At 68.3% G+C, this 49,941-nt stretch carries 45 protein-coding genes and 4 tRNA genes; 29 read left to right on the top strand and 20 right to left on the bottom strand.

From position 1 onward, the window contains the following. The coding region (locus RWO82_RS06005) for a sigma-70 family RNA polymerase sigma factor (RefSeq protein ID WP_314424680.1) at positions 1 to 507 on the top strand (507 nt) is incomplete at its 5' end. After that, positions 507 to 1,199: a coenzyme F420-0:L-glutamate ligase gene (locus RWO82_RS06000; protein WP_314424677.1), complete on the top strand. Its 693-nt coding sequence runs from the start codon at positions 507 to 509 to the stop codon at positions 1,197 to 1,199. The genes RWO82_RS06005 and RWO82_RS06000, both read left to right, overlap by 1 nt. 79 nt (positions 1,200 to 1,278) lie before the next feature. On the opposite strand, the gene RWO82_RS05995 is transcribed toward RWO82_RS06000, so the two are convergent. Continuing rightward, on the bottom strand, positions 1,279 to 2,295 hold the full coding sequence (locus RWO82_RS05995) for a sugar-transfer associated ATP-grasp domain-containing protein (RefSeq protein WP_314424674.1): 1,017 nt from the start codon (positions 2,293 to 2,295) through the stop codon (positions 1,279 to 1,281). Between the two features lie 81 nt (positions 2,296 to 2,376). Here RWO82_RS05995 and RWO82_RS05990 point away from each other — a divergent pair, with 81 nt between their 5' ends. Together RWO82_RS05990 and RWO82_RS05985 are read left to right on the top strand one after the other, a co-directional pair. Continuing rightward, positions 2,377 to 3,081 carry an alanine racemase C-terminal domain-containing protein gene (locus RWO82_RS05990; protein ID WP_314424673.1) on the top strand — a complete coding sequence of 235 codons (705 nt, stop codon included), beginning with the start codon at positions 2,377 to 2,379 and terminating at the stop codon, positions 3,079 to 3,081. Next, the gene (locus tag RWO82_RS05985; RefSeq protein ID WP_314424672.1) at positions 3,078 to 4,118 is read left to right on the top strand and encodes an alanine racemase; all 1,041 of its coding nucleotides are present in this window, start codon (positions 3,078 to 3,080) and stop codon (positions 4,116 to 4,118) included. The genes RWO82_RS05990 and RWO82_RS05985 overlap by 4 nt, the downstream gene beginning before the upstream one ends. A gap of 91 nt (positions 4,119 to 4,209) precedes the next feature. On the opposite strand, the gene RWO82_RS05980 is transcribed toward RWO82_RS05985, so the two are convergent. Beyond that, positions 4,210 to 4,422: a hypothetical protein gene (locus tag RWO82_RS05980; RefSeq protein ID WP_314424671.1), complete on the bottom strand. Its 213-nt coding sequence runs from the start codon at positions 4,420 to 4,422 to the stop codon at positions 4,210 to 4,212. Positions 4,423 to 4,604: 182 nt separating this feature from the next. Here RWO82_RS05980 and RWO82_RS05975 point away from each other — a divergent pair, with 182 nt between their 5' ends. After that, on the top strand, positions 4,605 to 6,707 hold the full coding sequence (locus RWO82_RS05975) for a type IIA DNA topoisomerase subunit B (protein WP_399540722.1): 2,103 nt from the start codon (positions 4,605 to 4,607) through the stop codon (positions 6,705 to 6,707). Positions 6,708 to 6,714: 7 nt separating this feature from the next. On the opposite strand, the gene RWO82_RS05970 is transcribed toward RWO82_RS05975, so the two are convergent. Then, positions 6,715 to 7,926, bottom strand: a complete 1,212-nt coding sequence (locus tag RWO82_RS05970) for a glycosyltransferase (protein WP_314424669.1) — start codon at positions 7,924 to 7,926, stop codon at positions 6,715 to 6,717. A gap of 32 nt (positions 7,927 to 7,958) precedes the next feature. Here RWO82_RS05970 and RWO82_RS05965 point away from each other — a divergent pair, with 32 nt between their 5' ends. Genes RWO82_RS05965 through RWO82_RS05950 form a run of 4 tightly spaced genes read left to right on the top strand, consistent with a single transcriptional unit; the run spans position 7,959 to position 11,962 of the window. Then, entirely contained in the window at positions 7,959 to 8,948 is a 990-nt protein-coding gene (locus RWO82_RS05965) for an NAD-dependent epimerase/dehydratase family protein (RefSeq protein WP_314424666.1), read from the top strand. Then, positions 8,948 to 9,742 (top strand): MBL fold metallo-hydrolase, encoded by a 795-nt coding sequence (locus tag RWO82_RS05960; RefSeq protein WP_314424663.1) that lies wholly within the window; start codon positions 8,948 to 8,950, stop codon positions 9,740 to 9,742. The genes RWO82_RS05965 and RWO82_RS05960 overlap by 1 nt, the downstream gene beginning before the upstream one ends. Beyond that, positions 9,742 to 11,043, top strand: coding sequence for a F390 synthetase-related protein (locus RWO82_RS05955; protein ID WP_314424660.1), 1,302 nt, complete (start codon positions 9,742 to 9,744; stop codon positions 11,041 to 11,043). The genes RWO82_RS05960 and RWO82_RS05955 overlap by 1 nt, the downstream gene beginning before the upstream one ends. Next, positions 11,030 to 11,962, top strand: a complete 933-nt coding sequence (locus RWO82_RS05950; RefSeq protein WP_314424657.1) for a 3-oxoacyl-[acyl-carrier-protein] synthase III C-terminal domain-containing protein — start codon at positions 11,030 to 11,032, stop codon at positions 11,960 to 11,962. Before RWO82_RS05955 ends, RWO82_RS05950 begins: the two co-directional genes overlap by 14 nt. A 30-nt stretch (positions 11,963 to 11,992) precedes the next feature. On the opposite strand, the gene RWO82_RS05945 is transcribed toward RWO82_RS05950, so the two are convergent. Next, positions 11,993 to 14,437, bottom strand: coding sequence for a DNA topoisomerase IV subunit A (locus RWO82_RS05945; RefSeq protein ID WP_314424655.1), 2,445 nt, complete (start codon positions 14,435 to 14,437; stop codon positions 11,993 to 11,995). A gap of 59 nt (positions 14,438 to 14,496) precedes the next feature. Between RWO82_RS05945 and RWO82_RS05940 the strand changes: the two genes are divergently transcribed. Then, positions 14,497 to 15,618 carry an alkaline phosphatase family protein gene (locus tag RWO82_RS05940; protein WP_314424654.1) on the top strand — a complete coding sequence of 374 codons (1,122 nt, stop codon included), beginning with the start codon at positions 14,497 to 14,499 and terminating at the stop codon, positions 15,616 to 15,618. A 28-nt stretch (positions 15,619 to 15,646) separates the two neighbouring features. On the opposite strand, the gene sepH is transcribed toward RWO82_RS05940, so the two are convergent. Further along, the gene (gene sepH / locus RWO82_RS05935) at positions 15,647 to 16,687 is read right to left on the bottom strand and encodes a septation protein SepH (RefSeq protein WP_314424652.1); all 1,041 of its coding nucleotides are present in this window, start codon (positions 16,685 to 16,687) and stop codon (positions 15,647 to 15,649) included. Between the two features lie 196 nt (positions 16,688 to 16,883). Here sepH and RWO82_RS05930 point away from each other — a divergent pair, with 196 nt between their 5' ends. Beyond that, positions 16,884 to 17,177, top strand: coding sequence for a DUF4193 domain-containing protein (locus tag RWO82_RS05930; RefSeq protein WP_201469844.1), 294 nt, complete (start codon positions 16,884 to 16,886; stop codon positions 17,175 to 17,177). A gap of 103 nt (positions 17,178 to 17,280) precedes the next feature. Here the strand turns inward: RWO82_RS05930 and RWO82_RS05925 are convergent, their stop codons facing one another. Continuing rightward, positions 17,281 to 17,748: a DUF3093 domain-containing protein gene (locus RWO82_RS05925; protein WP_314424649.1), complete on the bottom strand. Its 468-nt coding sequence runs from the start codon at positions 17,746 to 17,748 to the stop codon at positions 17,281 to 17,283. A gap of 12 nt (positions 17,749 to 17,760) precedes the next feature. Here RWO82_RS05925 and dut point away from each other — a divergent pair, with 12 nt between their 5' ends. The 5 genes from dut to dxs all read left to right on the top strand — a co-directional run bounded on the left by dut (position 17,761) and on the right by dxs (position 24,691). Next, complete coding sequence (dut, locus tag RWO82_RS05920) at positions 17,761 to 18,252, top strand: dUTP diphosphatase (RefSeq protein WP_314424648.1); 492 nt, start codon at positions 17,761 to 17,763, stop codon at positions 18,250 to 18,252. Further along, a complete protein-coding gene (locus RWO82_RS05915) occupies positions 18,245 to 18,832 on the top strand; it encodes a DUF3710 domain-containing protein (protein WP_314424645.1) in 588 nt (195 codons plus the stop codon). The genes dut and RWO82_RS05915 overlap by 8 nt, the downstream gene beginning before the upstream one ends. Continuing rightward, positions 18,829 to 19,557 carry a DUF3159 domain-containing protein gene (locus RWO82_RS05910; protein ID WP_314424642.1) on the top strand — a complete coding sequence of 243 codons (729 nt, stop codon included), beginning with the start codon at positions 18,829 to 18,831 and terminating at the stop codon, positions 19,555 to 19,557. Before RWO82_RS05915 ends, RWO82_RS05910 begins: the two co-directional genes overlap by 4 nt. A gap of 159 nt (positions 19,558 to 19,716) precedes the next feature. Next, positions 19,717 to 22,581 (top strand): aconitate hydratase AcnA, encoded by a 2,865-nt coding sequence (gene acnA, locus RWO82_RS05905; RefSeq protein ID WP_314424640.1) that lies wholly within the window; start codon positions 19,717 to 19,719, stop codon positions 22,579 to 22,581. Between the two features lie 169 nt (positions 22,582 to 22,750). After that, on the top strand, positions 22,751 to 24,691 hold the full coding sequence (gene dxs / locus RWO82_RS05900) for a 1-deoxy-D-xylulose-5-phosphate synthase (RefSeq protein WP_314424637.1): 1,941 nt from the start codon (positions 22,751 to 22,753) through the stop codon (positions 24,689 to 24,691). A 46-nt stretch (positions 24,692 to 24,737) separates the two neighbouring features. On the opposite strand, the gene RWO82_RS05895 is transcribed toward dxs, so the two are convergent. The 3 genes from RWO82_RS05895 to RWO82_RS05885 form a co-directional block, all read right to left on the bottom strand. Continuing rightward, entirely contained in the window at positions 24,738 to 25,433 is a 696-nt protein-coding gene (locus tag RWO82_RS05895) for an SPFH domain-containing protein (protein ID WP_314424635.1), read from the bottom strand. Positions 25,434 to 25,569: 136 nt separating this feature from the next. After that, on the bottom strand, positions 25,570 to 27,015 hold the full coding sequence (locus tag RWO82_RS05890) for a glycerol-3-phosphate dehydrogenase/oxidase (protein WP_314424633.1): 1,446 nt from the start codon (positions 27,013 to 27,015) through the stop codon (positions 25,570 to 25,572). After that, positions 27,012 to 27,617: a TetR/AcrR family transcriptional regulator gene (locus RWO82_RS05885; protein WP_314424631.1), complete on the bottom strand. Its 606-nt coding sequence runs from the start codon at positions 27,615 to 27,617 to the stop codon at positions 27,012 to 27,014. The genes RWO82_RS05890 and RWO82_RS05885 overlap by 4 nt, the downstream gene beginning before the upstream one ends. A gap of 20 nt (positions 27,618 to 27,637) precedes the next feature. Here RWO82_RS05885 and RWO82_RS05880 point away from each other — a divergent pair, with 20 nt between their 5' ends. The 3 genes from RWO82_RS05880 to RWO82_RS05870 are packed head-to-tail and all read left to right on the top strand — an operon-like array spanning position 27,638 to position 31,825. Then, complete coding sequence (locus tag RWO82_RS05880; protein ID WP_314424629.1) at positions 27,638 to 29,260, top strand: FAD-binding oxidoreductase; 1,623 nt, start codon at positions 27,638 to 27,640, stop codon at positions 29,258 to 29,260. Position 29,261: 1 nt separating this feature from the next. Then, the gene (locus RWO82_RS05875) at positions 29,262 to 30,173 is read left to right on the top strand and encodes a YegS/Rv2252/BmrU family lipid kinase (RefSeq protein WP_314424627.1); all 912 of its coding nucleotides are present in this window, start codon (positions 29,262 to 29,264) and stop codon (positions 30,171 to 30,173) included. Continuing rightward, positions 30,170 to 31,825 carry a GMC family oxidoreductase gene (locus tag RWO82_RS05870; RefSeq protein WP_314424625.1) on the top strand — a complete coding sequence of 552 codons (1,656 nt, stop codon included), beginning with the start codon at positions 30,170 to 30,172 and terminating at the stop codon, positions 31,823 to 31,825. The genes RWO82_RS05875 and RWO82_RS05870 overlap by 4 nt, the downstream gene beginning before the upstream one ends. 50 nt (positions 31,826 to 31,875) lie before the next feature. On the opposite strand, the gene RWO82_RS05865 is transcribed toward RWO82_RS05870, so the two are convergent. The 4 genes from RWO82_RS05865 to RWO82_RS05850 form a co-directional block, all read right to left on the bottom strand. Beyond that, entirely contained in the window at positions 31,876 to 34,035 is a 2,160-nt protein-coding gene (locus RWO82_RS05865) for a 3-hydroxyacyl-CoA dehydrogenase NAD-binding domain-containing protein (protein ID WP_314424623.1), read from the bottom strand. Between the two features lie 4 nt (positions 34,036 to 34,039). Then, positions 34,040 to 35,245: a thiolase family protein gene (locus RWO82_RS05860; RefSeq protein ID WP_314424621.1), complete on the bottom strand. Its 1,206-nt coding sequence runs from the start codon at positions 35,243 to 35,245 to the stop codon at positions 34,040 to 34,042. A gap of 73 nt (positions 35,246 to 35,318) precedes the next feature. Continuing rightward, complete coding sequence (locus RWO82_RS05855) at positions 35,319 to 36,512, bottom strand: ribonuclease D (RefSeq protein ID WP_314424620.1); 1,194 nt, start codon at positions 36,510 to 36,512, stop codon at positions 35,319 to 35,321. Next, positions 36,505 to 37,086, bottom strand: a complete 582-nt coding sequence (locus tag RWO82_RS05850; protein WP_314424618.1) for a DUF3000 family protein — start codon at positions 37,084 to 37,086, stop codon at positions 36,505 to 36,507. The genes RWO82_RS05855 and RWO82_RS05850 overlap by 8 nt, the downstream gene beginning before the upstream one ends. A 25-nt stretch (positions 37,087 to 37,111) precedes the next feature. Here RWO82_RS05850 and RWO82_RS05845 point away from each other — a divergent pair, with 25 nt between their 5' ends. Then, positions 37,112 to 38,266, top strand: a complete 1,155-nt coding sequence (locus RWO82_RS05845) for an alpha/beta fold hydrolase (protein WP_314424616.1) — start codon at positions 37,112 to 37,114, stop codon at positions 38,264 to 38,266. Here the strand turns inward: RWO82_RS05845 and RWO82_RS05840 are convergent. Next, complete coding sequence (locus RWO82_RS05840; protein WP_314424615.1) at positions 38,250 to 38,681, bottom strand: SufE family protein; 432 nt, start codon at positions 38,679 to 38,681, stop codon at positions 38,250 to 38,252. The two genes, RWO82_RS05845 and RWO82_RS05840, sit on opposite strands and share 17 nt — an antisense overlap. Before the next feature lie 19 nt (positions 38,682 to 38,700). After that, on the bottom strand, positions 38,701 to 39,594 hold the full coding sequence (locus tag RWO82_RS05835) for a sulfurtransferase (RefSeq protein WP_314424612.1): 894 nt from the start codon (positions 39,592 to 39,594) through the stop codon (positions 38,701 to 38,703). A 147-nt stretch (positions 39,595 to 39,741) separates the two neighbouring features. On the opposite strand from RWO82_RS05835, the gene zapE reads away from it, so the two are divergent. The 3 genes from zapE to RWO82_RS05820 all read left to right on the top strand — a co-directional run bounded on the left by zapE (position 39,742) and on the right by RWO82_RS05820 (position 42,728). Next, the gene (zapE, locus tag RWO82_RS05830) at positions 39,742 to 40,791 is read left to right on the top strand and encodes a cell division protein ZapE (protein ID WP_314424608.1); all 1,050 of its coding nucleotides are present in this window, start codon (positions 39,742 to 39,744) and stop codon (positions 40,789 to 40,791) included. 114 nt (positions 40,792 to 40,905) lie between these two features. Next, positions 40,906 to 42,144 (top strand): ammonium transporter, encoded by a 1,239-nt coding sequence (locus RWO82_RS05825; protein WP_314424605.1) that lies wholly within the window; start codon positions 40,906 to 40,908, stop codon positions 42,142 to 42,144. A 20-nt stretch (positions 42,145 to 42,164) separates the two neighbouring features. After that, the gene (locus RWO82_RS05820) at positions 42,165 to 42,728 is read left to right on the top strand and encodes a type II toxin-antitoxin system PemK/MazF family toxin (protein WP_314424602.1); all 564 of its coding nucleotides are present in this window, start codon (positions 42,165 to 42,167) and stop codon (positions 42,726 to 42,728) included. Here RWO82_RS05820 and RWO82_RS05815 read toward each other — a convergent pair. Further along, on the bottom strand, positions 42,707 to 43,036 hold the full coding sequence (locus RWO82_RS05815) for a Pr6Pr family membrane protein (protein WP_314424599.1): 330 nt from the start codon (positions 43,034 to 43,036) through the stop codon (positions 42,707 to 42,709). The two genes, RWO82_RS05820 and RWO82_RS05815, sit on opposite strands and share 22 nt — an antisense overlap. Positions 43,037 to 43,186: 150 nt before the next feature. Between RWO82_RS05815 and RWO82_RS05810 the strand changes: the two genes are divergently transcribed. Then, a complete protein-coding gene (locus tag RWO82_RS05810; protein WP_314424597.1) occupies positions 43,187 to 43,570 on the top strand; it encodes an SPW repeat protein in 384 nt (127 codons plus the stop codon). Between the two features lie 73 nt (positions 43,571 to 43,643). On the opposite strand, the gene RWO82_RS05805 is transcribed toward RWO82_RS05810, so the two are convergent. Both RWO82_RS05805 and RWO82_RS05800 read right to left on the bottom strand, forming a co-directional pair. Continuing rightward, positions 43,644 to 44,066, bottom strand: coding sequence for a GIY-YIG nuclease family protein (locus RWO82_RS05805; protein WP_314424594.1), 423 nt, complete (start codon positions 44,064 to 44,066; stop codon positions 43,644 to 43,646). 583 nt (positions 44,067 to 44,649) lie between these two features. Next, positions 44,650 to 44,722, bottom strand: a tRNA-Val gene (locus tag RWO82_RS05800). Between the two features lie 152 nt (positions 44,723 to 44,874). Here RWO82_RS05800 and RWO82_RS05795 point away from each other — a divergent pair. The 3 genes from RWO82_RS05795 (at position 44,875) to RWO82_RS05785 (ending at position 45,168) form a co-directional block, all read left to right on the top strand. Continuing rightward, positions 44,875 to 44,947 (top strand) — tRNA-Gly (locus tag RWO82_RS05795). 53 nt (positions 44,948 to 45,000) lie between these two features. Continuing rightward, positions 45,001 to 45,071: transfer RNA gene (locus tag RWO82_RS05790), tRNA-Cys, on the top strand. Positions 45,072 to 45,096: 25 nt separating this feature from the next. After that, positions 45,097 to 45,168 (top strand) — tRNA-Val (locus RWO82_RS05785). Between the two features lie 132 nt (positions 45,169 to 45,300). Here RWO82_RS05785 and RWO82_RS05780 read toward each other — a convergent pair. Both RWO82_RS05780 and RWO82_RS05775 read right to left on the bottom strand, forming a co-directional pair. Next, positions 45,301 to 46,638, bottom strand: coding sequence for a deoxyribodipyrimidine photo-lyase (locus tag RWO82_RS05780; protein ID WP_314424593.1), 1,338 nt, complete (start codon positions 46,636 to 46,638; stop codon positions 45,301 to 45,303). A 56-nt stretch (positions 46,639 to 46,694) separates the two neighbouring features. Continuing rightward, a complete protein-coding gene (locus RWO82_RS05775) occupies positions 46,695 to 47,114 on the bottom strand; it encodes a hypothetical protein (RefSeq protein ID WP_314424590.1) in 420 nt (139 codons plus the stop codon). Between the two features lie 235 nt (positions 47,115 to 47,349). Here RWO82_RS05775 and thrS point away from each other — a divergent pair, with 235 nt between their 5' ends. Further along, positions 47,350 to 49,275 carry a threonine--tRNA ligase gene (thrS, locus tag RWO82_RS05770; protein ID WP_314424683.1) on the top strand — a complete coding sequence of 642 codons (1,926 nt, stop codon included), beginning with the start codon at positions 47,350 to 47,352 and terminating at the stop codon, positions 49,273 to 49,275. Continuing rightward, entirely contained in the window at positions 49,272 to 49,823 is a 552-nt protein-coding gene (locus RWO82_RS05765) for an HIT domain-containing protein (RefSeq protein WP_314424588.1), read from the top strand. Before thrS ends, RWO82_RS05765 begins: the two co-directional genes overlap by 4 nt. Positions 49,824 to 49,941: the final 118 nt, after the last annotated feature.

Genomic DNA, 49,941 nt, shown 5'->3' with positions numbered 1-49,941 from the left:
GACCAGGCCCGCACCATCCGCATCCCGGTGCACATGGTCGAGGTCATCAACAAGCTCGCGCGCGTGCAGCGTCAGATGCTCCAGGATCTCGGACGCGAACCCACGCCAGAAGAGCTCAGCCGTGAACTCGACATGACCCCCGAGAAGGTCGTCGAGGTGCAGAAGTACGGCCGCGAGCCGATCTCGCTGCACACCCCCCTCGGCGAAGACGGAGACAGCGAGTTCGGTGACCTCATCGAGGACACCGAGGCCGTCGTTCCCGCGGACGCTGTGGGCTTCACGATGCTGCAGCGCCAGCTCGAGCAGCTGCTCGACTCGCTGTCCGAGCGCGAAGCCGGCGTCATCCGCATGCGCTTCGGTCTCGGCGACGGTCAGCCCAAGACGCTGGACCAGATCGGTGACACCTTCGGCGTGACGCGTGAGCGCATCCGTCAGATCGAGTCGAAGACGATGGCGAAGCTGCGCCACCCGAGCCGCTCGCAGTCGCTGCGGGACTACCTCGAGTGATGCAGGCGAACGAAGGAAAGGCGCTCGAGGCCAGCGTCGACGGCAAGAACTACGCGCGCATTCCGCTGAAGACGCGTGTGGTCATGCCGGACGACGACCTCGACGCGGTGATCGCCGAGTACGCGAAGGACGCTGTTCAGCCGGGCGACCTGTTGTTCGTCACCGAGAAGATCGTCGCGATCACGCAGGGGCGGTCCTACCGCCTCGACGAGATCACGCCTCGTCCGCTCGCGCGCTTCCTCTCCCGTTACGTGGTGCGAACCTCCTACGGCATCGGTCTCGGCATGCCCGAGACGATGGAGATGGCACTGCGCGAATGCGGCACCCTGCGGATCCTCTTCGCGGCAGGTGTCTCGGTGATCACGAAGGCGTTCGGTCGCCGCGGTGACTTCTATCGCATCGCGGGCGACAAGGCCCGTGCGATCGACGGTCCCACCAAGAACACGATCCCTCCCTACAACGAGGCGGTCGTGCTCGGGCCGAAGAATCCGCGCGAGGTCGCTCTGCGCATCCAGAAGATGGTGGGCACAGACGTCGATGTCGCAGTCGTCGACATCAACGACATCGGCGGCAACATCCTCGGTTCGACTCTCGACAAGGCGGGTGAGCGCCGGCTCGTGCAGATCCTCGGCGACAATCCGCTCGGACAGGCGACGCAGTCGACGCCGATGGGGATCGTACGCGCGGTCTGAACCCACGAGCGCTCACGTCATCGAAGAAGGCCCGGATGCTCAGCATCCGGGCCTTCTCCGTATCCATCGGCTGTGCGGATCAGAAGCCGATCGCGGCCTGGTAGCGCGGCTTGTGCCCGGTGCGGATGCCGGTGACGCTCGGCTTGTTCTCGTACACGCCCGCACCCCAGTTGCCCTCGACGAGAACGGGGCCCTCCGGGGTCACGACGATGTCCCATCCGACGTACTGCACCTGAGGGACGACCCGCGCCGCACGATCGACGAAAGCCTTCACCTCATCGATCATCGGCAGCTGGAAGTCGGCGATGGGAAAGCCCGAATCGGGGTGGGTCACGTGCACGTGGCCGTGCGAATCGTACCCGGCACCCACCGCATGTCCGTTCTCGTCGAGCATCGTGTAGAAGCCGCCGAAGCTCATCTGGTCGCTCACCGCACCCCGGCCGAACTTCTGCGCCATCGCGAGGATGTGGGTCTTCTCTCCGTCGAAGAAGGCGGTCACGCGCGTGGTGTTGACGGTTCCGGGGCACACCGCGGCGAGATCGGCGTGCTGGCGGATGACCTCCTCCACGAGCACCTGGTTCTTGCCGAGGAGCTCTGCGTGGAACGCGTTCCAATCGGTGACGTCGGCCGCGTGATACCGGTGGACACCGGTGCCGGCCTGGCCGTGCGTCTCCTTGACGACGATCGTGCCCTGTCGTTCGGTGAACTCGCGCAGCTCGTCGGCGTTGCCCTCGACGATCATCATCCACTCGCGCTTGAGCAGTGCGTCGAATCGTTCGTTGAACTCGGCCTTGTCATGGAACAGGTGTCGGAAATCGGGGTGATCGTACTTCTGCGAGATCTGGTTGGACACCGGGTGCGTCATGTACGTGTCGCGCTCCGCCTTGGTGAGGATCGCGAAGTCGTAGTCGATGTAGTCCTGGAAGCCGACGTTGTGGCGGCCGGCCGACCAGAGCATGTCCGCGACGACCAGCGGCACCGCCTTGCCGTGCTGCGCGGAGGCCTCCTTGGCCCGATCCACGACAGACGCGACGTCGATGCGGCGGGCGCGCGCGAGCAGATAGCGGACGCGGGGCACGGGGGAAAAGCGTGACATGGATCTCCTGGGTCGGGTACCGCACCAGTCTACGGGGGCTCGCTCAGGGCAACCTGGAGCGCCCCGGCTAGGCTGGACGACGTGTGTGAGACGACATCCTCCTCCCGCCCGCGCGCGATGATCTCTCGTGCGGCGCTCGCCTCCGCCGCATCGGCCGCGGTCGACGCCGGAGGTCGCGTGGCGGACCTCCGCCGCGATGCGTGGGGCCATGGGGTGCTCGCGGTCGCACACGCGGTCACCGCGGCGGGCGCGAGTGCCGTGCTCGTGGACTCCTTTGTCGAGGCGGAGACCCTCGCCTTGGAGGGGATCGAGGCGACGGTCGACGGTACAGCCGACATCGATCCGCTTCTCCTCTACGGTCTTCCGGACAGCGATGGTGCGCTGCGCACCCGCCCGGTGATGCGCTTGGCCGGGCGCATCCTCTCCACCAAGCGTCTCCGCGCAGGCGACGCCGTCTCGTACGGCTATACGCATCGCGTGGCGACGGACACGACGGCGGCTCTCATCACGGGGGGATACGCGCAGGGGATCGTCCGCGCTCTGGGGAACTCCGCCGAGGTCGAGGTCGACGGCGTCGGGGCGCCCATCATCGGTCGCGTCGCCATGGACGTGTGCGTGATAGACCTCGGCGACCTCGACGCACCGGTCGACTCCGAGGCGACCTACTTCGGAGGGACGGGCCCCGCCGCGACCGCACTCGGACGATGGAGTGCCGTCACCGGCCTCACCGTCGCGGAGTTGATCACCGTCGCGGGGACGCACGCCGACCGGGGGTGGGAGTCATGAGCAGGCCCGAGCTGAGGTTGCGCACGGATCGACTCGTCGCCAACATCCGGGCGGTGCGCGAGCGCATCTCGCCCTCGGCGCTGATGATCGTCGTGAAGGACGACGCCTACGGTCACGGACTCTCCTGGGCGGTGGAGACGGCGAGGGATGCGGGAGTCGACTGGTTCGGGGCGTACGACGTCCGGAGCGGTGTCGCGGTGCGGCGCCTGCTGGGCGCCGAAGGCAGCGTGTTCGCATGGGCGACATCGACCGATGCCGAGATCGATGACGCGCTGACGCACGGGATCGACCTCGGCGTCGGCAGCGACGAGTACCTCGGGCGCATCATCGCGCGCTCCAGCGAGCTCGGGACACGCGCGCGGGTGCATCTCAAGATCGACACGGGGCTGCACCGCAACGGGATCCTCCCGGAGGACTGGGAGTCGACGGTCGCCGTCGTCCGTGCGGCGGAGCGCGAGGGGCTCGTCGATCTCATAGGCATCTGGAGCCACCTCGCGGAGGCCAGTGATGAGGAGGACGACGACGCGCGGGCCGCGTTCCTCGCGGCCGTGCAGATCGTGAGCGAGTCGGGGGAGACGCCCGAGGTGATGCACCTCACGGCGTCCGCCGCGTCGTGGTGGCGGCCCGAACTGCGCGGCACCCTGTCGCGCATCGGCGCGTTCTGTTACGGCATCCGCTCCGCCGACGGTCCCGAGCTCGACGGGGTCCTTCCGGTCGCCGAGCTGACGGCCACCGTGGAGCGCCTGGACGATGAGGATGCCGTGATCGCGATCGGATCGTTCGACGGACTCCCCTCGACCCTCGTCGGTGCCGAGGTGGGGACACCCGCGGGTTCTCGTGAGCTGAAGCGCGTGAACGCGACCTCATCGGTCGTGGCAGCCTGGCCCGGCGCCGCTGTCGGCGACACGGTCTGGCTGTTCGGGGCGGGAGAGCACGGGGAAGAGAGCGCGACGAGCCTCGCAGAGCGCATCGACACGGTCGGCGAGGAGATCCTGACGAGGCTCACTCCGCGCGTCCGCCGGACCTTCGTGGAATGAGCTGACCGCGGTGCGCGTCCGAGCGGGCACCGGGGACATGAAAAACGGAGCCCGGCAAGAGTCGGGCTCCGTTCTCGGCGATCCGCTGTGATCAGTCGATCAGGCGAGCGGTCTCGTCGTGCCAGCTGGTGGCGATGCTGCGGAGCTTCTCTTCGTACTTGCGACCATGGTGCGCGCAGAAGAGCAGTTCGGAGCCGTTGACCTCGGCTGCGATGTAGGCCTGAGCGCCGCACGAATCGCAACGATCCATGGCGGTCAGGCGGAACTCGACAGTGGAGGTCTCACGTTCGGTCGTTGCGTTCATCTCGGTGCCTCCTTGAGTGTCGGGTTCGCTGATTGGGCGTGTTCAATACAACCACGCCCTTCCTGTAGTCATGCCCGGTTTGCGGCGTGTTTCGCTCAGCGCGTACGCTCCGCGCACCGCCTGGGGTGCGATGGGGAGTGTCTGCGAGCTCGAGAGGTCCCACGCGAATAGACTCGGAGATTGTGACCGCCGAGTATTCCGCCCATCATCTCCAGGTGCTCGAAGGGCTCGAAGCAGTCCGCAAGCGTCCCGGTATGTACATCGGGTCCAACGGCTCGCCGGGCCTGATGCACTGCCTCTGGGAGGTCATCGACAACGCCGTGGACGAGGCGGTGGCGGGCAACGGATCCAAGATCGACGTGATCCTGCACGCGGACGGCAGCGTCGAGGTCCACGACCGGGGACGAGGCATCCCGGTCGATGTCGAGCCCCGCACCGGACTCACAGGGGTGGAGGTCGTCTTCACGAAGCTGCACGCCGGCGGCAAGTTCGGCGGAGGGTCGTACGCGGCGTCCGGTGGACTGCACGGTGTCGGGGCCTCGGTCGTGAACGCCCTCTCCGAACGACTCGACGTCGAGGTGGACAGGGGCGGCAAGACCTACGCGATGTCCTTCCATCGCGGTGAGCCCGGACTCTTCGAGGATCGGGGCGAGAAGCGACCCGATGCGCCGTTCACCCCGTTCCAGGACAAGAGCGAGCTGCGTGTGGTCGGCAAGGCGCCCCGCGGCACCAGCGGCACCCGGATCCGCTACTGGGCGGACAAGCAGATCTTCACGAAGGACGCGGCGTTCCAGCTCTCCGAGCTCGTGACCCGCGCCCGCCAGACCGCCTTCCTCGTTCCCGGCCTCGAACTCGTCATCCGCGATGAGCGGGCCGCCGACGGTGCCGAGGGCGACGGACAGCCGACGGAGACCTCGTACCGCTACGACGGAGGCATCTCGGAGTTCGTGGAGTATCTCGCGACCGACGCTCCCGTGACCGACACCTGGCGCATCCAGGGCGAGGGCACGTTCAAGGAGACGGTTCCCGTCCTGCAGGCCGACGGCCACATGATCGCCACCGAGGTCGAGCGGGTGTGCGCCGTCGACATCGCGATGCGCTGGGGAACCGGCTACGACACCACGACCCGCTCGTTCGTCAACATCATCGCCACGCCGAAGGGCGGCACGCACAACCAGGGCTTCGAACAGGAGCTCCTCAAGGTGCTGCGTGCCCAGGTCGATCAGAACGCCCGCCGACTGAAGGTCGGCAGCAACGACAAGCTCGAGAAGGACGATGTGCTCGCGGGCCTCACCGCCGTGCTCACCGTGAACCTGCCCGAACCGCAGTTCGAGGGACAGACCAAGGAGGTGCTCGGCACACCTGCTGTGCGCCAGATCGTCGCGCAGGTCCTGCGCAAGGATCTCGCCGCGAGGTTCTCGTCGACCAGACGCGACGACAAGAGCCAGGCCGCGCAGCTGCTCGACAAGGTCGTGGCGGAGATGAAGGCCCGTGTCTCGGCCCGAGCGCACAAGGAGACCCAGCGTCGCAAGAACGCACTCGAATCCTCGACTCTTCCGACCAAGCTGGTCGACTGCCGGACGAACGAGGTCGAACGCAGCGAGCTGTTCATCGTCGAGGGGGACTCCGCCCTCGGCACGGCCAAGAACGCGCGCAACAGCGAGTTCCAGGCGCTGCTGCCCATCCGCGGCAAGATCCTCAACGTGCAGAAGGCGTCGGTGGGCGACATGCTCTCCAACGCCGAATGCGCGTCGATCATCCAGGTGATCGGCGCGGGCTCGGGACGCAGCTTCGACATCGATGCGGCGCGCTACGGCAAGGTGATCCTGATGAGCGACGCCGACGTCGACGGCGCGCACATCCGCACGCTGCTGTTGACGCTCTTCTACCGCTACATGCGTCCGCTGATCGAGCACGGGCGGGTGTTCGCCGCCGTTCCGCCGCTGCACCGCGTGATCGTGATGAACCCGGGATCCAAGCCGAACGAGACGATCTACACCTACAGCGAGCAGGAGATGCACGCGCTTCTCACGAAGCTGCGCAAGGCCGGCAAGAAGTGGCACGAGCCCATCCAGCGCTACAAGGGACTCGGCGAGATGGATGCCGAACAGCTCGCGACCACCACCATGGATCGCGGCGGGCGCCTGCTCCGTCGGGTGCGCATGGAGGATGCCGAGGCCGCGGGGCGTGTCTTCGAGCTGCTGATGGGCAACGAGGTCGCCCCCCGACGCGAGTTCATCATCGAGTCCTCCGACCGGCTGTCGCGCGAGGCCATCGACGCCTGACCCGGTGTCACGACGCGTTCAGGACTGAGCGGTAGACATCGAGCAGCGCTTCGAGGTGGGTGCTCTGGGCGATGTCAGCGCGGGCGGCTATCGAGGCCGCGCTCATCTGCGTGACCCTCTCGGGGTCGCGGATCAGATCGCGCAGCGCACGGGCGAGCGCGTCCGCATCCGGAGTCGTCGTGACCGTCCCGGCGCCCTGCGGCAGCAGTCCTGCCAGCTCGGGGTCGGTGACGACGACGGGGAGGCCCGCGGCGATGGCCTCGAGGATCACCATCGGCTGGTTGTCGAAGTCGAGCGAGGTCGAGACGAGCACGTGTGCATCTCGCATCGCTTCCAGCACCCGCGACTGGGTGACTCCGCCGTGCACGGTGAGGCGTCCGTCGGGCAGTGCGGCCGCGGCCGCGGTCACGCTCTTCCTCGCCACGCCGTCGCCGAACATCTCGGCGCGGATCCCCGGCACCTGTGCGACGGCGTCGTGGAACACCTCGGGACGCTTCTCGGGCGACAGGCGGCCGCACCACACGACCCGCAGCGGCTCCTGCGGATCGACGATCCTCGGCGAGGGTGTGCCGATCTCGGCCAGCACCGAGTCCTCCAGACCGTTCGACAGCACGCTGAGGCGCGTCCGCACCCCCTGGTCGAGGAGCTTGGTCGCGAAATGCTGAGACGGCACGATCACGTGATCGGCATGGTTCGCCTGGCTCACCATCAGCGTCCACATCCGTCTCGCCGTCCGGGTGGCGACATAGGGCGCCTGCGTGTGGAGACCGGACTCGTGGCTCAGGCGGCGCCGGTGCATCGCGGCGAGCACAGCGGTCGTGACCGACGGCATCGGCAGCACGGACCGTGTGTAGACGTCGATGCGGCCGTGCATGGTCTGCACCACGGGCACGCCCTGTGCACGAGCGGCTTGGAAGCCCGCGAGTGCTGCGAACATCTCGGTGTGCACGTGGACCACCTCTATCCCGTGCGTGCGCAGTCCCGCGCCGAGAGCCTCGGCCGCGGCGGCAGGGGTCCACGTGAAGGGATAGCCGTCGGGCGCGAAGCCACGGGCTGTGGGCAGGCGCACGACGTGCGGATCGCTGCTCGGCCCGGCCAGCGGAGCGAACACGAACACCTCGTGACCGTCGCGCTCGAGGGCCTCTCGGTGCGCCTTGATGACGGTCTGCACGCCTCCGAGGGTCGGCAGGTAGTAGTCGGTGACCATGGCGATGCGCACTCGACCACAATAGGGCGGCTATCGTGAGGTGCATGTCCGGAGCCCCTGTGCTGGTGACGGGGGCGAGCGGGTTCCTCGGCGGCTACGTCGTGTCCGAGCTGCGCCGGCACGGGCACGAGGTGTTCGCCGCGGGGCGCGACGCGGTCGCCCTCGCCCGGGTCGCCGATGACGCGCACCGGGTGCTCGGCGATCTCGCCTCGCTGCGAGAGCGCGACCTGGAGGTCGATGCGGTCATCCACTGCGCCGCGCTCTCGACGCCCTGGGGCGCGTGGAAGGACTTCCACGAGACGAACGTCGCGGGCACCCGCCACGTCGTCGAGTTCGCTCGACGCAACGGCGTGAGACGCATCGTCTACGTGTCGTCGCCGAGCGTCTACGCGGCGAGACGGGATCGCATCGGCATCAGAGAGGGTGACGTCGACCGGGACAACCGCATGAACGGGTACATCCGCTCGAAGATTGCGGCGGAGGGCGTGCTTCAGGAGGGACTCGAGGCCGGGGAGATCGGCGAATTGGTGGTCGTGCGACCCCGTGGCCTCATCGGAGTGGGCGACCCGAGTCTGGTCCCGCGACTGCTGGACGTGCACGCCAGGATCGGGGTACCGCTGTTCGGCGGCGGAGAGAATCTCATCGACGTCACCGCGGTGGAGAACGTCGCCACGGCTCTTCGGCTCGCCCTGACGCGGGGGGACGCCGCGGGGGGCGTGTACAACATCACGAACGGCGATCCGCGGCGTTTCCGGGACCTGCTGACGACACTCCTCGCACTGATGGGTGAAGAGCCCCGGTTCCGCCCGATGGATCGACGAGTCGCGTGGGCGCTCGCGTCGGCGCTGGAAGGGATCTGCGCCGTTCTGCCGAATCGGCCGGAGCCGCCCCTCACGCGATACACGCTGAGCACGATCGCGTTCTCGCAGACGCTCGACATCACGCGCGCCACGACGGAGCTCGGCTACCGTCCGGAGGTCCTCCTCGACGATGCGCTCTCCAGGGTCGCCGCGCACCTGAGGGCGACTGCCTGATGGGGCGTCTGCGTCACTACGTCTGCGGCAGCACGTCTCACGAGCTCGGCGCGGTGTTCCGCGGAATGGCCGCCGGGCGGCGCGAGTTCCCGGCGGGTGTGTTCCTCTACGACGCCGACGACGGACGACGGGTGCTGTTCGACACGGGATACGCCACGGCCCCCTGGCACACCGGGTGGCGGGGTCGCGTGTACCGTCGGCTGCTGCCCCCGAACGTCGCGGCCGTCGAGGACGTCGCTGCGCGCCTCACCGCGGACGGCGTCGATCCGGCATCGGTGACGCACGTCGTCCTGTCGCATCTGCATCCCGATCACGTCGGGGGAGTGCGGCGTTTTCCCGAGGCGACGTTCGTGCTCAGCGAAGGGCACGAGCGGACGCTGCGTGCGCCCCGCGTGCGCACCGGGGTGCTGCCGGGGCTGTTGCCCGAGTGGTTCGCGCGAGCCGAGCGGGTCGTGCTGCACGACGACGCGTTCCAGAGCACGACCGTCGACGGCGTGGAACTCCGCGCTCACGACCTGCTCGGCGACGGCTCGTACCTCATCGTCGATCTGCCCGGACACGCGGACGGGCACGTGGGCGCGCTGGTCGAGTCCCGTGTGCTGCTGGCCGGGGACGCGGCATGGGGGCATGACCTGATCGACGCGTCGTCACGGATGCGGTGGCTTCCCCTGGCGATCCAGCATGACGCGGGTCGGTACATGGCCACCTCCACCGTGCTGACGCATCTCGCAGGGGCCGGCATCCGGGTGGTCTGCAGCCACGATCCCCTCGCATCGACGGAGCTGCTGGGCTGATGGGCGCGCTGCGGATCGTGCGGGAGTTCGCGATGGTGCGGTGGTTCCGTCCGCTGCGCACGCGACGCTCGGTGGTGCGCCGCCAGCAACGGCTGCTCGCGGTGCATGTGAGGTTCCTCGCCCGACGGTCCCCGTACTTCCGGGCGCTGCTGGCGACCGCATCCTTCACGGAGCTGCCGGTCATGGACAAGCGCATCATGATGAGTCGTTTCGACGAGATCAACACGGTCGGGGTCCGCAAAGACGACGCACTCGCGCTCGCGCTCGCGAACGAGCGCGCGAGAGAGTTCGACCTCGATCTCGGGTCGCACTCCGTCGGGCTCTCGAGCGGCACCAGCGGTCACCGAGGACTGTTCGTCGTCAGCGGCGCGGAGCGCGATGCGTGGGTGGGAACGGTGCTCGCGCGCACCCTGCCGCGCGGGAGGCTGTTCGGGCACCGGATCGCGCTCTTCCTCCGGGCGGACAACACGCTCTACGAGTCGGTCGGGTCGAAGGCGGTCTCGTTCCGGTACTTCGACGTCTACGACGACATGCGCGAGAACGTCGCCCGCCTGCAGGAGTACCGCCCGACCATCCTCGTCGCGCCACCGTCGGTACTGCGCACCATCGCGCGCGCAGCGGACGCGGGCACCTTCGACGCGGTGCCGCAGAAGGTGTACTCGGTCGCGGAGGTCCTCGAACTGTCGGATGAGCGCCGCATCAGAGCGTCACTCGGACAGTCGACGATCCACCAGCTCTACCAGTGCACGGAGGGGTTCCTCGCGCACACGTGCGACCACGGCGTGATCCATCTCAACGAGGACAACATCCTCGTGGAGCGGGAGCATCTGGACGCCGAGCGATTCACACCCATCGTGACGGATCTGCGGCGCCGCGCCCAGCCGATCGTGCGCTACCGTCTGGGCGACGTCCTGCGCGAACGAGGACGGCCGTGCTCTTGCGGCAGTGCACTCACCGCGATCGAGAGGATCGAGGGGCGAGAGGGCGACACGCTCGTCTTCCGCGGACTCGACGGCCGCCGCGTGCCGGTGTTCGCGGACCTCATCGGGCGTGCGATGATCCACGCCGACGGATTCGACGAGTACCGCGTCACGCAGATCGCGGAGTCGCTGGTGCAGATCGCTCTCGACACGGTCGATGATCGATCCCGGCGGCGCGTCACGGAGGAGATCGCGGCGCTGGCTGACCGACTGCGGTGCGAGCCTCCTGCCCTCGTCTTCGTCGACTATGTGCACGACGGCTCGGTCAAGCTGCGGCGCGTCATGAGGGAATGGGGGACCGGAGATCATGAAGGCCTGTGAGATCGCGGGATGGGGAACGTCGTTGCCCGCGCGGACCGTGCGCTTCGGCGAGGAGGTGAGATACCGGATCGAGGATGAGGTGTCGCACCTCGACATGTTGACCCGGGCGTGCGAACGTGCGCTCGAGCATGCCGGCGTCGCTGCCGAAGACGTGGACCTCGTGCTCGGGGCCGCGGCCGCCGGAGTCCAGCCGATCCCGTGCACCGCGGCCCTGGTGCTCGAGAGGTTGACGCTCGCAGGGCACGCGGCGGCGTTCGACGTGAACTCGACCTGCACGAGCTTCATCACGGCGCTCGACGTGGCGTCGCGCTACCTCGAGGACGGCGACTACGAGACGATCCTCGTGTTCGCGGGCGATGTCGGCAGTCGCTTCCTCGACCCGGCTCAGCGTGAGAGCTTCGAGCTGTTCAGCGATGCCGGCGCGGCGTTCGTGCTTCGACGATCGGACTCGTCCGACCGCGGCGTGATCGCGACCGCCCAGCGCACCTGGCCGGCCTACGCGCACGACACGGAGATCAGGGGAGGGCTCTCGAGGTCGCCCGCGCAGCTGTACGACCGCAGCGACCCGCGCGATTATCTCTTCGACATGGACGGGCGCAGGGCGCTGCTCGGAATGATGCGCGTGCTTCCGGCATTCTTCGACGAGTTCCATCGCAGGACGGGCATCGTCCACGACGACGTCGCGCTGTGGGTGCCCCACCAGGCATCCGCGGCGCTCGGTCCCATGCTGGATCGCCTCGGCATCCCCGCCGACCGGCGCGTCGACGAGGTCAGCGCCTTCGGCAACATGGTCTCCGCCTCCGTGCCGTTCATGCTCGCACGGGCCCTCGACAGCGGTCGTGTGCACCGCGGCGACGTCGTGATCCTCTGCGGTACCGCGGCAGGGCTCACCGCGAACATCCTCGCGCTCCGGCTCTGAGCCCCGTCACTCCCGAACGGATCGGCGCGCTCAGACCAGGGTTCGTCCGATGCTGCCGATCACGCCGTCGATCGGCTGCCCTGATGCGTCGCGTCGCGCGCCCGCTTCCGGAAGCTTGCGCACGGCACCGGTCGGATCGACCGCCTGAGCGGGGTTCGGTCCGACCCACGCGACCATGAGGCGGTCCTCGCCCTTCAGGAAGGCATGCGCGCGCACGCCGCCGGTCGCGCGGCCCTTGGACGGGTACTCGGTGAACGATGACACCTTGGCGCGACCGGGATCCGTTCCCGGCAGGCTGCTGTCGGCTCCGGAGACGGTCGCGACCACCGCGTCGGCCTCGGGTGCCACGGCGCCGAAGAACAGCACAGTCGCCCCGGCGCCGAGCTTCACGCCCGCCATGCCGCCCGCAGGAGCGCCCTGGGGACGCACGGCCGACGCGGAGAAGCGCAGCAGCTGCGCATCCGTCGTCACGAACACGAGGTCGGCGTCGTCTGGAGCCTCGGCGGCGCCGACGACCGAGTCGCCCGGCTTCATGCCGATGACCTCGATGTCGGGACGCACCGGGAGCGTCGAGGGGACGATGCGCTTGACCGTGCCCTGCGCCGTGCCCAGCGCGATCGGTGTGTCGCTGTCGAACCGGATGAACTCGAGTATCCGCTCGCCTCGTGTCGTGATGCCGAGGTAGTCGCGCAGCGGCGTGCCGGCGGCGAGCTGCACCGACGATGAGGGCACCGAGGGGAGGTCGACCGGCGTGAATCTCAGCACGCGGCCCTCGGTCGTCAGTGCTCCGATGTCCCCGCGCACCGTGGTCGAGACGGTCGTCAGGATCGCGTCGTGCTTGCTCCTGCGAGCCGGAACCGCGAGCTCCTGACCTTCCGCGAGATCGACGCGCACCGCGCGGCCCGTCGTGGACAGCGCGATGACCGTCGGCGCATCGGCGATCTGCAGATCGGCGGCGGCGCCCTTGGCGGCGCGCGGCTTCGCAGGCGCCGCGTTCATGAGGAGGGTACGTCTCGGTGTGCCGTAGGCATCTGCCGCCGCGTCCAGCTCTGTGGCGACGGCCGCGCGCAACAGGACATCGCTCGCCAGCAGTTCACGCAGGGCCGCGATGTCGGCCAACAGGGCATCCCGCTCGGATTCGAGTTCGATGCGCGAGAACTTCGTGAGCCGGCGCAGTCGGAGTTCGAGGATGTATTCGGCCTGCAGTTCGCTGAGGTCGAAGACCGAGCGCAGCCGCGTGCGCGCCTGCTCCGAGTCGTCCGAGGACCGGATGACCTGGATGACCTCGTCGATGTCGAGGATCGCGATCAGCAGACCTTCGACGAGGTGCAGCCGCTCCTCGCGGCGGGCGAGACGGTACCGGCTGCGGCGGGTGATCACTTCGAGCCGATGCGCGACATAGACGCTCAGCATCTCCTTGAGGCCGAGCGTGCGCGGCTGCCCGTCGACGAGAGCGACGTTGTTGATGCTGAACGAGTCCTCGAGCGGCGTCAGACGGTACAGCTGCTCCAGCACCGCGTTCGCGTCGAAGCCGGTCTTGATCCCGATCGCGACCCGCAGCCCGTGGTTGCGGTCGGTGAGGTCGGTGACGTCGCTGATGCCCTGCAGCTTCTTGGACTGCACAGCATCTCGGATCTTCTCGATGAGACGCTCGGGCCCGACCATGTACGGCAGCTCGGAGACGACGATGCCGGTGCGGCGAGGTCCGAGGGATTCGATCGACACCTTGCCGCGCACCTTCAGCGCGCCGCGGCCGTTCGCGTAGGCATCCCTGACGCCGTCGAGCCCCATGAGGATTCCGCCCGAGGGGAAGTCCGGCCCCGGGACGAACTCCATGAGCTCCTCGGTGGTCGCATCGGGATTCTCGAGCAGGTGCGTCGCCGCCGCGACGACCTCGATCAGGTTGTGCGGCGCCATGTTGGTCGCCATGCCCACGGCGATGCCGCTCGCGCCGTTGACCAGGAGATTCGGGAAGGCGGCGGGCAGGACCGCCGGCTGCTGGAACTGGCCGTCGTAGTTCGGGATGAAGTCGACGACATCCTCGTCGAGGTTCTCGGTCAGCGCCATGGCGGGCGACGCGAGCCTCGCTTCGGTGTACCGGGCGGCCGCGGGGCCGTCATCGAGGGATCCGAAGTTCCCGTGCCCGTCGACCAGAGGAACGCGCAGCGCGAAGTCCTGCGCCAGGCGGACCAGCGCGTCGTAGATCGCGGAATCGCCGTGAGGATGCAGCTTTCCCATCACCTCGCCGACGACGCGTGCGCTCTTCACATGGCCGCGGTCGGGCCGCAGGCCCATCTCCGCCATCTGATACAGGATGCGTCGCTGGACGGGCTTCAGGCCGTCGCGCGCGTCCGGCAGCGCGCGAGAGTAGATGACCGAGTACGCGTATTCGAGGAACGAGCCCTGCATCTCGCTCTCGAGATCGATGTCCTGGATTCTCTCCGGGGCGAGCTCGGGCGGCGGGGTCTTCGGCATGGCCATCCTGAATGGTGCGAGGCTGAGAACGTACGGGAGCCTGTGTCAGACTGGCTCGGATGTCCCTCATGCTACCGTCCGAGTCGCCCTCAGCCCGGAGCCTCGTCGGGGTGGCGGACGACCTGTTCGCCGCCCTCCGCGGCGAGTCCGCGGCACTGCCGCGCGCGACCTCGGTCGTGCTGGTCCTCATCGACGGTCTCGGGGCGATCGGTCTGCGTGCTCATGCCGGCCACGCGCGTGCCCTCACCGCGGGGATGGGCAAGAAGGACGTCGCCGTCTCGGTCTTCCCCTCGACCACGGCTGCGGCGCTGACGAGCACCCTCACCGGCGCCTGGCCCGGTGAGCACGGTCTCGTCGGATATCGCGTGCTCGACCGCTCGCGCGACGTGCTCGTGAACCAGCTCACCGGCTGGGAGGCCGAGGGGGTGGATCCGGCGACCTGGCAGAGCATGCCCACGGTGTTCGAACGCGCCCGAGCCGAGGACCGTCCCGCCTTCGCCGTGGGCGTCGCGGCGTACGAGAGCAGCGGGTTCACACGAGCCACCCTCCGCGGCGCGGAGTTCGTGGCGGCCGGTACCCCCGCCGAGCGCGTCGAGACCGCGTTCGATCTCGCGGAGCGCCACCCGGGCTCGCTCGTCTACTGCTACCTGCCCGAGGCCGACAAGGCGGGTCATCGACACGGCGTCGCATCGCTGGCATGGGTCTCCGCACTCGAGGAGATCGATCGTGCGCTGTCCCGCACGGCGCCCTCGGGGGTCGGCGTCCTCGTCACCTCGGATCACGGGATGGTCGACGTCCCCGCGCATCGTCAGGTGGTGCTCGAGGCCGAGCACCTGCACGGTGTGCACGCGATCGGCGGCGAACCGAGGATGCTGCACGTGTATCTCGACCCGGGCGTCGACGTCGCACAGGCCTCTGCGCGCTGGTCGGAAGACCTGGCGGGCCTCGCCGACGTGGGTACCCGCGAGGATGCGATCGCCGCGGGGCTGTTCGGTCCGACCGTGACGGAGGCGGCTGCCTCGCGGATCGGGGATCTGCTCGTCGTCGCACGAGGGAACGGCGCCGTCTACGACGGGACCGCGGCGGACCAGCGGGGCCGCGGGATGGTCGGACAGCACGGCGGTCTCACTCCGGAGGAGCGCCAGGTGCCGTTGCTGCGTTTCGGCGCGTTCGCCCGCTGACGCGGCGCACGACCGGACCGGTGCGCGCTTACTCGTCGGTGCGTGCCCCGAAGACGATCTCGTCCCACGACGGCATCGCATTGCGTCGCTTGCGGCGACCGCTGCCGTCCGCGCCCCCGGATTCCGGTGCGGGCTCGGGTGCAGCCGGGGGCTCTTCGATCGGGCCGGTCTCGAAAGCGTCGAAGATCGCGATCGGGTCGTTGTCGGAGCTGACCTGGGCGTCGTCGTCGAGCAGCGGTGCCGTCTCGCGCTGACCCCGTCTGCGGCGCAGCGCCTCGAGCAGATCGGCCGTCTCCGGACTGGTCGTCTGCGACTCCGGCGCCCGCTTGGTCGCGGCCTCCTGCACGGACGCGGGGGAGCGCTCGCGCAGGGCGGCATCGTCCGCGCCATCCGCGGCGGGCACGAGACGGGGGCCGAAAGCCCCCGAGTCGAAGCGGCTGTCATCCTTGTACGGCGAGACCTGTCGCTCGCTCTCCACGGCACGCAGCCGCGGGATCAGTCCCTCGGGGAGAGACCCCTGACGGGAGAGCTGAGTGGCGTCGGCGTTGAGGGGAGCGAGCGCGCTGCGTCGCGGATCGAAGCTCCAGCGCGCGTCGTGCTCGACGTCATTGGCTGCGAACTCGAGCTTGATGATCCATCCGCTGTCGTCCTTCCAGCTCGCCCACCGTTCCGCCGATGCCTCGACCTCGGTCAGCTTCGCGCGGATGGCGGTGCCGAAAGTGGGCTGCGCGTCGGGTTCGACATCACTGCCGATCAGCACGGGGACGGCGAGGGCCTGACCGATGATGTGCTCGCGCTCCGCGAGGACGGGACCTTCGAAGCGCGCCACGTCCTCCACGGTGATCCCGAGGAGCTCGGCGACCTCGGGCGCGGTCAGGCCGGCGCGGATCTGAGCCTGGATGTCACGGGGGCTGGCCGCGAGCCGTTGCGGTGCAGGCTCGCCCTGGCGGGTGGCCCGCCTGATCTCGCGGTGCAGGACGTCGTCGATGGGCAGCGCGAACCGCTCGCCCGACTCGGTCGCGAGTACCAGGACTCCTGCTTCTGTGCCGACGATGGTGACGTTTTCCATGCGAATGCCCCTCTGATGGGTGTGCACTCATGGTGTCATGAGGCCGAGCCCGGGGCAGGGAATACTCTGGGCGCGCCGCCAGTTTGGTCTGTGGCAGCCGCGGGCATTTGCTTATTGCTTCGAGGTCATGCAAACTATGGCCGCCGATTACCCCGACGGCGCACCACCCACTCGCATGAAAGTGGAGATTCACCACATGGCAACCGACTACGACGCTCCCCGAAAGAGTGAAGACGACTCCGAGTCGATCGAAGCCCTGAAGGAGCGTGTGCCGGACAAGCTCTCCGGCTCTTCGGGAGACGAGGATGCGGACAACCCGTCCAGCTTCGATCTCCCCGGTGCCGATCTGTCCGACCTCGAGCTCGATGTCGTCGTGCTGCCCGCGCAGCAGGACGAGTTCACCTGCATGAGCTGCTTCCTCGTGAAGCACCGCTCGCAGCTCGATCACGAGGACGCATCCGGCCCCATCTGCAAGGAATGCGCCGCCTGAGCGCATCCGAGCGACGCTCCACGCGCCCCCGACCTCACGGTCAGGGGCGCGTTCGTCGTTGAGGCTCGGTCAGCGGGTCGAGGCTCGGTCTGCGTTGCGGGGCTCAGTCGCCGGTGCGAGCGATCGCCGCCGCGAGCCGGTCCGGCGTACGGCTCGAGATCGTCCAGGTGTCGACCGGATCGTCCTGATCGGTGTTGGGAACGGCGACGACCCCGTCGATGCCTCCGCGGATGAGGTGCCATCCGCGCGCAGGGAGACCGGGACCGCGAGCCTGTCGCGCGGCGTCGCCCGTGAGCGCGACCGGATCGCCGAGATGGCGGGTCTCTATGTGCGCACGGCCTGCGCGCAGCACGCCGTTCTCGACGGAGACCACGGGTGCCGCAGCGACGAGCCCGACGACGAGGAGTGCGGAGACCGCCGCGCCGATGATCAGGGCGACGGTCGCGGAGCCGAGCGGGATGAAGATGAGCGAGACCATGGGCCCCGCGAGGGCCACCGTCGCCAGGAGTCGCAGGCTCGGTGAGAGCCTCTCTCTGTAGCGCGGTCGTGTGTCGCGAGCGATGTTCTGCATTAGCCTCGGGGGGTGACTGATTCCGTTGATCTCCCCATTATCGCGCCTGTGCTCGACGGCGCGCCCGTCGTGCCCGGATACGCGCATCCGGGAGACGCCGGCGCCGACCTGGTCGCGGCCGAGGCCGTGCGTCTCGAACCGGGGGAGCGCGCGCTGGTCGCCACCGGCGTGCGCATCGCCCTGCCGGAGGGTTACGCCGCCTTCGTGGTTCCGCGCAGCGGCCTCGCCGCCAAGCACGGGATCTCCATCGTCAATTCGCCCGGAACGGTCGACGCCGGGTATCGCGGCGAGATCAAGGTGAGTCTGATCAACACCGACATCCGCAGCGCGTACGATGTCGCCGTCGGCGATCGCATCGCGCAATTGATCATCATGCCCGTGACGCGCGCCGTCTTCCTCCCGGTCGAGCAGCTGCCGGACAGCGTCCGCGGCGAAGGCGGTTTCGGCTCGACCGGCTATCAGGCAGCAACCCAATCGACTCCGGCAGGACAGGCCAATGACTGACAACAACGCGACTCCCTCGAAGTCGGCTCCCGACAACCGCGCCACCGACGGTCCCTTCGACGACTCCGAGGCGAATCCGGTCCGCCCGTACATCGATCTCGGCGGCATCAAGATCCTGCCGCGCGAGGGGCTCAATCTGCGTCTCGAGGTCGAGGAGCAGTCGAAGCGGATCGTCGCGGTCGGTCTGGACTACGCCGACTCGTCGCTGCAGGTCCAGCCGTTCGCGGCTCCCCGCTCCGGCGGGCTGTGGGACGAGACCCGCGTGCAGCTGCGCGATCAGGTCCGCTCTCAGGGCGGGCGCGTGGAGGAGCGTGACGGCCCGCTCGGCAAGGAGCTCCTCGCCGAGGTCCCCGCGGCGGCGAACGAGGGCTCGGGCCTGCGTCTCGCGCGCTTCATCGGGATCGACGGACCCCGCTGGTTCCTGCGCGGCGTGATCGGCGGTGCGGCCGCATCCGATCTCGACGCTGCCGCCAAGGTCGAAGATCTCTTCCGGTCGATCGTGGTCGTCCGCGGCGGCGCTCCGATGCCGCCGCGCGATCTCATCCCGCTGAAGATGCCGGCGACCCCCGGTTCGGCGTGAGCACCCCCGGAACGGACCCGGAGCGCGAGCAGAGCGCCTCGGAGATCCTCGGGGCAGCGCTCGGCGGCGCGGCGCGGCGCGCAGGGCTCGATCCCGCCGAGACCGGTGCGACCCATCGGGTCGTGTGGTCGGCGATCGGCGGGTGGCGCGGGATCCTCGAGTCGGTGTTGCCGAGCCTCGCGTTCGTCGTCCTCTTCACGATCGCCCCTGATCCGCTGGCTCTGCCGCTCGGAGTGTCCGTGGGTCTCGCCGCGGTGTTCACGGTCGTCCGACTGCTGCAGAAGTCGCCGCCGTCCGCGGCGATCGGCGGTCTCGTCGCTGCCGCTGCCGCGGCAGCTCTCGCGCTGTGGACGGGCCGCGGTGAGGACAACTTCGTCCCCGGACTGATCACGAACGCGGTGTACGGCACGGCGATGCTCGTGTCGGCGCTGATCGGGTGGTCGCTCATCGGTCTCGCCGCGGGTTTCCTCATGGGGGAGGGGACGGCATGGCGGAACGACCGACGCAAGCGTCGTGCATTCCTGTGGCTCGGCGTGGCCTGGGCGGCGCTGTTCTACGCCAGACTCGCGGTGCAGCTGCCCCTGTATCTGGCAGGCGACGTCACCGCTCTCGGCACTCTCAAGCTCATCATGGGACTCCCGCTGTTCGCGCCCCTGATCGCGGTCACCTGGCTCGTGGTGCGAGCGCTGTATCCGCGTACCCCGAATTCCGATACACCGCGCTAGTCGTGATAGATTTATCTTGACATCAAGATAAATTGCAGGCTTTCGCCCGGAGGATGAGCGGAGCAGACTGGTTAGGTCTGCCTTGCTAGCCGCAGGGGCTCGCTGGCGAGCAAGATGGAGGCGCCTGTCGCTCCCATCCGAATAGAAGGAGACGGAATCGTGTCCACGGTGAACAGCTTCGGTGCCCAGAGCACCCTGACGGTCGGCAGCACCGACTACGAGATCTTCCGCATCGACACGGTGCCCGGTTTCGACAAGCTCCCTTTCAGTCTGAAGGTCCTCCTCGAGAACCTGCTTCGCACCGAGGACGGCGCGAACGTGACGAAGGCGCAGATCGAAGCACTGGGTTCGTGGGATGCCGCGGCTGAGCCGAGCACCGAGATCCAGTTCACGCCGGCCCGTGTGGTCATGCAGGACTTCACCGGTGTCCCCTGCATCGTCGACCTCGCCACGATGCGCGAGGCCGTCACGGCACTGGGCGGCGACGCCAACAAGATCAACCCCCTATCGCCCGCCGAGATGGTCATCGACCACTCGGTGATCGCCGACCTCTTCGGTTCGGAGAACGCCCTCGAGCGCAACGTCGAGATCGAGTACGAGCGCAACGGCGAGCGCTACCAGTTCCTCCGCTGGGGCCAGACGGCCTTCAGCGATTTCAAGGTCGTTCCCCCCGGAACCGGCATCGTGCACCAGGTCAACATCGAGCACCTCGCCAAGGTGATCTACGACCGCGAGGTCGACGGCGTGCTGCGTGCTTACCCCGACACGTGCGTCGGCACCGACTCGCACACCACGATGGTCAACGGCCTGGGCGTGCTGGGCTGGGGAGTCGGCGGCATCGAGGCCGAGGCCGCGATGCTCGGTCAGCCGGTGTCGATGCTGATCCCGCGCGTCGTGGGCTTCAAGCTCTCGGGCGAGATCCCGGCGGGCGTCACCGCGACCGACGTCGTGCTCACGATCACCGACCTGCTGCGCAAGCACGGTGTCGTCGGCAAGTTCGTCGAGTTCTACGGCGAGGGCGTGGCATCCGTGCCGCTGGCGAACCGCGCCACCATCGGCAACATGTCGCCGGAGTTCGGCTCGACCGCGGCGATCTTCCCGATCGACGACGTCACGCTCGACTACCTGCGCCTGACCGGTCGCAGCGAAGAGGCGGTCGCGCTCGTCGAGGCGTATGCGAAGACCCAGAAGCTCTGGCACGATCCGTCGCAGGAGCCCGTCTTCAGCGAGTACCTCGAGCTCGACCTCGGCACGGTCGTGCCGTCGATCGCCGGGCCCAAGCGCCCGCAGGACCGCATCCTCCTCTCCGAGGCGAAGTCGCAGTTCGAGCAGGACATCCTCAACTACGCCGCCATCGGCGAGGAGACCGTCGAGGTCGAGGGAACCTTCCCGGCATCCGACCCCGGCACTGCGCCCGGCGTCGAGCACGAGCACGTGGCAGTCAACGGCGTGTCGCATCAGCACGAGGAGGAGCACGTCGAATCGATGCTGCTCTTCAGCGGAGGCCCGCACCCGGCGTCCAAGCCGGTTCCGGTGTCCACGCCCGACGGTCAGCGCTACATGCTCGACAACGGCGCCGTCACCCTCGCGGCGATCACCTCGTGCACCAACACGTCGAACCCGTCGGTGATGATCGCTGCAGGCCTCGTCGCCCGCAAGGCGCTCGAGAAGGGCCTGAAGCAGAAGCCGTGGGTCAAGACCACGCTCGGACCCGGCTCGAAGGTCGTCACCGACTATTACGAGAAGTCCGGTCTCGACAAGGACCTCGAGGGCCTCGGGTTCTACACGGTCGGCTACGGCTGCACGATCTGCATCGGAAACTCGGGCCCACTGATCGAAGAGGTGTCCGAGGCGATCAACGCGAACGACCTCGCCGTCACGGCCGTGCTCTCCGGTAACCGCAACTTCGAGGGACGCATCAGCCCCGACGTGAAGATGAACTACCTCGCCAGCCCGCCGCTGGTCATCGCATACGCTCTCGCCGGGTCGATGCACTTCGACTTCGAGACCGACGCGCTCGGCAAGGACAGCGACGGCAATGACGTGTTCCTCAAGGACATCTGGCCGAGCCCCGACGAGGTGCAGGAGATCGTCGATTCCTCGATCTCGCGCGAGCAGTTCATCAAGCAGTACGCGACGGTCTTCGACGGTGACGAGCGCTGGCGCAGCCTGCCCACCCCGGACGACGACATCTTCCAGTGGGATGAGAACTCGACGTACGTGCGCAAGGCGCCGTACTTCGACGGCATGACGATGGAGCTCACCCCGGTGCGCGACATCGAGGGTGCGCGCGTCATGGCGACCCTCGGCGATTCGGTCACGACCGACCACATCTCGCCCGCGGGCAACATCAAGCCCGGAACGCCGGCAGCGCAGTACCTCACCGAGCACGGCGTCGACCGCAAGGACTTCAACTCCTTCGGCTCGCGTCGAGGCAACCACGAGGTGATGATCCGCGGCACGTTCGCGAACATCCGCCTGAAGAACCTGATGGTCTCGGCTGTCAACGACGGTCAGGTCGTCGAGGGTGGGTACACCCGCGACTTCACGAAGCCGGGTGGACCGCAGTCGTACATCTACGACGCGAGCATGAACTACCAGGAGCAGGGCACGCCCCTGGTCATCTTCGGCGGCAAGGAGTACGGCTCCGGTTCGTCGCGTGACTGGGCGGCGAAGGGCACGAGCCTCCTCGGCGTCAAGGCGGTCATCACCGAGAGCTTCGAGCGCATCCACCGCTCGAACCTCATCGGCATGGGCGTCGTCCCGCTGCAGTTCCCCGCCGGCGAGAGCTGGGAGTCGCTGGGTCTCGACGGCACCGAGGTCGTCTCGATCACGGGTCTCGAGGAGCTCAACAACGGCGTCACGCCGAAGACGGTGCGCGTGACCGCCACGCCGAGTGAGAACTCGCCCGAGGGCAAGCAGGTCGTGGAGTTCGACGCTGTCGTGCGCATCGACACCCCCGGTGAGGCGGACTACTACCGCAACGGCGGCATCCTGCAGTACGTGCTGCGTTCGCTCGTCTGATCGCACGGCGAAAGGGCTCGGTTCTCCGGAACCGGGCCCTTTCGTCGTCTCGGCCGCCGTGTCAAGGGGGCGGTCGTGCTCCGGCCTTTCGCAGATGCCCCGCGGTAGGATCGATCAGGCCTCCGAACCGGAATCGGATGCCGCCAACGGTGCCTATGAGGAGGTGCAGATGCCCATTCTTCCGAGCATCTCAGGACCCCGGGACCTCGACGCCCTGTCAGAGGACCAGCTCATCGAACTCGCCGGCGAGGTCCGCGAGTTCCTGGTCGAGAACGTATCGCGCACCGGCGGTCATCTGGGGCCGAATTTGGGTGTCGTGGAACTCACGATCGCTCTGCACCGCGTGTTCTCGTCGCCCGATGACCCCTTCATCTTCGACACGGGACACCAGTCGTACGTGCACAAGCTGCTGACGGGGCGCCAGGACTTCTCGTCGCTGCGGCTCCGCGGTGGACTGGCCGGATACCCGCAGCGATCCGAGAGCGCGCACGATGTGGTCGAGTCCTCGCACGCGTCGAGCTCGCTGAGCTGGGCGGACGGCGTCTCCCGGGCGCTGACGGCCACGGGCCGTGCCGACCGCCACGTCGTCGCCGTGGTCGGCGACGGCTCGCTGACAGGCGGCATGACGTGGGAGGCGCTCAACAACATCTCCGACGACAACGACCGCAATCTCGTGATCGTCGTCAACGACAACGGCCGGTCCTATGCGCCCACGATCGGCGGCATGTCGCGCTACCTCAACCGCGTCCGCACGGCGGCCGCGTACAAGGAGCTCCACCACAAGTCCGATCTGCTCTTCCGCGCCTTCGGGCCGGTCGGTCGCGCGGTCTTCCGCGGCGTCCGGGGCGGCACGCACGGCTTCCTGTCCCGTTTCACCAACAACGAGGCGCTGTACTCGAATCTCGACATCAAGTATCTGGGTCCGGTGGACGGCCACGACCTCCCGGCTCTTCTCGAGACACTGGAGCTCGCGAAATCCTTCGGAGCGCCCGTCATCGTGCACGCCATCACCGAGAAGGGGCGCGGCTACCAGCCGGCACGCGACGACGAGGCCGACCAGTTCCACGCCGTCGGTCGAATCGATCCCGTCACCGGCGAGACCCTGTCGTCCGGCGGGACGGGGTGGACGGATGTCTTCTCCGATGCGCTCGTCTCGGTCGGGGAGCGTCGCAGCGATGTGATCGCCATGACGGCCGCGATGCTGCGTCCTACGGGTCTGGCGCCCTTCGCCGAGCGTTTCCCGGACCGTGTGTACGACGTCGGGATCGCCGAGCAGCACGCGGTCGCATCGGCGGCGGGACTCGCCTTCGGCGGCCTGCACCCCGTGGTGGCGCTGTATGCGACGTTCATGGGGCGTGCGTTCGATCAGGTGCTCATGGACGTGGCGCTGCATCGAGCGGGCGTGACGTTCGTCCTCGATCGCGCCGGGGTCACCGGTCCAGACGGCCCCAGTCACCACGGCATGTGGGACCTCGCGATGCTGCAGATCGTTCCTCACATCCGCATCGCGGCCCCGCGCGACGGGGTGCGCCTCCGCGAGGCGCTCGACGAGGCCGTCCTCGTCGAGGACGCCCCCACCGTGATCCGCTTCCCGAAGGGGGATGTCGCCCCCGACCTCCCCGCGCTCGAGAGGCTGCACGACGGCGTCGACGTGCTCGCCCGGGGGGAATCGGAGGACGTTCTCCTGGTCGCCATCGGCCCGTTCGCCTCACTCGCGATGGATGTCGCCGAGCGACTGCGGGCGCAGGGGATAGGTGCCACCGTCATCGATCCGCGCTGGGCCATCCCCGTGCAGCCGTCCATCGTGAGCATGGCGGCCCGGCACCGCCTCGTGATCACCCTCGAAGACGGCATTCGCGTGGGCGGTATCGGCACGCGCGTGCGGCAGGTGCTCCGCGAGGCGGGCATCGACACGGCGGTCGACGAGTTGGGACTGCCCGACGAGTTCATCGATCACGCGTCGCGGGAGGAGATCCTCGCCGATGCCGGTCTGACTGCATCGAAGATCGCGCAGGATGTCGTGTCCCAGGTGCTCGGAACCCGTATCCCGGTGGCCCGGGACGCAGGCACGAGCGGGACGATCGACGTGCCGCTCCACGAACGGGGATGACCGCCTGAGTCGCCGACGCTGAGCGGCCGGCTGATCCGGGGCGCTCTCAGTTCAGCGCGTGGAGGGCGGCGACGGCCTGGGCCCCGCGGTCGGCGTCGCGCAGAGCGGACGACAGCAGGTATCCGTCGGTCAGCGCGTCGCCGGTGACCATGACTCGCACCAGCTCCACTCCGCATGCTCGCCGCACCTCGTCCGCGCTGGCGGCGATCACGCGGGTGTTGATCTCGTCGTTGTGCGGCAGGTCCGCGCCGTCGAGTGCATGGATCACGTCGCGCAACGCGGCGCCCACGATGTTCGAGGCGCGCTCCGTGACGTTGACGACGTCGAGTTCGAACACCCGGAGATCCCGCCCGGTCGGGATCGGACGCCATTCGAACGACGCATGCACGCGGTGCTGATGTCCGCTCGCCCCCGTCATCTCGCGTGCCGGGAGGTCGGTCGCCCTGCACCGCACGTCGATGAGGCGATACCAGTAGAACAGGGGGAACGCTCCGTGGGAGCCGGGGTCCAGCACGACCACCTCGCCCACCGCTCCACCGCGGGACGACCCACGACGCTGCGGGCGGTTCCGGATGATCGGCTTGCCGTTGCGCGTGCGGATCGCCGCCCATCCTTCGTCGACCGTGACGACGAAGATCTTCAGCAGCGCGGGAACGACCAGGAGGATCGTGAGGATCGCCGTGCCGGTCTTGAAGACTCCCGACATTCCTTTTCCGCCCACCATCGAGAGGAGCATGTCCATGTCACCACTGTGCCTGCTCGACGGCGTTCGCGAGGCCTTCTGTCGGGTGCGCGCGCAGGTGTTCACACTCTGTTCCGTGCTCGTTACCCGATCTGCCGCAGGGTGGATACGGCGTGACCGGTCAAGGCGGTCTGAGTCAGGAGAGCGTCGAGAGCACCTCCGCGACGGTGGCCGCGACCGACGGCCACTGCTGCTCCCGTTCGTCATCGACGAGTCCGACCCGGGTGCGACGATCGAGGATGTCGTCGGCCGTCATCGCTCCCTCGGCGCGGACTGCGAACTCGATCGCGGCTCGGGACACGCGACGGCTGCCGCCGGGAGCCTGCATCGCTGCGGGCGCGGTGTCGGTGAGCCGCAGCGACGCGGTGCGACTGGGTCCGGCTTCGAGTCCGGCTGATCCGACGGCGAGGTCGACCGCATCCTCCGCCATTCGCCGATAGGTGGTGAGCTTGCCCCCGAGCACGGTGATGAACCCCCGCGGGGACACGCTGACGAGGTGGCGGCGCGAGATGTCGGAGGTCGCTGCTGCGCCCTCGTCGACCAGCGGGCGCAGGCCTGCGAACGAGCCCCGCACTTGCGCACGGGCGACGGGCGTCGAGAGGACTCGGTTGAGAGTGGCGAGAAGGAAGGCGATCTCGGCTTCCGTCGCCGCGGGGACGCGCGGCACGGGTCCTGGCGCGTCTTCGTCGGTGAGCCCGACGATCACGCGACCGTTCTGCTGCGGCAACGCGAACACGTAGCGGCTGACCGAGCCCTGATGCGGGATCGTCAGCGCTGCGGCCGGGTGCCCCAGCGCCTCGGCGTCCAGCACGATGTGGGATCCACGACTCGGCCGCACCGAGATCGAGTCGTCGAGTGTGCCCGCCCACACACCCGTGGCGTTCACCACGCTCCGGGCCCGCACGTCCAGACGCTCGCCCGTGAGTGCATCCTCAGCCGTCGCACCGTCGACGCGCACCTCGAGCGCTCGCACCCGAGTGAGGATCCGCGCACCCCGTGCTGCCGCCGTGCGAGCGACCGTCACGACCAGTCTCGCGTCGTCGAGCAGCTGGCCGTCGTAGGAGAGCATCGCGCCGCGCAGACCTCCCTGCGCGAGCGAGGGCACGAGCCGGCGAGCGGTCGCGGCTGAGACGAGGCGCGGCGGCGGAAGGATGTGTCGGGGTGTTCCTGCGCGCATGCGCAGCAGGTCGCCCATGGCCATCCCGAGCGTGCCCGCGACGCGCTGACGGCTCGTCACCCCCGGCGCGAAGGGCAGCAGCTGCGCGAGAGGGCTGATGAGATGCGGGGCGATTCGCGTCATCAGCAGATGCCGTTCCCTGGCGCTCTCCTTCGCCGTGGCCAGATCGCCCGTGGCGAGATAGCGGAGCCCGCCATGCACGAGCTTCGAACTGAACCGGCTCGTGCCGAACGCGAGGTCCTCGGCCTCGAGAAGAGTGACGCTCAGCCCTCGAGAGGCGGCGTCGAGCGCGACGCCGACGCCTGTGATGCCCCCGCCGATCACCAGAAGGTCGACCGTCTCGTCGGCGGCGCGCGACAGGTCGGCGGCGCGTCGTGCGGCGTTGAGATCGGACGAGCGGGTCATGGCCGGAGCAGCCCGTCGAGTGCGGCGCGCAGCTCACGCTCCCAGGCGTGCTCGGAGATGAGCTCCGAGACTGTGCCCTGGGAGAGGACCGCCGACTGCGCGATGAGCAGCAGCATCACGGCGATCTCGTGGGGGTCGCCGTCGCGCACCAATCCGTCGTCCTGTGCGGCGCCGATCGCCGACGCCAGCCAGCTCAGGATCAGCCGTTGACTCGATCCGACGCGCTGCAGCATGTAGCGGGTGAAGGCCTCCGGCTCGTCGGCGAGCAGACGCCCGAACACGTCATCGGCGCGGAAGAGTGCGGAGAAGCGGAGCATGTCGTCGACGAGTCCGGGTCGGCTGACGGCAGGAGAGGGGAACGCTGCCAGGATCGTCGCCACTCTTCGCAACAGGGCCGAGCGCACGACGTCGTCGGCGTCGCTCCAGCTGCGGTAGATCGTGGGGCGGCTGTGGCCCGCGCGCCGAGCGAGCTCCGCGATCGTCACCCCGTGCACTCCGCGTCGACCGATCAAGCCGTCGGCGGCGTCGAGGATGCGTGACTGGGTGGCGTCCCATTCGGGCATCCGCATCGGTGCGACAGCAGGCGCTTGACGTTCTTTCATGATGTGTCACACTGTAACGCATGAGCTCAGAAGACGGCAGGGTCGCCGTGGCATCGGAGATGCGCTGGAACGGCTGGGGGGATCCGGCCCAGGCGTCTGATCTGCCTCGCGCTGTGCGGATGCTGCTGCCGCTGCTGCTCGGACGCATCCGCAAGCCCGAACCGTCGGTCGACCTCTCCGAGGTGCAGCTCGTGCCGTCTGCGCTGCAGGAGGGTGATCTGCACGACCTGGCGACCATCGTGGGCCCCGAGCACGTCGACTCCTCGAGAGAGGCGCGGATCCGTCACGCGGGAGGCCGCTCGACCCCGGACCTGCTGAGGCGCCGCAGACGCGAGCAGGCCGCACCGGATGCCGTCGTGTCTCCGACCGGGCACGATGCGGTCGCGGCCGTGCTCCGCTTCTGCGCCGATCGTGGGATCGCGGTGATCCCCTTCGGCGGCGGAACGAGCGTGGTGGGCGCGCTCGAGCCTGAGCGGGGTGCGCATCGCGCGGTGATCAGTCTCGATCTGCACCGTCTCTCGGGCCTGATCCGACTCGATGAGGTGAGTGGAGAAGCGACTTTCGCCGCGGGAACCAGAGGGCCGGATGCCGAGGCGCTGCTCTCCCGACGTGGATTCGAGCTCGGGCACTATCCGCAGAGCTTCCGGTACGCCACGGTCGGCGGGTTCGCCGCCGCGCGCTCGTCCGGACAGAACTCCGCGGGACACGGGCGCTTCGACGATATGGTCACCGGACTCAGGGTCGCGACTCCCACCGGCGACCTCGACCTCGGACGGTCGCCGGGATCTGCGGCCGGGCCCGACCTCATCCGAGTCTTCCTCGGATCGGAGGGCGTCTTCGGTGTGATCACCGAGGTGCGGGTCCGCGTGCATCCGGTGCCGACAGAACGCGTCGTCGAGGCATGGAGCTTCTCGGACTTCGCCCAGGGGGCAGATGCCCTGCGACGAGTGGCGCAGCGCGGTGGCGGTCCGACCGTCATCCGACTGTCCGACGAGGCTGAGACCGCCGTCAGCCTCGCTCAGGTGGGCCGGATCGGCAAGGCGCTCTCGAAAGGAGCGAGCATGGTGACCGTGTACGAGGGTGCCGACAGTGCCGGTCGCCGCGAGCGGACCACGGCCATCCTCGCGGAGGCCGGGGGAGCGTCATCCGGCGACGGAGACGCGGCCGCCTGGCTCGACGGGCGATTCGACGGGCCGTATCTGCGCGATTCACTGCTGGACGCAGGCGTGTTCTGCGAGACGCTCGAGACCGCGACCACCTGGGCGAACCTCCTCCACCTCAAAGAGGAGGTGACGGAGGCGCTGCGTGAGTCTGTCGAGACGGCCGGCGGCAGGGCCTATGTGATGTGCCACATCTCGCACATCTACGCCACGGGTGCCTCGCTGTACTTCACGGTGATCGCGAACCTCCCCTCCGACCCGCTCGAGACCTGGAGGGAGATCAAGGGCCGGGTGAGCGATGCGATCCTGGCTGCGGGAGGCACGATCAGCCACCACCACGCGGTCGGCCGCGACCACGCACCCTGGCTCGAGCAGGAGATCGGAGAGACGGGCGTGCGCATCCTCGCCGCGATCAAGCGGGAGCTCGATCCCTCGTGGATCCTGAATCCCGGGGCCGTCATCTCCTCGCACAGATCGCGCTGAGATGGCCGGACACATCGCGGTGCTGTCGAACCCCTCCGCCGGGAAAGGGCGTGGTGCGCACGAGGCCGGGGCGGCGCTCGCGCATCTGCGTGCCCGCGGGGCGGACGTGCGGGCGTACGCGGGAGAGTCCGCTGCCTCGGGCCTGGCCCTCGTGACGGAGGCGCTTGCAGCGAGGCCTCGCGTGCTCGTGGTCGTGGGCGGCGACGGCACCCTTTCCGGCATCCTCGACGCCGTGTGCGCCGCAGACGTCCCCGTCGCCCTGGTGCCGGCGGGCACCGGCAATGACCTCGCACGCGCTCTCCGGCTGCCGCGTCGCGACCCGGTCGCCGCTGCAGAGCTCGCTCTGACCGGCGTTGCGCGCAGGATCGACGTGGGCGAGGTCCGCGCCGCCGGTCGAGTCGATCTGTTCCTGACGATCGCGGCCCTCGGTTTCGATGCGAAGGTGAGCGACCGCACGAATCGGCTGCGCTGGCCACATGGCGTGCTCCGCTACTACGTGGCGCTGGTCGTCGAGCTGGTGCGGCTCCGGCCCGTGGACTTCACGGTCGAGATCGACGGCGAGCGGTCGGTGCGCGCGCCCGGAACGCTCGTCGCGGTGGGCAACACCGAGAGCTACGGAGGGGGAATGCCGCTGTGCAGCGGGGCTGTCGCCGACGACGGGCTGCTCGACATCGTGCACGTCGCGCCGCTCACCCGATCCCGGTTGCTGCGGCTGTTCCCGCTTCTGCTCCGAGGGCACCATCTGGACCGACCCGAAGTGACGCATCGTCGGGCGCGCTCCGTGTCGGTTCGCGCTCCCGGGCTCGTCGTCTACGCCGACGGCGAGAGACTCGCCGAGAACGAGTGCACCATCGGCATCCGGCGGTCCGCTCTGACGATGCTCGTCCCCGCGAACCCGGAGGAGTCGAGATGAGCAAGCCCGGAGACAGCCCGCAGCACGCTGATGCCGCCGCCGACGAGGACGTCATCGTCATCGGCTCGGGCTTCGGGGGATCCGTCGCCGCACTGCGACTGGTCGAGAAGGGCTATCGCGTCCGCGTGTACGAGGCCGGTCGCCGCTTCGAGGACGCGGACTTCGCGAAGACCAATTGGAACGTGCGACGCTATCTCTGGGCGCCGAGGCTGGGGCTCTTCGGCATTCAGCGCATCCACCGTCTCCCTCACGTGATGATCCTCGCCGGGGCGGGAGTGGGCGGAGGATCGCTCAACTACGCGAACACGCTGTACGAGCCGGGCCCCGCGTTCTTCACGGATCCTCAGTGGCAGGAGCTCGCAGACTGGGCAGCCGAGCTGTCGCCGCACTACGCGACGGCCAAGCGGATGCTCGGCGTGGTCGAGCGCTACCCGCACTCGGGTCCCGTCGAGCGCATCATGGCGGGTGCTGCAGCCGATCTCGGGGTGGGAGCGACCTTCCGCCATGCTCCTGTGGGCGTGTGGTTCGGCACACCCGGCGAGCGGACTCCCGACCCGTTCTTCGGCGGCGAAGGCCCCGAGCGCACAGGGTGCACGCTCTGCGGCAACTGCATGGTCGGATGCCGGATCGGAGCGAAGAACACCCTGATGAAGAACTACCTCCCTCTGGCAGAGAGGCGGGGTGCCGTGATCGAGGCGATGCGGACCGTCACCGAGGTGCGTGCTCTGGCAGACGGCGGCTTCGCGGTGACGAGCGAAAGGACCGGCGCCTGGCTTCGCCGTGACCGCCGCACGGTCCGGGCACGTCAGGTCGTGCTCGCCGCGGGAACCTGGGGCACGCAACAGCTCTTGCACCGCATGAAGCACTCGGGAGCTCTTCCCCGCGTCTCCGATGCGGTCGGACGTCTCACGCGCACCAACTCGGAGGCTCTCGACGGTGCCGTCGCGGTCGGCGTTCCGGATGCCCTCGAGCTCGCACGCGGCGTCGCGATCACGACCTCGTTCCACATCGACGACAGCACCCACGTGGAGAACGTGCGGTACGGGCCGGGCTCGAACCTCATGGGCGCACTCGCGTCGGTCATGGTCCCCGGCGACCGCGGGCTCGCGGGGCGCCTGAGGAGTCTGGTGGGTCAGGTGCTCCGCGCACCGATCCGCCAGGCACGCCTCGGCTCGCTGCGCTGCTGGAGCGAGCGGGGCATCATCGCACTTGTCATGCAGACTCGCGACAACTCCCTCACCCTGTCGCTGCGCCGTCGGTTCGGGAGGGTGGTCATGACGAGCGCGCAGGGACACGGACAGCCGAACCCGAGTCACCTGCCGCAGGCGCATCGCGCTGCTGCGGCGATCGCGGCGCGCGTCGAGCAGGAGGCCGGTGTCACGGCCGAGGCTCGAGGGTCGTGGCCCGAGATCTTCGGGGTACCCCTCACGGCCCACTTCCTCGGTGGTGCGGTGATCTCCGCCTCGCCCGAGAACGGAGTGGTCGACCGCTTCCATCGCGTGTGGGGCCATCCGGGGCTCCACGTCGTCGACGGCGCAGCGGTGCCTGCGAACCCGGGGGTGAACCCTTCGCTCACGATCACCGCTCTCGCAGAGCGGGCCATGTCCTTCTGGCCGCGCTCCGGAGAGCTTGACGAGCGCCCCACTCAGTGAACGCGAGAGGAGGGGGCCGCCGGATGGCAGCCCCCTCCTCGCGTGCGGCGTCAGCGATTCTCGATGCCGCGGATCTGCGGGGTGTGGAAGTCGCCGCCGAACGCTCGCTGCGACGCGCCCTCACGATCGAGGTACGGTGAGGCGCCGCCGTCGATGAACGGCCAGCCCGCGCCGAGGATGAGGCACAGGTCGATGTCCTCGACCTCGGGCACGACCCCTTCGTCGAGCATCAGCCTGATCTCGCTCGCCAGGCCGTCCTGCACGCGCTGCAGGATCGTCTCCGCGGATGCCGGGGTCTTGCCGACGGCCGGCTTCAGCAGCTTCTCGGCCTGCTTCGTCCAGCCGGTGACACGACCGCCCTTGTCCTTCTCGACGACCGCATCGAGCTCCGCGAGAGCGTGGAAGTTCTCGTTGGCGTAGAAGCGGTCGGGGAACGCGTGCGCCATCGTGTCCTGCACGTGGGCGGCCACCTTCCATCCGACCAGGTCGATCAGCTGGAACGGGCCCATCGGCAGCCCGAGGGGCGCGAACGCCTTCTCGACATCCGTGATCGGAGTGCCTTCGTAGACGGCCCGCGCCGCCTCGCCCATCACCTTGGCGAGCAGGCGGTTCACGACGAAACCGGGAGCGTCGGCGGTCAGCACCGCGTTCTTCCCGAGGCTCTTCGCGACCACGAACGCGGTCGACAGGGCTCCCTCGGAGGTCACGGGCGTCTTGACGATCTCGATCAGCGGCATGACCGCGACGGGGTTGAAGAAGTGGAAGCCCACGAGCCGTTCGGGGTGAGCGAGCTTCGCGCCGATCTCCTCGACCGACAGCGACGAGGTGTTCGTGGCGAGGATCGCATCCTCGGCGATGATCTTCTCGATCTCGCCGAACACCTGCTGCTTCACGCCGACCTCTTCGAAGACGGCCTCGATCACGAAGTCGCAGTCAGCGTACAGACTCTTGTCGGTCGTGCCGGTGACCAGCGCGCGCAGCTTGTTCGCCGTGTCGGCGTCGAGGCGCCCCTTCGCTTCGAGCTTGCCGATCTCCTCGTGGATGTACGAGACGCCCTTGTCGACGCGAGCCTGGTCGAGGTCGGTGATCAGCACCGGCACCTGCAGCTTGCGCACGAACAGCAGAGCGAACTGGCTCGCCATGAGCCCCGCGCCGATGATGCCGACCTTGGTGACCTTCTTGGCGAGAGCCTTGTCGGGTGCTCCGACCGGGCGCTTCGCACGCTTCTGCACGAGGTCGAAGGCGTACATCGACGCGGCGAACTGGTCGCCGGTCACGAGATCGGCGAGCGCCTCATCTTCCCGGGCGAAACCCTCTGCCTTGGTGCCGCCCTTCGCCTTGTCGAGCAGTTCGAGTGCGGCGTACGGCGACTTCGGCACGGTGCCGATCTTCGACTCCAGCATTCCGCGGGCCATCTTGATGGCGATCGGCCACTTGGTCAGCCGCTCGATCTTGCCCGGTTCGTTCTTGCGCTCGACCTTCTTGCCGCCGAGGACGGCATCGGCCCACGCGAGCGAGTTCTCGAGGTAGTTGGCCGCGGGGAAGATCGCGTCGACGATTCCCAGATCGTGAGCCTGCTGCGGCTTCAGCATCCGGTTCTGCTTGAGCGGGTTCGAGATGACGACCTCGAGCGCGTTCTCGATGCCGATCAGGTTCGGCAGCAGATACGCCCCGCCCCAGCCGGGGATGATGCCGAGGAACACCTCGGGCAGAGCGATCGCCGCCGCCGAGGCGTCGACCGTGCGGTAGGTCGAGTTCAGCGCGATCTCCAGGCCTCCGCCGAGGGCGAGGCCGTTCACGAACGCGAACGACGGGACCCCCAGCTCGCTCAGCTTGCCCAGCACCTTGTGACCGAGCTGCGCGATCAGACGGGCGTTGTCGCGCGATCCGACCTTGCTTATGTCGGAGAGGTCTGCGCCGGCGGCGAGGATGTACTGCTTGCCCGTGATGCCGACCGCCTGGATCTCCCCGGCTGCGGCGCGCGCCGCGAGTCCGTCGAGCGTCTCGCCGAGGGCGGTGAGCGTCGCGGGACCCAGGGTGTTCGGGCGCGTGTGGTCGCGCCCGTTGTCGAGCGTGATCAGGGCGAGCACCTTGCCCGACGCGAGGCGGATGTCACGCACGGGGGAGTGCGTGATCACCTCGCCGTCGGTGAGGGCCTGGATGGGAGAGAAGTCGACAGTCGCGTACTGCTCGGAGACAGAGTTGGCCATGGAATTACTTCCTCTTCTTGCCGTCGTAGTGCGGGTTCTCCCAGATGACGGAACCGCCCTGGCCGAGACCGACGCACATCGCGGTCAGGCCGTAGCGCACGTCGGGTCGCTCGGCGAACTGCGCCGCGAGCTGGATCATCAGACGCACGCCGGATGCCGCGAGCGGGTGACCGAGCGCGATCGCTCCGCCCCACTGATTGACGCGGGGGTCGTCGTCCGCGATGCCGAAGTGGTCGAGCAGCGAGATGACCTGGATCGCGAACGCCTCGTTCAGCTCGAACAGTCCGATGTCGGCGATCGTGAGTCCGGCCTTCTTCAGAGCCTTCTCGGTCGACGGGATCGGGCCGATTCCCATGATCTCCGGCTGCACGCCGGCGAACGCGAACGAGACCATTCGCATCTTCGGCGCGAGTCCGAACTCCTTCACCGCACCGCCCCCGGCGAGCAGCGACATCGTCGCGCCGTCGGTGAGGGGCGAAGAGGTGCCGGCGGTCACGCGACCGTGCGGGCGGAACGGCGTCTTGAGAGCCGCGAGGTCGTCCATGGTCGTCTGGGGGCGACGGCCCTCATCCTCCGTGGCGAGGCCCCAGGCGCCGTCGGCCGTCTTGGTGGCGACGGACACGAGATCCGGCTGGATCTTGCCCGCGTCATACGCAGCCTGCACCTTGTGCTGGCTGAGCATGCCGTATCGGTCCGAGCGCTCCTTGGTGAGGTGCGGGAAGCGGTCGAAGATCCGCTCCGCAGTGACACCCATGTTGAGCGCGCCGGGGTCGACCATCTTCTCGGCGACGAAGCGCGGGTTCGGGTCGGCGTTGCCGCCGATCGGGTGGTGCCCCATGTGCTCGACGCCACCGGCGAGGGCGAAGTCGTACATTCCGACTCCGATCGATGCGCCCATGGTCGTCACGCTGGTCATCGCTCCCGCGCACATGCGCTCGACGGCGAGGCCGGGGACACTCTGCGGCAGGCCCGCGAGGATCGCCACCGAGCGACCGAGAGTGAGTCCCTGATCGCCCGTCTGGCTGGTCGCGGCGATGGCCACGTCGTCGATGCGATCAGCCGGGACGGCGGCGTTCCGCTCCATCAGGCCGATGGTCGCCTTCACGGCGAGGTCATCTGCGCGGGTGTTCCAGTACATGCCTTTTTCGCCGGCGCGCCCGAAGGGGGTGCGCACTCCATCGACGAAGAAGACGTCCGAGATCTCGGCCACTCTGCCTCCAAGTTTGTGCGGTGGCCTCAGTCTATGGAGGGCGCGAAACCGGGAGGAATCGGTTGGATCGAACCTACGAAGCGGGCGTGGACGCCTCGTCGGGCGTTTGCGCGGCCTCTACAAAGGCGTCGGCGATCTTCTGTGCAGTCTGTGCAATCTGCCAGGGGCGAGCCCCGAGCGCGGCGAGCGCGGTCGCGACGGCCTCCGGCGTCGTACCCGGGAGATCCCACGCGATGCGGCGGAGGTGGTCGGGAGTCAGGAGGTTCTCGGTCGGCATCCCCAGTTCCTCAGCCGTCGCCTCGACGATCGGGCGAGCGGCCTTGAGCCGCGCATCCGCCTCGGGATTGCGGTCCGACCAGGCGCGGGGCGGCGGGAGCGCGTCGCTGGGAACCCGCTCGCGCGGCAGCTCTTCCGTCGTGCGTCCGTCGACCATGGCCTGCCACCACCGGTCGAGCTGCGTGCGGCTCGCCCGTCCCTGGAACTCCTTGATGCCCGCGAGCGCCTGCTTGCTCTGGGGATTGGCGAGGACCGCGGCGACGAGCGAGCGATCCGGCACGAGGCGCCCGGGGGAGACGTCCTGTTCCTGGGCGAACGATTCCCGCGCCCGCCAGAGCTCCCGTGCCACCGCGAGGTTGCGGGCGCCGCGCACCTGATGCAGGCCGCTCAGACGACGCCAGGGATCCTCTCTCGGAGGCTTGGGCAGGCGGGTCAGCGTCGCGGCGAACTCCTCGGCCGCGAATTCCGTCTTTCCCTGCTCTTCGAGTTCGACGGACAGGATCTCGTAGACATCCACGAGGTGAAGCACGTCGAGGGCTGCGTACTCGAGCCATGCGGCCGGCAGCGGGCGCGTCGACCAGTCTGCGGCCGAGTGCTCCTTCTTGAGCGTGATCCCGAGGGTGTTCTCCACGACGGCGGCCAGACCGACGCGCTCGTGCCCGAGGAGTCGGGACGCGAGCTCGGTGTCGAAGATCGATCGCGGCAGAAGGTCGAGTTCGCGCAGCGAGGGAAGATCCTGGCTCGCAGCGTGGAAGATCCATTCGACATCGCCGATGGCGTCCTGCAGGGGGCTGAAGTCGCCGAGAGCCGGCGGGTCGAAGAGGAACACTCCGGCGTCGCGCCGGAAGACCTGGACCAGATACGCCCGCTGTGAGTAGCGGAAGCCGGATGCCCTCTCGACGTCGACCGCGACAGGCCCTGTGCCTGCGGCGAGTGCGGCGCATGCCGCATGGAACTCCGAGACGTCGGAGATCACGGAGTATTCAGTCACGTGCTGCCTTTCGCGCGCCGATCACGGCGATGCCCTCGGATCCCGGCGGAAGGCCCGCCAGCATCCCGACCAACTCGGCCCAGGCCTCGACGTGAGGCCGGAAGGGGCCGGAAGGCGTCCAGGACGCCCTCAATTCTATCTGCGCTCCGTCGCCCTCGTCAGCGAGTCCGCCGAAGCCCTTCGAGAGGGTCTTCGTCGACGTGCCCGACGCCGCGTGGTAGCCGGCGCCTCGGGAATCGAGGGCGTCCACGAGCCAGGACCACGTGACGTCGGCGAGCAGGGGATCGGTGCCGATCTCGGTCTCCAGCGGGGCCTGGGCGAAGATCACGATCCTCCAGGCGCCTCCCCACGCCGAGGGGGCCTCGGGATCGTGCAGCAGCACGAAGCGACCTGTGCCGTAGACGGACTCGCCCGCGTCGTCGGGGCGGACATCGGCAGCCAGCGCCAGCGCGTACGGCGCGAGGCCCTGCGGGGTGGAGATCTCGCGGACCGTGAGGTCGGCGCGGAACGCTGTGTCACGGATTTCGTCTACAGCGGCGTCGAAGATCGTCCCGGCATCGGGGTATGCGGTCACGGCAACAGGCTAGAGTCAGGAGGCGATGAAGAGTCTCAGGCACGCCGTTGCACTCGTTGTCCCCGCAGTGATCGCCCTCGGCGGGGCGATGGCTCTGCTCGTCATCGGCATCGCTCGAAAGGTCGTCCAACCGGCCGCGCGCCCGGCGGATGTGGAGATCCTCGCGGTCGACACGGGCGCTCAGACGATCGAGCTCGCCCGCACGCCCGACACCGAGCTGCCCGGGCGCTACGGACTCTTCACCACGGGCACCCACGGCTACGTCAAGCTCGGCGCCGTGCTCGGTGCGGACGCCACCACCGTGCGGCGCAAGCTCCTCACGCAGATCGAGACCGGCGCCCGCGTCGATCGCTCCGCAGCGTTCAGCGGCTGGTACTACACGTCGCCGAGCGAGCTCCATCTCCGCTGGGAGAACGTCCTCATCGGGTCGCCCGCCGGGCCGTGCCCCGCGTGGTTCTTCCCGGCGGAGTCCAGCACCTGGGTGATCCAGGTGCACGGTCGCGGCGTGACTCGGGCCGAGTGTCTCCGCGCGGTGCCGGTGCTGCACGCCGCCGGACTCCCGAACCTCGTCGTCTCCTATCGGAACGACGGCGAGGCCCCGCGCAGCCGCAGCGGCGGCTATGCGCTCGGTGCGCTGGAATGGCGCGACGTCGACGCGGCGATCTCGTATGCGCTGCGCAGAGGAGCCGAACGGGTGGTGCTCATGGGGTGGTCGATGGGCGGTGCGGTCGTGCTGCAGACGGCCCTGAACTCCGGCAACAGAGGGCGCGTGGCCGGTCTGATCCTCGAGTCGCCCGTGGTCGACTGGCCCTCGGTCCTGCGTTTCCAGGCGAAGAAGGCGGGCATGAGAGCGCCCCTCCCGGACCTCGCGATGAGCGCCCTGTCGGTGCCGCTGACGGCGCGCCTGAGCGGGGCCGACGAGGCGATCCCGTTCGACCGGCTCGATGTCGTCGCCCGCGCCTCGGAGCTCGAACTGCCGATCCTGATCCTGCACAGCGAAGACGACGGCTTCGTCCCCGCGGATGCGTCGCATGAACTGCAGAGAGAACGACCGGACCTCGTCACGATGCCGCGATTCTCCGTGGCGAGGCACACGAAACTGTGGAACTACGACCAGACCGGATGGAGCGCGGCGATCACCGATTGGCTGCGCGGGCAGGGTCTCAGCGCTTCTGCCTGACCTGGTTCTTGGCGCGCATCAGCATGCCGGTCATCCCGCCGATCCGCAGAGGTGAGACGGCCTTGGTGAGACCGATCGACTGCGGGTAGTCGTCCGGGATCGCGAGCACCTCATCGGGGGTGAGACCCGTGATGCCCTGCACCAGGATGCTTGCGAATCCGCGTGTCGTCGGCGCCTCAGGCGGGGCGGTGGCGTGCATCGTCACGACGCCGTCGGCGACCTCCACATAGATGTAGACGGGGGACTGGCACTCCGCGACCCGTTCGCACATCTCGGGATGGCTCGCCACTTCCTCCGACACCTCGGGGAGCTCGTCGGAGTACTCGAGGAGCAGGAGGAGCCGGTCCGACTCCGGAGTCTCGAGGAAGCCGTCGCGAATCTCGGCGAGGATGTCAGGAACGTGCGAGGTGCTCATCCCTGACATTCTCACATGCTCAGAGCGCTCCAGGATCGGTGCCGGTCACGATCGGAACCCGCACGGCACTGCCCCACTCCGTCCACGAACCGTCGTAGTTGCGCACGTTCTCGAAGCCGAGGAGGTGCTTGAGCACGAACCACGTGTGGCTCGACCGCTCGCCGATGCGGCAGTAGGCCACGACGTCGTCCCCGTCGGCGAGACCCGCACCGTCGCGGTAGATCGCATCGAGCTCGGCTCGCGACTTGAAGCCGCCGTCCTCGGCCACGGCCTTCGCCCACGGCACGCTCTGCGCGGTCGGGATGTGGCCGGCGCGCAGCGTGCCCTCCTCCGGGTACGCGGGCGCCGTCGTGCGCTCCCCGCTGTACTCCTCCGGCGAGCGCACGTCGATGAGCGGACTGCCGATGTGGGCCAGGACGTCGTCCTTGTAGGCGCGGATGGCTGAATCGTCCCGCTCGACGACGGGGTAGTCGCTCGGGGTGATCTGCGGCGCATCACGGGTGATCTCGCGGCCCTCGGCGATCCACCGGTCTCGACCGCCGTCGAGCAGCCGCACGTCCTCGTGTCCGAAGAGCGAGAAGACCCAGAGAGCGTAGGCGGCCCACCAGTTGTTCTTGTCGCCGTAGATGACGACCGTGTCATCGCGCGAGATGCCCTTGCTGCTGAGGAGCTTCGCGAATCCCTCGCCGTCGACGTAGTCGCGGACCACGGGGTCGTTGAGTTCGGTGTGCCAGTCGACCTTCACCGCTCCGGGGATGTGCCCCGTCTCGTACAGCAGCACGTCCTCGTCTGATTCGACCACGACGAGACCGGGCTGACCGAGACGCTCGGAGAGCCACTCGGTGGTGACGAGGCGGCCGGGCTCGGCGTATTCGGCGAACTTCGGTGATGACGTGTCGAACTCGATGGCCACAGGGATCTCCTCAGACTGTGAGCGGCGATGATGCCGGGTGCGGACGGCGTAGTGTGGATCCGTCACTTCGACGATAGATCCACGCCGAGCGCACTGCACCCGATTCGTAAGACTTCGACACAGGTGCGCCCCCGATACAGGACCGTGATGACCGACACGCCCACCCGCACGGGCATCGTGCACCTCACCGATCGCCAGCCGACCGTCACCGGCCCCGAGATGCTCGCGAGCCTCGTTCCTCCGCCGCAGTTCGACGGCGCGACCTTCGAGAGCTATCGCGCGGACCCGGAGTACCCGTCGCAGGAGGAGGCGAAGGAGACACTGATCCGGTTCGCGGGTCGTGCGCCCGCGGCCAAGCGCGGGGGGCTCTTCAGCCGTGCCAAGAAGGAGCCCGAGGTGAAGCCCGGCGTCTATCTCGACGGCGGCTTCGGAGTGGGCAAGACCCATCTCCTCGCGTCGATCTACCACGCCATGCCGGCGCGCAGGAAGTACTTCGGCTCGTTCATCGAGTACACCGCCCTCGTCGGCGCGCTCGGGTACAAGAACACGGTCGACCTGCTCAAAGGGGCCGATCTGCTCTGCATCGACGAGTTCGAGCTCGACGACCCGGGCGACACCATGGTGATGACGCGCCTGCTCGGCGAACTGGTGCCGACGGGAACCCGGCTGGCAGCCACCTCGAACACGCCCCCGAACGCTCTGGGAGAGGGGCGCTTCGCCGCCCAGGACTTCCTGCGTGAGATCCACGCGATGTCCGACAGCTTCCAGACGCTCCGGATCGACGGCGTCGACTTCCGACAGCGCGCGCTCGACGGGCACGCCGTCGTGACCGACGGGCCCGCGTATGCGGCGGCCGTCGAGGCGGGCGCGTCGGCCGGAACCGCGTCCGACGACGCCTTCGGTGACGTCATCCGGCATCTCGCCCGAGTGCATCCCTCGCGCTACCTCCGCGTCATCTCGGGGCTCGACCTCGTGGGACTCCGTGACGTGCACACTCTGACCGATCAGTCCGAGGCGCTTCGCTTCGTCGCCTTCGTCGACCGTGTGTACGACGCGCAGATCCCGATCGTCGCGACGGGAGTGAGTCTCGACCAGGTCTTCGCGGAGGAGATGCTCGGCGGGGGATACCGCAAGAAGTATCTGCGGGCTATCTCCAGACTCAATGCACTCACACACGCGGATCGCAGTGTCGCGTAACACGATGTTCACACGGGGGATGTGCCTGTAACACCCCGGCAACAAACTTCACGCATTCCGGAAATCGGGTCTCGCCACACTGAAGCTCTCAGTTCCCGAATGTGAGGTTTGACTATGGATGCTCCAGGCAACATCTCCTGGGCGATCACCGCGACCGCCCTCGTACTGCTCATGACGCCCGGCGTCGCCTTCTTCTACGGCGGCCTCGTGAAGGCCAAGAGCGTCGTCAGCATGATGATGATGAGCTTCGGCTCTATCGGCCTCGTGGCGGTGCTCTGGATCCTCTTCGGATTCTCGATGAGCGCCGTCGACAGCCCCACCGCTTTCGCCGGCAACCCGTTCGCGGACATCGGCCTCTCCTCGCTCGCGGAGGGCGAGGGATCGAACGTGGCGCTCCTCGGCGTCGCTTACGGCGCCACCTTCGCCATCATCACTGTCGCCCTGATCTCGGGTGCGATCGCCGACCGTGCGAAGTTCGGCAGCTGGCTGATCTTCGCCGGTGTGTTCGCCACCGTCGGCTACTTCCCCGTCGCGGCATGGGTCTGGGGCGGCGGCTGGATCATGAACCTCGGCACCACGCTCTTCGGCGAGGACAGCGGGATCGGCGTCATCGACTACGCCGGTGGAACGGCCGTGCACATCAACGCCGGTGCCGCAGCGCTCGCTCTCGCGCTGGTCCTCGGCAAGCGCATCGGCTTCCAGAAGGGAATCCTCAAGCCGCACAACGTGCCGCTGACGCTGCTGGGCGCTGCGCTCCTGTGGTTCGGATGGTTCGGCTTCAACGCCGGCGCCGAGTGGCTCGCAGAGGACATGGGCGGCGTCGGACTCATCGGTCTCAACACGCTGGGTGCGACGGCGGCCGCGATCCTCGGATGGATCCTCATCGAGAAGATCAAGGACGGCAAGCCCACCTCCGTCGGCGCGGCGTCGGGTGCTGTCGCCGGTCTCGTCGCCATCACGCCCGCCTGCGCCAACCTGACGCCCGGATGGTCGCTGCTCCTCGGCGCGGTCGCCGGTATTGTCTGCGCTCTCGCGGTGGAGATGAAGTTCCGCCTCGGCTTCGACGACTCGCTCGACGTCGTCGGCATCCACCTCGTCGGCGGTCTGATCGGAACGCTCTACCTCGGCTTCTTCGCGACCGGCACGGGCCTGTTCGTCGGCGGCGACGCCCGACAGCTCGCCGTGCAGGCGATCGCCGCACTCGGAGTGCTGATCTACTCCTTCGTGGTCGCCTTCATCATCGGCTTCGCGATCCAGAAGACGATCGGCTTCCGTGTGACCAACGAGGACGAGATCGCGGGCGTCGACCAGGTCGTCCACGGCGAGGAGGGCTACGCACTCGCAGACGCTTGACAAGCCGTTAGGGTGACCGTGTGGCTAAAGGCAACGGCATCCTGACAAGACTCGCGGAGATCCTCCTCACAGCATTGGGATCTGACCGGGCGTCTCGGACGAAACCCCGTCCGAGGCGCCCGGACGCGCGTCTGCGCACCTCCGAGGAGGTGCGCGTCCGGTCGTCGTCCGCGGATACGACGACGCTGCGCGTCGATCCGGACCGCATCGACGACCTCCGCATCGGATACGCTCCCGACCGCGACGGCGCACCGGATGCGGGCGAGATCATCTGGACATGGGTTCCCTACGAAGAGGGAGACGGCCGAGGCAAGGACCGCCCCGTGCTCGTCGTGGGGAGGCAGTCCGCAGACCGGGTGTACGCGGTCCGCATGACCAGCAAGGCGCATGACGGAGACCGCGACTACCTGTCGATAGGCTCGGGCGCCTGGGACTCGCAGGGACGCGAATCATGGGTCGACGTCGAGCAGCTCTACAGCGTGCACGAGAGGGGTCTGCGTCGCGAGGCCGCCGTGCTGGAGAGGTCGCGCTATGACCGCGTGGCAGCGGCGCTCGTCCGGCGCTACGGCTGGGCCTCCGTCTGAACCGCACGGGGCGCCGGCGTGCGTCGCGCGACCTGCAGCCTGCTGAGTCCCCACACCATCGCCGCCGAGGCGAGCAGAGTCACGAGCAGCGCGGCGACGGTCGCCACCAGTGAGAGCGGCCCCCGCTGCGGGAGAAGAAACCCATAGGGCACCCATCCGTCCGTCCGCCCGCGGATCAGCACGATGACGAGCCAGAGCAGGGGATAGGGCAGCGCGATCCAGAGGGTGCTCCACGGCTGGGGACGTCGATCCGGTGCGAAGACCCAGTCGGCGAGCACGAGCAGCGGCAGGGCCACGTGCAGGATCATGCTCACCCATGCCGGCGCACTCCCCGTGCCGGGGCGGAGCAGGCGTCGACGTCATCGGTACAGACTACGAGCGGTGCACGGCAATCCGATTCGGTGAGCGCTGCGAACCAACTGCGAGTCGCAGAACGCGACGACATCACAGGAGGAATCATGCGTTTCATCCCCACGAAGGTCCACGGAATCCTCGACTACGTCGTCGGAGTCGCATTGATCGCCGCTCCGTGGCTGTTCGGTTTCGCGAGCATCGGCGGCCCTGCCGTCATCATCCCCATCGTGCTCGGAGTCGGACTGATCGTCTACAGCCTCTTCACGAAGTACGAATGGGGCCCCTTCGGTTTCATCCCGATGCCCGTGCACCTCGTGTTCGACATCGTCGCGAGCCTGTTCCTCGCGCTGTCGCCCTGGATCTTCGGCTTCTCGACCGAGGCGCCGAACGTGTGGGTCCCGCACGTCGTCGTGGGCGTCGCCGTCATCGTCGTCGTGCTCTTCTCGCAGCCGCAGCCCGCGAAGGTCAAGGCCTCGGCCCGCGCCTGACGACACAGACCCTGAGGCCCCGTACGGTATCGGTCCCGTGCGGGGCCTCAGTTCTGCCCCGCGCGGGGCGACGTCACAGCCAGAACCCCTCCGCGATCCAGCGGGCGTGCAGCTGCCACGGGTCGGGGACCGTCTGCAGAGTCGCGATGTGGGCCCGCAGCTGCGGTGTCAGCGTGAACCACTCGCCGCCTTCGCGCACAGAGGCGAACTCGCGGTGACGTGTCTGCTCGAGAACCCGGCCACCCCGCTCGAACGCGAGCAGCTCGTCATGACGGATGCTCGAGAGCCGCTGCCGGGGACGCCGACTGGTGCCGATCTTCACGCGACGGTCGTAGCGGATGTAGTAGACGACCTCGATGACGGGGCGAGGGAGATCGTGGTCGGGTGTGTCACCCACGCGCCAGCCGCACCATGCGCAGGCGAGCACGCCGTCCGCGCGACGCCCCTCGCTACGACCGCAGAGCAGACACGGATCGGGGAGCGGAGGTGCGTTCACCGTCCCGAGGCTAGTCGGGGCTACCGACACCCGCGGCGGGAAGTGAGGGGTGATGATCGTGGCCATGGCTCGTGGCGCCGTAGAACGCGGGAAGCAGCAGGAAGATCACCGAGGCGACCAGAGGATGGATCAAGACCCCCGCCGTCCCGGCGACGAGGTACAGGATGACGCCGACCAGGGCCCGACGTGCATGTCGAGCGCCCCGGAGATCTCGCGGAGCGGTTGAGGGAGGTCGGTGGTGAATTCCGCGCGATCGCCGAGGATCGTCACCGCCTTCCAGCCTTCGGGATGGCGGCCGTCGCCGTCCGCCTCCCTTCGATCGCGCACCAGCGACCTCGTCACCAGTCCGGCTGCCACACCTGCGACGGCCGCTGACACCGCTCTTCTCACGCTCACGTCTCCTCCTTCATGGGGGAGTGCGACGTCGTCTGCCGGCACGCCCTCGATCGAGCCCGGCCATCGTGACGAGGGGCGAACGAATCGACTGAGGGCCTTCACAGATCGAGTTCGGGAGAGGACGATGCCCCGCACGCGCGAAAAAGCCCCGCTGACCGGGAAGGTCGCGGGGCTTTCTCTTCTTCTGTGGGCGATACCGGACTCGAACCGATGACCTCTTCCGTGTGAAGGAAGCGCGCTACCAACTGCGCCAATCGCCCATACCCGTGGGGTACGTCAACCGATACTACCCGACGGCAGACCGCCCTGATGACCACTCCCGTGGACACGCGCGAGATTCGTTCCCGGTTTTGACAGTCGCCGTTCATCGGCTAATGTTTCATATGTGCCCGGGACAACAACCGGGAACAACGCGGATGTAGCGCAGTTGGTAGCGCACAACCTTGCCAAGGTTGGGGTCGCGAGTTCGAGTCTCGTCATCCGCTCAAGTGCAGGGGCCTTCTTCGGAGGGCCTTCAGCACGTGGGGTCAATCCACACGGTGGCGTGGCCGAGCGGCTAGGCACCGGCCTGCAAAGCCGTTTACACGGGTTCGAATCCCGTCGCCACCTCGCACAAACTGAATAGCCCACTTGGGCGCGATTGGCGCAGCGGTAGCGCGCTTCCCTGACACGGAAGAGGTCACTGGTTCGATCCCAGTATCGCGCACAGACGAAAACCCCTGAGAAATCAGGGGTTTTCTGCGTAACGGGGTTTCGGGCCCTTCGGACGGGCGTCGCCACCTGGGCCAGACGTCCCGCAGGACAGGCGGCGCCGGGGTCCGAGCCGATCCGCTTGCGGTCAGGCGGAGCGCTTGACGACGTCGTACGCCGCGAGCGCGGCCTTGCGGGTCGCTGCGAGATCGACGATCGGCTCCGAGGGAGCATCCGCCGCCCACTGCGAGATGTAGAGCCCCTGCGGGTCGAACTTCTTCGCCTGCAGCTCAGGATTGAACACACGGAAGTAGGGAGCGGCATCCGCTCCGGAACCTGCCACCCACTGCCAGTTGAAGGGGTTGTTCGCGCCGTCCGCGTCGACCAGCGTGTCCCAGAACCACTCCTCTCCGCGGCGCCAGTCGATGAGCAGATTCTTCACGAGGAATGATGCCGTGACCATGCGCACGCGATTGTGCATGAAGCCCGTGTGCCAGAGTTCGCGCATGCCCGCGTCCACCAGCGGGATGCCGGTGTCGCCGTGCTGCCAGGCGTCGAGCTGCGCCGGGTCGAGCGGCGGCCAGGGAAAGGCGTCGAACTGACGACGGAGATTGACCGTGGCCAGATCGGGGGAGTGGAACGTGGTGTGCCAGGCGAACTCGCGCCAGCCCAGCTCTGAGAGGAATCCGGCGGCGCCGTCGGCCTCGACCGCCTCGTGCCAGACCGTGAACGGGCTGAGCTCTCCCCAGCGCAGGCGGGGGGAGAGCAGGGAGGTGGCACCTGCCGAGGGCTCGTCACGTGCGCGGTCGTACGATGCGATGTCCTCGCGCAGGAACGAGTGCAGCCGAGCACGCGCTGCGGGCTCGCCGGGGTCCCAGGTCTCGCGCAGTCCACCGGCCCAGTCAGGGCGGGTAGGCAGCAGGTTCCAGTCGTCGAGGTCGTCGGAGGCCGGAGGGCGAGCGACTCCGTCGAGGCTCCGCGGCGCGGGAAGAGGCGCTCGCGGCGTGGGAAGTGCGAGGCAGGCACGCCAGAAAGGGGTGAACACGGAGAAATGGGTGCCGCCGCCCGTCTTCACCGTCCACGGTTCGTGGAGCAGCGATGCCTGGAAGGACGTCACCTCGAGCCCGTCCTCGCGCAGAGAGGACTTGAGGGCCGAATCCACCTCGCGCTCGGCGCCGCCGTAGCGTCGGTTCCAGAACACCGCCGTGGCTCCCGTGTCGGCGACCGTCTGCGCCACCACGCGCTGGGCGGGCCCGCGGCGCAGCGTCAACGTCACGCCCCGCTCACTCAGCGCCTCGCTCAGGGATGCGAGCGAGTGATGCAGCCACCAACGTGCGGCACCGCCCAACGGCCGGATGCCGGGGGACTCCTCGTCGAGGACGTACAGCACTATCAGGGGCTCGCCGCGATCCATCGCCGCTCGGAGCGCCGGATTGTCGGCGAGTCGAAGGTCGTCTCGAAGCCAGACGAGTGAGGGAGAGGCCATGGCACCATTCTTGCTCGACTGATCGAAAGGCGGGGCGGGGTTGCGCGTCGGTGAGCTCAGCGGTTACGGCGCCTCGCTCGCCTCCGCGCGGGCGCGGGCTCGGCAGTCGACCACAGGGCCCACAGCACCAGGAGCGGCTGGAGGAAGAGACGTCCGAAACGTCGAGCCTCGGTATCGAGACCCGGCGTCGACCGTCGTGTGCGCCACTGGTGCACATTCCCGGGGAAGACCGCGACGAAGAACGCGGCAGTCGCGACGCCGATGCGGCGTCTCTCCTTCGGGAGGGCGAGCAGCCCGATCGCGAGAGCGACTTCAGCGGCTCCCGAGGCGATCACGATCGCGTCCTTGTCGAGGCGCGTGGCCTTCGTGGCCCAGTCCGGCACGACGACCCGGAAGCCGCGGGTGCTCACGAAATGGACGATGCCGATCGCCCCGAGTGCGAGTGCGAGGATCCAACGCGCCAGTGCTCTGATCATCCGCTCACGCTACCCCGACCGGGTCGAAAGCCCGGAGCTGAGGCAGGTCGCCGCTCATGATCGTGGTCATCGGTCCCACCGCGCCCTGCTCCGCATCCGACGTCGTGTCGTGACGGTCATTCCCGCCCGGGCATGCGAGTAGCCTAGATCCCAGACCCAGATGGAGTGTTCCGTGCCTGAAAATGCCCAGCCGAAAGACGGCTTCGCCCTGTTCTCCGACCGTTCCGTCGTCGCGATGCGCGTCAACGGCACCCTCAAGGACCTCGCTGCCACCGTGACGGATGCCGACGAGGTCGAGCCGGTCACGATCGACAGCCCCGACGGACTGAACATCCTCCGCCACTCGGCGGCGCACGTGCTCGCGCAGGCCGTGCAGCGCATCAACCCCCAGGCGAACCTCGGCATCGGCCCGCCCATCACCGACGGCTTCTACTACGACTTCGGCGTCGAGACCCCGTTCACGCCCGAGGACATCAAGGCCATCACCAAGGAGATGCAGCGCATCGTCCGTGAGGGCCAGCGCTTCGTGCGTCGTATCGTCACCGACGACGAGGCGCGCGCCGAGCTCGCGGACGAGCCGTTCAAGCTCGAGCTCATCGGTCTCAAGGGCGGCAAGGAGGCCGCCGAGGGGGCTTCGGTCGAGGTCGGCGAGGGCGAGCTGACGATCTACGACAACACGACCCGTGACGGAGAGGTCGTCTGGAAGGACCTCTGCCGCGGCCCGCACCTCCCGAACACCCGCATGATCGGCAACGGCTGGGACCTCACCCGCATCGCAGCCGCCTACTGGCGGGGCAGCGAGAAGAACCCGCAACTGCAGCGCATCTACGGCACCGCCTGGCCGTCGAAGGACGAGCTGCGCGAGTACCAGCACCGTCTCGAGGAGGCCGCCAAGCGCGACCACCGTCGACTGGGCAAGGAACTCGATCTGTTCTCGTTCCCCGAAGAGATCGGCTCGGGGCTGTCGGTCTGGCATCCTCGCGGCGGCATCGTCCGAGGGGAGATGGAGCAGCACGCCCGTAAGCGCCACATCGAGGGCGGCTACACCTATGTGTACACGCCGCACATCTCGAAGGAAGACCTCTTCCTCACCTCGAACCACCTCGTGACGTACAAGGAGGGCATGTACCCGCCGATCGTCATGGACGAGGAGCGCGACGACGAGGGCAACATCACCAAGCAGGGCCAGGACTACTACCTGAAGCCCATGAACTGCCCGATGCACATCCTCATCTACAAGGAGCGTGCACGCAGCTATCGCGATCTCCCGCTGCGGTTCGCCGAGAACGGCACGGTCTACCGCAACGAGCTGTCCGGAGCGCTGCACGGTCTCACCCGCGTGCGCGGCTTCACCCAGGACGACTCGCACCTCTTCGTAACTCCCGACCAGCTCGAGTCGGAGGTCGCGAAGGTCCTGGAGTTCATCCTCTCGATGCTGAGGGACTTCGGTCTCACCGACTTCGAGCTCGAGCTGTCGATGAAGGACGACGAGAAGTCGAAGTGGATCGGCTCCGACGAGTTCTGGGAGTCGTCGACGGATGCCCTGCGTCGCGTCGCCCTCGCGTCCGGCCTGAAGCTCACCGAGGTCCCCGGCGAGGCCGCGTTCTACGGCCCGAAGATCGACCTCAAAACTCGTGACGCGATCGGCCGCACCTGGCAGCTCTCGACCGTTCAGGTCGACCCGAACCTGCCGGAGCGCTTCGAGCTCGAGTTCATGGACAAGGACGGACAGAAGAAGCGTCCGATCATGATCCACCGGGCGCTGTTCGGCTCGATCGAGCGCTTCTTCGCGATCCTGCTCGAGCACTACGCCGGTGACTTCCCGGTGTGGCTGTCTCCCGTGCAGGTCGTGGGGATCCCCGTCGCCGATGACTTCGCCGACTACCTCGGCGACGTCATCCAGACGCTCCGCTCGCAGGGAGTGCGCGCAGAGCTCGACACCTCCGACGACCGCATGCAGAAGAAGATCCGCACGCACACGACCGGCAAGGTGCCGCTGCTGCTGATCGCGGGCGAGAAGGACCGCGATGCGGGAACCGTCTCGTTCCGCTACCGCGACGGTACCCAGGAGAACGGCGTTCCCATCGCTGACGCCGTGTCGCGCATCCGTGCCGCGATCGACGCGCACACGCTCGTGCAGACAGCAGGGGACCTGGCGTGACGACGACGCCGGAGGCGTGGGAGGACGCCGGCGAGTTCGCGGGCGTCCCCGACGAGTTCCAGCGGTTGTGGACGCCGCACCGGATGGCGTACATCAAGGCCGGCCCCGAGCCGTTGCGCGAGGAGTGCCCGTTCTGCGAAGCTCCGAAGTTCCCGGATGCCGAACGGCTGATCGTCGCTCGCGGTGAGACCGCCTACGTGCTGCTCAACCTTTTCCCCTACAACTCGGGGCACCTGCTGGTGTGCCCGTATCGCCACATCGGCACGTATGACCAGGCGACGCCCGAGGAGGTCGCCGAGATCGGCGCCCTGACGCAGATCGGCATGCGCGTGCTGCGTGAGGTCTCGCGCTGCGACGGGTTCAACCTCGGCATGAATCAGGGTGCCGTCGCTGGGGCCGGCGTCGACGGACACCTGCACCAGCACATCGTGCCGCGATGGACGTCGGACGCCAACTTCTTCCCGATCATCGCGAAGACCAAGGCCCTGCCCCAGCTGCTCGGCGAGGTGCGCGACGCTGTCGCGAACGCCTGGCCGAAGCATTCTTAGAGCCCCCGTTCGTTAAGCGGGGACGGCGCCGATCGCCGCCCCCCGTTCGTTGAGCGAGGACGGCAAAGCCGCGTCTTCCCGGTCGTTGAGCGAGGACGGCGGAGCCGACCGAGACGAA

Origin of the sequence: uncultured Microbacterium sp. (assembly GCF_963521645.1) — a bacterium.
GTDB lineage: Bacteria > Actinomycetota > Actinomycetes > Actinomycetales > Microbacteriaceae > Microbacterium.
Note: the sequence above shows the minus strand (reverse complement) of the source record. Positions and strands in the feature narration are given on the sequence as shown.

Bases quoted from the DNA above. Each gene is read 5' to 3' on its own strand.
- RWO82_RS06000 (WP_314424677.1), top strand. From the start codon at position 507: ATGCAGGCGAACGAAGGAAAGGCGCTCGAGGCCAGCGTCGACGGCAAG.
- RWO82_RS05995 (WP_314424674.1), bottom strand. From the start codon at position 2,295: ATGTCACGCTTTTCCCCCGTGCCCCGCGTCCGCTATCTGCTCGCGCGC.
- RWO82_RS05985 (WP_314424672.1), top strand. From the start codon at position 3,078: ATGAGCAGGCCCGAGCTGAGGTTGCGCACGGATCGACTCGTCGCCAAC.
- RWO82_RS05980 (WP_314424671.1), bottom strand. From the start codon at position 4,422: ATGAACGCAACGACCGAACGTGAGACCTCCACTGTCGAGTTCCGCCTG.
- RWO82_RS05965 (WP_314424666.1), top strand. From the start codon at position 7,959: ATGTCCGGAGCCCCTGTGCTGGTGACGGGGGCGAGCGGGTTCCTCGGC.
- RWO82_RS05960 (WP_314424663.1), top strand. From the start codon at position 8,948: ATGGGGCGTCTGCGTCACTACGTCTGCGGCAGCACGTCTCACGAGCTC.
- RWO82_RS05955 (WP_314424660.1), top strand. From the start codon at position 9,742: ATGGGCGCGCTGCGGATCGTGCGGGAGTTCGCGATGGTGCGGTGGTTC.
- RWO82_RS05950 (WP_314424657.1), top strand. From the start codon at position 11,030: ATGAAGGCCTGTGAGATCGCGGGATGGGGAACGTCGTTGCCCGCGCGG.
- RWO82_RS05945 (WP_314424655.1), bottom strand. From the start codon at position 14,437: ATGCCGAAGACCCCGCCGCCCGAGCTCGCCCCGGAGAGAATCCAGGAC.
- RWO82_RS05940 (WP_314424654.1), top strand. From the start codon at position 14,497: ATGTCCCTCATGCTACCGTCCGAGTCGCCCTCAGCCCGGAGCCTCGTC.
- sepH (WP_314424652.1), bottom strand. From the start codon at position 16,687: ATGGAAAACGTCACCATCGTCGGCACAGAAGCAGGAGTCCTGGTACTC.
- RWO82_RS05930 (WP_201469844.1), top strand. From the start codon at position 16,884: ATGGCAACCGACTACGACGCTCCCCGAAAGAGTGAAGACGACTCCGAG.
- RWO82_RS05925 (WP_314424649.1), bottom strand. From the start codon at position 17,748: ATGCAGAACATCGCTCGCGACACACGACCGCGCTACAGAGAGAGGCTC.
- RWO82_RS05915 (WP_314424645.1), top strand. From the start codon at position 18,245: ATGACTGACAACAACGCGACTCCCTCGAAGTCGGCTCCCGACAACCGC.
- dxs (WP_314424637.1), top strand. From the start codon at position 22,751: ATGCCCATTCTTCCGAGCATCTCAGGACCCCGGGACCTCGACGCCCTG.
- RWO82_RS05895 (WP_314424635.1), bottom strand. From the start codon at position 25,433: ATGGACATGCTCCTCTCGATGGTGGGCGGAAAAGGAATGTCGGGAGTC.
- RWO82_RS05890 (WP_314424633.1), bottom strand. From the start codon at position 27,015: ATGACCCGCTCGTCCGATCTCAACGCCGCACGACGCGCCGCCGACCTG.
- RWO82_RS05885 (WP_314424631.1), bottom strand. From the start codon at position 27,617: ATGAAAGAACGTCAAGCGCCTGCTGTCGCACCGATGCGGATGCCCGAA.
- RWO82_RS05880 (WP_314424629.1), top strand. From the start codon at position 27,638: ATGAGCTCAGAAGACGGCAGGGTCGCCGTGGCATCGGAGATGCGCTGG.
- RWO82_RS05875 (WP_314424627.1), top strand. From the start codon at position 29,262: ATGGCCGGACACATCGCGGTGCTGTCGAACCCCTCCGCCGGGAAAGGG.
- RWO82_RS05870 (WP_314424625.1), top strand. From the start codon at position 30,170: ATGAGCAAGCCCGGAGACAGCCCGCAGCACGCTGATGCCGCCGCCGAC.
- RWO82_RS05865 (WP_314424623.1), bottom strand. From the start codon at position 34,035: ATGGCCAACTCTGTCTCCGAGCAGTACGCGACTGTCGACTTCTCTCCC.
- RWO82_RS05845 (WP_314424616.1), top strand. From the start codon at position 37,112: ATGAAGAGTCTCAGGCACGCCGTTGCACTCGTTGTCCCCGCAGTGATC.
- RWO82_RS05840 (WP_314424615.1), bottom strand. From the start codon at position 38,681: ATGAGCACCTCGCACGTTCCTGACATCCTCGCCGAGATTCGCGACGGC.
- zapE (WP_314424608.1), top strand. From the start codon at position 39,742: ATGACCGACACGCCCACCCGCACGGGCATCGTGCACCTCACCGATCGC.
- RWO82_RS05825 (WP_314424605.1), top strand. From the start codon at position 40,906: ATGGATGCTCCAGGCAACATCTCCTGGGCGATCACCGCGACCGCCCTC.
- RWO82_RS05815 (WP_314424599.1), bottom strand. From the start codon at position 43,036: ATGATCCTGCACGTGGCCCTGCCGCTGCTCGTGCTCGCCGACTGGGTC.
- RWO82_RS05810 (WP_314424597.1), top strand. From the start codon at position 43,187: ATGCGTTTCATCCCCACGAAGGTCCACGGAATCCTCGACTACGTCGTC.
- RWO82_RS05780 (WP_314424593.1), bottom strand. From the start codon at position 46,638: ATGGCCTCTCCCTCACTCGTCTGGCTTCGAGACGACCTTCGACTCGCC.
- RWO82_RS05775 (WP_314424590.1), bottom strand. From the start codon at position 47,114: ATGATCAGAGCACTGGCGCGTTGGATCCTCGCACTCGCACTCGGGGCG.
- thrS (WP_314424683.1), top strand. From the start codon at position 47,350: ATGCGCGTCAACGGCACCCTCAAGGACCTCGCTGCCACCGTGACGGAT.